This is a genomic window from Rhizobium anhuiense (assembly GCF_003985145.1).
In the GTDB taxonomy this organism is placed as follows: Bacteria; Pseudomonadota; Alphaproteobacteria; order Rhizobiales; family Rhizobiaceae; genus Rhizobium; species Rhizobium anhuiense.
Map to the genome: position 1 here is coordinate 1 of NZ_ML133526.1, position 57,671 is coordinate 57,671.

47 protein-coding genes and 2 pseudogenes (1 of these 49 running past the window's edge) are annotated in these 57,671 nt (G+C 61.2%); 28 read left to right on the forward strand and 21 right to left on the reverse strand.

Annotated features, from left to right (window positions below):
* Positions 1-258 precede the first annotated feature (258 nt).
* From EEQ99_RS16925 to EEQ99_RS16940, 4 genes and pseudogenes are all read right to left on the reverse strand, one after another.
* Positions 259-1,111: pseudogene (locus tag EEQ99_RS16925) on the reverse strand (alpha/beta fold hydrolase).
* 44 nt (positions 1,112-1,155) lie between these two features.
* Positions 1,156-1,287: pseudogene (locus tag EEQ99_RS16930) on the reverse strand (DUF1348 family protein); the annotation flags it as partial.
* Positions 1,287-1,913, reverse strand: a complete 627-nt coding sequence (locus EEQ99_RS16935; RefSeq protein WP_063474153.1) for a pyridoxamine 5'-phosphate oxidase family protein — start codon at positions 1,911-1,913, stop codon at positions 1,287-1,289. The gene EEQ99_RS16935 and the pseudogene EEQ99_RS16930, both read right to left, overlap by 1 nt.
* 99 nt (positions 1,914-2,012) lie before the next feature.
* A complete protein-coding gene (locus EEQ99_RS16940; RefSeq protein WP_127430776.1) occupies positions 2,013-2,987 on the reverse strand; it encodes an alpha/beta fold hydrolase in 975 nt (324 codons plus the stop codon).
* 450 nt (positions 2,988-3,437) lie between these two features.
* Here EEQ99_RS16940 and EEQ99_RS16945 point away from each other — a divergent pair, with 450 nt between their 5' ends.
* The gene (locus EEQ99_RS16945) at positions 3,438-5,345 is read left to right on the forward strand and encodes a PAS domain-containing sensor histidine kinase (RefSeq protein WP_127430777.1); all 1,908 of its coding nucleotides are present in this window, start codon (positions 3,438-3,440) and stop codon (positions 5,343-5,345) included.
* Complete coding sequence (locus EEQ99_RS16950; RefSeq protein WP_097631012.1) at positions 5,335-5,958, forward strand: response regulator transcription factor; 624 nt, start codon at positions 5,335-5,337, stop codon at positions 5,956-5,958. The genes EEQ99_RS16945 and EEQ99_RS16950 overlap by 11 nt, the downstream gene beginning before the upstream one ends.
* Before the next feature lie 281 nt (positions 5,959-6,239).
* On the opposite strand, the gene EEQ99_RS16955 is transcribed toward EEQ99_RS16950, so the two are convergent.
* Positions 6,240-7,139, reverse strand: coding sequence for a helix-turn-helix transcriptional regulator (locus tag EEQ99_RS16955; protein ID WP_127430778.1), 900 nt, complete (start codon positions 7,137-7,139; stop codon positions 6,240-6,242).
* A 237-nt stretch (positions 7,140-7,376) separates the two neighbouring features.
* Here EEQ99_RS16955 and EEQ99_RS16960 point away from each other — a divergent pair, with 237 nt between their 5' ends.
* From EEQ99_RS16960 to EEQ99_RS16995, 8 genes are all read left to right on the forward strand, one after another.
* Positions 7,377-8,840, forward strand: a complete 1,464-nt coding sequence (locus tag EEQ99_RS16960; RefSeq protein ID WP_174824466.1) for an aldehyde dehydrogenase — start codon at positions 7,377-7,379, stop codon at positions 8,838-8,840.
* Between the two features lie 68 nt (positions 8,841-8,908).
* Complete coding sequence (locus EEQ99_RS16965) at positions 8,909-10,228, forward strand: ABC transporter substrate-binding protein (RefSeq protein ID WP_048338163.1); 1,320 nt, start codon at positions 8,909-8,911, stop codon at positions 10,226-10,228.
* A 5-nt stretch (positions 10,229-10,233) separates the two neighbouring features.
* Entirely contained in the window at positions 10,234-10,986 is a 753-nt protein-coding gene (locus tag EEQ99_RS16970) for an ABC transporter ATP-binding protein (protein WP_127430779.1), read from the forward strand.
* Positions 10,983-11,708, forward strand: coding sequence for an ABC transporter ATP-binding protein (locus tag EEQ99_RS16975; protein ID WP_127430780.1), 726 nt, complete (start codon positions 10,983-10,985; stop codon positions 11,706-11,708). Before EEQ99_RS16970 ends, EEQ99_RS16975 begins: the two co-directional genes overlap by 4 nt.
* On the forward strand, positions 11,708-12,622 hold the full coding sequence (locus EEQ99_RS16980; RefSeq protein WP_127430781.1) for a branched-chain amino acid ABC transporter permease: 915 nt from the start codon (positions 11,708-11,710) through the stop codon (positions 12,620-12,622). Before EEQ99_RS16975 ends, EEQ99_RS16980 begins: the two co-directional genes overlap by 1 nt.
* Positions 12,619-13,644 (forward strand): branched-chain amino acid ABC transporter permease, encoded by a 1,026-nt coding sequence (locus EEQ99_RS16985; RefSeq protein ID WP_127430782.1) that lies wholly within the window; start codon positions 12,619-12,621, stop codon positions 13,642-13,644. Before EEQ99_RS16980 ends, EEQ99_RS16985 begins: the two co-directional genes overlap by 4 nt.
* A 40-nt stretch (positions 13,645-13,684) precedes the next feature.
* Positions 13,685-14,470: a coniferyl-alcohol dehydrogenase gene (locus tag EEQ99_RS16990; protein ID WP_127430783.1), complete on the forward strand. Its 786-nt coding sequence runs from the start codon at positions 13,685-13,687 to the stop codon at positions 14,468-14,470.
* Positions 14,471-14,493: 23 nt separating this feature from the next.
* Positions 14,494-15,939, forward strand: a complete 1,446-nt coding sequence (locus EEQ99_RS16995; RefSeq protein ID WP_127430784.1) for an aldehyde dehydrogenase — start codon at positions 14,494-14,496, stop codon at positions 15,937-15,939.
* 117 nt (positions 15,940-16,056) lie between these two features.
* Here the strand turns inward: EEQ99_RS16995 and EEQ99_RS17000 are convergent, their stop codons facing one another.
* The 15 genes from EEQ99_RS17000 to tssH form a co-directional block, all read right to left on the reverse strand.
* Positions 16,057-16,629 (reverse strand): methyl-accepting chemotaxis protein, encoded by a 573-nt coding sequence (locus EEQ99_RS17000; RefSeq protein ID WP_097543407.1) that lies wholly within the window; start codon positions 16,627-16,629, stop codon positions 16,057-16,059.
* A gap of 300 nt (positions 16,630-16,929) precedes the next feature.
* Complete coding sequence (locus tag EEQ99_RS34905) at positions 16,930-18,075, reverse strand: hypothetical protein (RefSeq protein ID WP_097543406.1); 1,146 nt, start codon at positions 18,073-18,075, stop codon at positions 16,930-16,932.
* 72 nt (positions 18,076-18,147) lie between these two features.
* Positions 18,148-18,900 carry a GAD-like domain-containing protein gene (locus tag EEQ99_RS17010; RefSeq protein WP_097543405.1) on the reverse strand — a complete coding sequence of 251 codons (753 nt, stop codon included), beginning with the start codon at positions 18,898-18,900 and terminating at the stop codon, positions 18,148-18,150.
* A gap of 70 nt (positions 18,901-18,970) precedes the next feature.
* On the reverse strand, positions 18,971-19,705 hold the full coding sequence (locus EEQ99_RS17015) for a GAD-like domain-containing protein (protein WP_097543404.1): 735 nt from the start codon (positions 19,703-19,705) through the stop codon (positions 18,971-18,973).
* A 62-nt stretch (positions 19,706-19,767) separates the two neighbouring features.
* Complete coding sequence (locus EEQ99_RS17020; protein ID WP_244604810.1) at positions 19,768-21,087, reverse strand: hypothetical protein; 1,320 nt, start codon at positions 21,085-21,087, stop codon at positions 19,768-19,770.
* Positions 21,088-21,123: 36 nt separating this feature from the next.
* Positions 21,124-22,236, reverse strand: a complete 1,113-nt coding sequence (locus EEQ99_RS17025; protein WP_127430785.1) for a hypothetical protein — start codon at positions 22,234-22,236, stop codon at positions 21,124-21,126.
* Positions 22,236-23,738 carry a DUF4150 domain-containing protein gene (locus EEQ99_RS17030; protein ID WP_097543402.1) on the reverse strand — a complete coding sequence of 501 codons (1,503 nt, stop codon included), beginning with the start codon at positions 23,736-23,738 and terminating at the stop codon, positions 22,236-22,238. The genes EEQ99_RS17025 and EEQ99_RS17030 overlap by 1 nt, the downstream gene beginning before the upstream one ends.
* A 57-nt stretch (positions 23,739-23,795) precedes the next feature.
* Complete coding sequence (locus tag EEQ99_RS17035; RefSeq protein WP_097543401.1) at positions 23,796-24,872, reverse strand: hypothetical protein; 1,077 nt, start codon at positions 24,870-24,872, stop codon at positions 23,796-23,798.
* Positions 24,859-26,526, reverse strand: a complete 1,668-nt coding sequence (locus EEQ99_RS17040; RefSeq protein WP_127430786.1) for a DUF4150 domain-containing protein — start codon at positions 26,524-26,526, stop codon at positions 24,859-24,861. The genes EEQ99_RS17035 and EEQ99_RS17040 overlap by 14 nt, the downstream gene beginning before the upstream one ends.
* A complete protein-coding gene (locus EEQ99_RS17045) occupies positions 26,523-27,632 on the reverse strand; it encodes a DUF2169 family type VI secretion system accessory protein (protein WP_097543399.1) in 1,110 nt (369 codons plus the stop codon). The genes EEQ99_RS17040 and EEQ99_RS17045 overlap by 4 nt, the downstream gene beginning before the upstream one ends.
* A gap of 10 nt (positions 27,633-27,642) precedes the next feature.
* Positions 27,643-29,907: a type VI secretion system tip protein TssI/VgrG gene (gene tssI, locus EEQ99_RS17050; RefSeq protein ID WP_097543398.1), complete on the reverse strand. Its 2,265-nt coding sequence runs from the start codon at positions 29,905-29,907 to the stop codon at positions 27,643-27,645.
* Between the two features lie 28 nt (positions 29,908-29,935).
* Positions 29,936-30,868, reverse strand: a complete 933-nt coding sequence (locus EEQ99_RS17055) for a hypothetical protein (RefSeq protein WP_244604811.1) — start codon at positions 30,866-30,868, stop codon at positions 29,936-29,938.
* Between the two features lie 9 nt (positions 30,869-30,877).
* Positions 30,878-31,954 carry a hypothetical protein gene (locus EEQ99_RS17060; protein ID WP_097543428.1) on the reverse strand — a complete coding sequence of 359 codons (1,077 nt, stop codon included), beginning with the start codon at positions 31,952-31,954 and terminating at the stop codon, positions 30,878-30,880.
* A gap of 150 nt (positions 31,955-32,104) precedes the next feature.
* Positions 32,105-32,581, reverse strand: coding sequence for an Hcp family type VI secretion system effector (locus tag EEQ99_RS17065; protein ID WP_003575677.1), 477 nt, complete (start codon positions 32,579-32,581; stop codon positions 32,105-32,107).
* A gap of 41 nt (positions 32,582-32,622) precedes the next feature.
* On the reverse strand, positions 32,623-35,397 hold the full coding sequence (gene tssH / locus EEQ99_RS17070) for a type VI secretion system ATPase TssH (RefSeq protein ID WP_127430787.1): 2,775 nt from the start codon (positions 35,395-35,397) through the stop codon (positions 32,623-32,625).
* 428 nt (positions 35,398-35,825) lie between these two features.
* Here tssH and tssA point away from each other — a divergent pair, with 428 nt between their 5' ends.
* From tssA to EEQ99_RS17140, 14 genes are all read left to right on the forward strand, one after another.
* Positions 35,826-36,692, forward strand: coding sequence for a type VI secretion system protein TssA (gene tssA / locus EEQ99_RS17075; protein ID WP_047616885.1), 867 nt, complete (start codon positions 35,826-35,828; stop codon positions 36,690-36,692).
* Between the two features lie 56 nt (positions 36,693-36,748).
* Positions 36,749-37,273 (forward strand): type VI secretion system contractile sheath small subunit, encoded by a 525-nt coding sequence (tssB, locus tag EEQ99_RS17080; RefSeq protein ID WP_047616886.1) that lies wholly within the window; start codon positions 36,749-36,751, stop codon positions 37,271-37,273.
* Between the two features lie 130 nt (positions 37,274-37,403).
* A complete protein-coding gene (gene tssC, locus EEQ99_RS17085) occupies positions 37,404-38,885 on the forward strand; it encodes a type VI secretion system contractile sheath large subunit (RefSeq protein ID WP_047616887.1) in 1,482 nt (493 codons plus the stop codon).
* A gap of 75 nt (positions 38,886-38,960) precedes the next feature.
* Positions 38,961-40,349 carry a type VI secretion system contractile sheath large subunit gene (gene tssC, locus EEQ99_RS17090; protein ID WP_127430788.1) on the forward strand — a complete coding sequence of 463 codons (1,389 nt, stop codon included), beginning with the start codon at positions 38,961-38,963 and terminating at the stop codon, positions 40,347-40,349.
* Positions 40,346-41,176: a type VI secretion system accessory protein TagJ gene (locus tag EEQ99_RS17095; RefSeq protein WP_127430789.1), complete on the forward strand. Its 831-nt coding sequence runs from the start codon at positions 40,346-40,348 to the stop codon at positions 41,174-41,176. Before tssC (EEQ99_RS17090) ends, EEQ99_RS17095 begins: the two co-directional genes overlap by 4 nt.
* On the forward strand, positions 41,169-41,678 hold the full coding sequence (tssE, locus tag EEQ99_RS17100) for a type VI secretion system baseplate subunit TssE (RefSeq protein ID WP_048338150.1): 510 nt from the start codon (positions 41,169-41,171) through the stop codon (positions 41,676-41,678). The genes EEQ99_RS17095 and tssE overlap by 8 nt, the downstream gene beginning before the upstream one ends.
* On the forward strand, positions 41,671-43,452 hold the full coding sequence (gene tssF / locus EEQ99_RS17105; RefSeq protein ID WP_127430790.1) for a type VI secretion system baseplate subunit TssF: 1,782 nt from the start codon (positions 41,671-41,673) through the stop codon (positions 43,450-43,452). The genes tssE and tssF overlap by 8 nt, the downstream gene beginning before the upstream one ends.
* A 20-nt stretch (positions 43,453-43,472) precedes the next feature.
* Positions 43,473-44,474, forward strand: a complete 1,002-nt coding sequence (gene tssG / locus EEQ99_RS17110; protein WP_097543427.1) for a type VI secretion system baseplate subunit TssG — start codon at positions 43,473-43,475, stop codon at positions 44,472-44,474.
* A gap of 10 nt (positions 44,475-44,484) precedes the next feature.
* Positions 44,485-45,678: a type VI secretion system-associated FHA domain protein gene (locus EEQ99_RS17115; protein WP_097543395.1), complete on the forward strand. Its 1,194-nt coding sequence runs from the start codon at positions 44,485-44,487 to the stop codon at positions 45,676-45,678.
* The gene (gene tssK / locus EEQ99_RS17120; protein WP_047616899.1) at positions 45,668-47,008 is read left to right on the forward strand and encodes a type VI secretion system baseplate subunit TssK; all 1,341 of its coding nucleotides are present in this window, start codon (positions 45,668-45,670) and stop codon (positions 47,006-47,008) included. Before EEQ99_RS17115 ends, tssK begins: the two co-directional genes overlap by 11 nt.
* A complete protein-coding gene (tssL, locus tag EEQ99_RS17125; protein ID WP_097543394.1) occupies positions 47,005-48,531 on the forward strand; it encodes a type VI secretion system protein TssL, long form in 1,527 nt (508 codons plus the stop codon). The genes tssK and tssL overlap by 4 nt, the downstream gene beginning before the upstream one ends.
* Entirely contained in the window at positions 48,528-52,004 is a 3,477-nt protein-coding gene (tssM, locus tag EEQ99_RS17130) for a type VI secretion system membrane subunit TssM (protein ID WP_127430791.1), read from the forward strand. Before tssL ends, tssM begins: the two co-directional genes overlap by 4 nt.
* A 10-nt stretch (positions 52,005-52,014) precedes the next feature.
* A complete protein-coding gene (gene tagF / locus EEQ99_RS17135; RefSeq protein WP_097543392.1) occupies positions 52,015-53,388 on the forward strand; it encodes a type VI secretion system-associated protein TagF in 1,374 nt (457 codons plus the stop codon).
* Entirely contained in the window at positions 53,378-54,310 is a 933-nt protein-coding gene (locus tag EEQ99_RS17140) for a serine/threonine-protein kinase (RefSeq protein ID WP_097543391.1), read from the forward strand. Before tagF ends, EEQ99_RS17140 begins: the two co-directional genes overlap by 11 nt.
* Here EEQ99_RS17140 and EEQ99_RS17145 read toward each other — a convergent pair.
* On the reverse strand, positions 54,307-55,446 hold the full coding sequence (locus tag EEQ99_RS17145; RefSeq protein ID WP_097543390.1) for a polysaccharide biosynthesis/export family protein: 1,140 nt from the start codon (positions 55,444-55,446) through the stop codon (positions 54,307-54,309). The genes EEQ99_RS17140 and EEQ99_RS17145 overlap by 4 nt on opposite strands.
* A 205-nt stretch (positions 55,447-55,651) precedes the next feature.
* Here EEQ99_RS17145 and EEQ99_RS17150 point away from each other — a divergent pair, with 205 nt between their 5' ends.
* The 4 genes from EEQ99_RS17150 to EEQ99_RS17165 all read left to right on the forward strand — a co-directional run.
* Positions 55,652-55,999, forward strand: coding sequence for a DUF488 domain-containing protein (locus EEQ99_RS17150; RefSeq protein ID WP_063474124.1), 348 nt, complete (start codon positions 55,652-55,654; stop codon positions 55,997-55,999).
* Between the two features lie 136 nt (positions 56,000-56,135).
* A complete protein-coding gene (locus EEQ99_RS17155) occupies positions 56,136-56,657 on the forward strand; it encodes a DUF4142 domain-containing protein (protein ID WP_097543389.1) in 522 nt (173 codons plus the stop codon).
* An 8-nt stretch (positions 56,658-56,665) separates the two neighbouring features.
* Positions 56,666-56,992 carry a cupredoxin domain-containing protein gene (locus tag EEQ99_RS17160; protein ID WP_063474184.1) on the forward strand — a complete coding sequence of 109 codons (327 nt, stop codon included), beginning with the start codon at positions 56,666-56,668 and terminating at the stop codon, positions 56,990-56,992.
* A gap of 107 nt (positions 56,993-57,099) precedes the next feature.
* Positions 57,100-57,671, forward strand: partial view of an RNA polymerase sigma factor gene (locus tag EEQ99_RS17165; RefSeq protein ID WP_097543388.1) — the 5' portion only. Its footprint extends 139 nt past the window's final position; only the first 572 of its 711 coding nucleotides appear in the window; it begins with the start codon at positions 57,100-57,102; the stop codon falls past the right edge of the window.

Here is a 57,671-nt window from a genome sequence, read left to right on the forward strand (position 1 = left end):
ATGGCGGGCGCGCTTGGCAGCGATATTGCGCAACCTCCAGCCAATGGCATGCAGCGAAACTCAGCCTGGTCGACGAACGTCTGGGGCGCGATCATGAAGAGGTCGATAAATGCTTTCACTTCGATGAGTTCTTCTTCCGGCACCATTTGGCGCGATGCTGACGGGCGATCCATGCTCGTGTCCTTAACGATCAAACGGCCAAACAGACTTCACCGCAGCGACGTCAGCAACGGTGTAAGCCGGCGGTTGCGAGCGGGGTTAAGTCAGGAAGTCCGCTATCGCGGTGGCAATTTCTCGGGAATGCGTCTCCAACGCGAAGTGGCCTGTATCGAGGAGCTGGATCTCAGCGTTCGGGAGATCGCGTCTAAAGGCCTCCGCACCTGCGGGCAGGAAGAAGGGATCCTTGTCGCCCCAGATTGCCAGGAACCTGGGTTGATACCGGCGGAAATATGCTTGAAACATCGGATACAGGACCACGTTGCTCGCGTAGTCGAGCGCAAGGTCGAGTTGGATTTCTTCACTATCCGGACGCGCCATGTGGAAGGCGTCGAGCGAATAGCCATCGGGAGACACGTTCGATAAATCCGAAACGCCATGCTCGTACTGCCAGCGGATGGCGGCGGGTTTCATGATCTCGCGCAGCGCATCGCGGTTGGCGGTCGTAGGATCGGACCAGTATCGCCTGATCGGATTCCAGACGTCGCTCAACCCCTCTTCGTAGGCATTGCCATTTTGGGAAATGATTGCCGCCACCCGCTCCGGGTTCTTCATCACGATGCGGAAGCCGATGGGTGCTCCGATATCGAAAGCGTAGAGGGCAAATCGTTCGATGCCCAGCACCTCAATGAACCTCTGGATGATGTGGGCAAGATTGTCGAACGTGTAGGCGAAATTTTCGCGCGCGGGCGCCTCCGACTGGCCGAACCCCGGTATGTCGGGCGCGATAAGGTGAAATCGGTCGGCGAGCAGCGGAAAAGAGATCGCGGAACATGTGGCTCGAAGACGGAAATCCGTGCAGCAATAACAGGGTCGGTTTGGCTGGTTCTCCGGCCTGCCGATAAAATACTTCGAGACCGTCGATATCAACGCGGTGATAGGTGGTATGCCTCATGTCGTTCTTCCCCCTTAGAAACCGAAATCGTTGAGACCGGGGTGCTGGCTGTCCTCGCTATAGGCCAGTGCTACCTTTTCGGGATTACGGCTATTCCAGCCATCGTCGGCAAGCCGAACCCTCTCTGTTGCGGAAGCCGCTGAAAAGGGTGGTAAAAGGGGTCTTGTGGCGTTCATCATAGAATTCCCAAGGCCGTGATCCGAGCACGCAGCTCTGCATTCTCCGCTTCCAATTGAGCCAAGCGCTCACGTAATGGTGTCACCGCGTTCTCGACTTCGAGTTCGGTATAACGCGGTGTGATATGCTGAGGGCAATTCCAATCGAAGGCCTCCAGCCGTAACCGGAAAATCCGCTCAGCCTTTGCTCGGTAGCCGGCATCCAAAACAAGATCGGTCAGTGCGGGGTCGGTATCAAGTGCCAGCTTCTCGACACGCATGTAGATCTTGAGCCGGGCTCGCCGAGGGTAATCCACCAGTAAGAGGCAGGCCCGATCATTCGCGGCAAAGTTTCCGGTACTGATGTACTGGCGGTTGCCCCTATAGTCGGCAAAAGCGAGCGTCTTATTGTCTACGATCTTGAGAAAACCCTTTGGCCCACCGCGATGCTGAACATAAGGCCAGCCGGTTTCCGACACAGATGCAACGTAGAAGCTGTCCCGTGCGGCGATGAAAGAAAGCTCGCTGTCGGTGAAACTATCCGACTCGCGATGGTGGTCGTCCAACCAAATCTGATCAGCACCCATCTCAGCTTGGGAAAGCCGCACATTCGGAGTAATTGCAACTTCCAAAAAATGGTACGGCATGGGAGATCTCCAAAATCTGGAATTCAGTAACCGCTGTTCAGCAGTGCGACCTCGGTTTGGCGGAACCTCGGTCACACCGCCGGTGACCATGCCTGATGTTCACTTCTTTCCGATGTTGCGATCCAGGAAGTCGTTGATAAGGGGGGCGACGACGTCCAGTTTTTCTTCAAGCAGGAAGTGACCTGAATTCAGGATATGAATTTCGGCATCCGGAAGATCCTTGAGATAAGGATGAGCGCCGGCCTCAGGAAAGATGTAATCGTTCTTGCCCCAGACGATGAGCGTGGGCGGTTTGCGCTCACGAAAGAAGTTTTGGAAGTCAGGGTAAAGCGGCACGTTGGTGCGATAATCATACAACATATCGAGCTGGATATCCTTGTTGCCTGGTCGGTCCAGAAGAGCCTGGTCGTGAACCCAGTTGTCAGGGCTGATGCGCGACACGTCTTCCATGCCATCGGTATATTGGAACTTGGTCGTTTCGAGCGTGACCAGACCGGAGAGCGCCTCACGGCTCTTCTCTGCGCCATCGGACCAATAGGTCTTGATGGGATCCCAAAATTCCTTCAGCCCTTCATCATAGGCATTGCCGTTCTGGATGATCAGCGCACTGATCCGTTCCGGATGTTTCAGCGCCAGGCGGTATCCCACCGGTGCACCATAATCCATGACGTACATCGCGTAGCTTTTGACCGCCAAATGATCCAGCAACTTGTCTACGATATTAGCGACCCCGCCAAACGTATAGGCAAATTTGCTACGATCGGGAGATTCGCTTTGCCCGTAACCCGGATAGTCCGGCGCTATGACGTGGTATCGGTCTGCGAGGAGCGGGATCAGATTCCGGAACATGTGGGACGACGTCGGAAAACCATGGAGCAGCAACACGACCGGAGCGTCAGCCGGCCCGGCTTCCCGGTAGAAGATTTCGAGACCCTCGATCTTCGCGGTTCGGTAGTGAATGGGAACCGGAGCCTCGTGAACGTCTGTCGTGGCCTGCGCGGGAAGCGCTGATGCCACTGTTGCGACAGTCATGCTGGCGGTCGCCAGCATCAGGCACATAATCAAGCTACGCATGATGGTCTCCCCATAAATCGAGATGAAACAAAAATTGGTTTCGAACGAGGGCTGCTGTCGGTCGTCCGGATCGCGCAAGCGCCGTCGCGATAAAACAATGTCACCGGAGGCTGCTGCCTCAGGTCAGGAAATGGCAGTGGTATGGAATTCGATGCACGTAAATGTTCGATATGAACACGACGACGGTTCAGCCGACATCGTCGTTCATCAAAGACGTCTCGATGTGTAGGAGTAAGCGGGTTTGCGATCGCTCTCAATTACGATCTAGGTCACGTGCAACTAGACAATGGCATTGTAACCATAGACCTTCGTATATCGATTTGTCCTTACGCAACTCACAGAAATCTCGTAACTATTTCCGGCGGACAATCGACCACCTTTCGATATTTCCTGACTTGGAGTCGAAGCGTCTGGGCTCTGGAACGTCTCAAACTCTGAACGGAGAGTGCGGTGGAACGAGCGCCGGAAACCGATCCTATCATCGATCTGATCCCCGCCATGGTGTGGTCGGCAACGTCGGAAGGCATGCTGGATTTTGCCAACCAGCACTTCCTCGAGTTTATCGGGGCGCCGCTTGAGGAAATCTCCGGAGTGGGTTTCTACAAACTGTTTCATCCCGACGACACGTCACATCTCGCATCGGAATGGCATGACATCATGGCCTCAAAGCATGCCAGAGAGGTCGTGGGCAGGCTCAGGCGCGCAGATGGCCAATATCGTTGGTGCACGCTTCGGCAGAAGCCGCGGCTCGATGCCGAAGGAAATGTCCTGCGATGGTATGGTGTGGTCCTCGATATAGAAGACCGCAAACAGGCCGAAAATGCATTGAAGGAAACGAAGACTGCACTTGCGGCCAGCGAAGAGAACCTCAGCCTTATCATCAATTCGCTGCCTGTTCTCGTGTGGTCAGCGCGACCGGATGGCAGCGCCGATTTTGTCAATAAAAGCTGGCTGGACTATGCAGGCCGTCCTGCTGACCAAATTCTCGACTGGGGCTTCCTGGACCTTTATCACCCAGACGATATTCCCGGCATGGTGGACATCTGGAAGAGAGACCTAGAGCATTCCGACCACACTGTTTTGAAAGGACGCATTCGCGGAGCAGACGGCGGGTACCGCTGGTTTTACTTCTCGGGCCGCAAGCTTGTCGATGCCAACGGGCTCGTTCGTTGGTTCGGCGTCAATATCGATATCGAAGACCTGCAATACGCGGAGAATGCTCTTCGAGAAAGCGAAGCTGCGCTCAGGGAAAGTGAACACAAGCTCAATCTTATCATCAACACGATACCCGCCATGGCTTGGTCCTGCACCTCGGATGGCCGGCTTGAATATTTTAATCGAAACTTGATCGATTATGTCGGACTACCTTTTGAAGAGATCGTCGGCTTCGGCTTTTATCGCATGTTTCATCCTGATGATGTCGAGCCGATGCGTATGGCTTGGGACGATATCGTAGCCTCGAAAAAAAGCCGTCCGGTGGATGCCCGCATCAGACGCGCCGATGGCGAATATCGATGGTTCAACCTTCGACAAAGCCCACTTCTGGATTCAGATGGAAATGTTGTGCGATGGTACGGCGTCGTCGTGGATATTGAGGATCGCAAACGGGCCGAAGAGTCCTTGCGGCAAAGTCAGAGTGACCTCGCACATGTGACCCGGATGACAGCCACAGGTGAACTTGCCGTCTCGATTGCCCATGAAGTCAACCAGCCGCTGATGGCAATCGTCACGAATGCCGGCACATGTCTGCGCTGGCTACAGCCGGGTCATATCGATCTGGAGCAGGCGCGGCTGGCAGCCGAAAGGATCGTCAGGGACGGACATCGTGCCGGTGACATTATCACCAGTATCCGGGCAATGGCTCAGAAGTTGCCTGCTAAAATTGAGAAAACTGACTTCAAACCCGCCGTGCGTGAGGTACTGAATCTGTTGACCGGCGAACTTCAAAGGCGCGGAATAGAAGTTGGTCTTAATATGGCCCAAATGCCTATCGAAGTCGTAGGAGACCGGACACAACTGCAGCAGGTTGTTCTAAACCTGGTCATGAATAGCGCGGAAGCGATGGCAGCTTCTTCCGGGGCAAGACGCATCGTCATCCGATGTACTGCAGATGAGCAGCTTGTGAAAGTGAGTGTTTCGGACACAGGCCGCGGGGTACCTATCCACGAGTTGGAGCGCGTTTTCGAAGCATTCTACAGCACGAAGGCCGACGGTATCGGAATGGGCTTATCGATATGCCGTTCAATCGTCGAAGCACATGGTGGCCGTATTTGGGCTTCATCGGGGGAGAACGGGGACGGAGGCCTGTTCACGTTCACTTTGCCAATGGCGGAGGGCGATCTTGGCCATGATAGATGATCGCAAGAGAGGCCGGCCCACAGTTATTGTCATTGATGACGACGAAAGTGTCCGCGAAGCTCTGAGAGGATTGTTCGAATCTGTCGGACTTGTCGCTGAAACCCATGGTTCGGTAGCACAGTTCCTTACTGTCGATGATCCTGATCGTGCAGGCTGTATTGTGCTGGATATCCGATTGCCAGGTCAAAGCGGCTTGGAGTTTCAAGAGGCATTAGCAAAAAGCCACCACCCAAGGTCAGTGGTGCTGATCAGCGCTCATGTCGATGTGGCGATGGCTGTCCGCGCCATGAAGGCTGGAGCTATCGATGTGCTTACCAAGCCAGTGCGCGAGCAGGACCTGCTCGAAGCGGTGAACCGCGCTTTGGTAAGAGATAGTGCTCGACGCGAAGAGGCAAATCAAACGGCGGCATTGCGCTTAAGGTATTCCAAACTTACCGAGCGCGAGCGGCAGATTATGACATTGGTCGTCGCCGGGAAGCTGAACAAACAAATTGCGGCTGAAGTTCAGCTCGCTGAGGCCACCGTGAAGCTTCACCGCGGTCACATGATGCGAAAAATGCACGCATCGTCAGTTGCAGATTTGGTGAGGATCGCGAGCATTCTGGAGGATTGAGCAGCAATTTGGGGGAAACGTGACTCGATCCCTTGCAAGAGCTGAGATCCTTACATCGGCAGATGGCGATTGCTTCACGCTTCGATTTAAACGTCTCTACTAATTCAACGACACTGGGAGCTGCTAGTCCGCTATCGGCCCCATGTCGACCATTGCCGATTGCGGCGCGCAACGACCACTTCCTGGCGCATTGCAATCCTACCCCAGCTTGGGATTCCATGTTCGCACGATTTGCGATCCAAGACCCGGCAAACTCCAACTTTTTCCCAATGGCCCCAAACCTAAGGCCAATCCGCATAGCCCGAGGACAGCATGCTGTTTTCCGAGCCGGCGGACGCGCGGGCGATCTCGCGGTAGCCGGCGGGGGAAAGGCCGGTCTTGCGTTTGAAGAAATGGCTGAAATAGGTCGGGTCGCGGAAGCCGAGGCTGTCGGAGATTTCCTGGATATTGCGGGCCGATCGTTCCAGCCTGAGTTTTGCCTCCTGCACCACGCGCTCATGCAGGAGCTGGATCGGTGAGCGGCCGAGCGCCCTCTGGCAGATGGAATGCAGCCGGTCGGCCGTGACGCCCAGCTCCGCGGCATAGTCGCTGATCGGCCGGTGCCGGCGGAAGCCGGCCTCGACCAGTTGCCGATATCTCTGCAGGATCGATCCGGTCTCGCCCTGCCCGCGCTGCTCGCTTCTCTCGCCGTCGGAGCCGCGCCACAGCGCCATCAGAATGAGCCTGATATAGGCGGATGCGACCATCCAGGAGGAGCGGGCGGGATCGCCCAGTTCCCGCACGAAGCCCGAAATCAGCGGGCTGATTTCGGCCACCGCGGAGGGATCCAGTGCCTCGACCAGCTTGCGCTGCTCGGTGAAGATGCGCAGCGAATAGGATTCCACCTTGTCGCCGATCGCATCGACCATGATCTGCGGCGAGGCGCCAACCAGATGGGCGGCGCTTCCGGCTGATATCGACAGGTCGCACCGCGCCTGCGGCGGCAGGAAGGCAAGCAGCGGTCCGTGCAGCACCCGATGGTCGCCATTGTCGAAATGAAGCTCCCCACTCCCCTCCCCCAGCAGAAGGAAATGGTAGAAATCGGCATACAGTCCCTTTTGGAAACGGATGCGCCGGTGCGACAGCGACGGCCCGTGCCACTCGCCCCTGGCATAGTGATGAATCCCCCCGTCCGTCGCCAAGGCCTCTCCTCCATTCCCGCGTCAAACAATGCTGATATCACCGGATAATTACAATATTAACCCAATAAATCGCATTCCATCCAGGCCAGATCGGCGTAACCTTTTCTCATCAGCCTTTGGGAGGAGGCTCTTCAACAGATGCAGGAATCGTCAGGCGACCCTTGTGGCGCCGCGTCCGCTCGTTTTCTCCCATGGCAACAATGCAGGCGCCGGCACTTGGCGCCAACACGTGACGAATTGGGTGGAACAGTGTTCGCGGCAAAGCTGATGATCAACAACGAGGCGATGGATGCTTCCGAAGGGGCCACCTTCGAACGCATCGATCCGCTGACCGGCGATGTCGCGACGATTGCCTCGGCCGGATCCGTTGCCGACATGACAAGGGCGGCCAATGCGGCCGCGGCAGCCTTTCCGGACTGGTCGCAGACCGGGCCGGGCGAACGGCGCAGGCTGCTGAATGCCGCCGCCGATATACTGGACGCCCGCGCACCGGAACTCATCGCCGCCATGACCGGCGAAACCGGCGCCACCGCGCAATGGGCCGCGATCAATTGCGGGCTCGGCGCGGATATTCTCCGGGAAGCGGCGGCGATGACCACGCAAATCTCGGGCGAGCTCATTCCTTCAGGAATTCCTGGAAACCTTGCCATGGCGGTCCGCCAGCCGGCAGGCGTCTGCGTCGGCATTGCCCCCTGGAATGCGCCCATCATCCTCGGCACCCGCGCCGTCGCCATGCCGCTTGCCTGCGGCAACACGGTCATCCTGAAGGCGTCCGAACTCTGCCCGAAAACCCATGGCCTGATCGGCGACGTCCTGTGTGACGCCGGCTTTCCGCGAGGCGTCGTCAATGTCGTTTCCAATGCGCCGAGCGATGCCGCCGCCGTCGTCGACGCCCTGATCGCCCATCCGGCCGTGCGCCGCATCAATTTCACCGGCTCGACCCGTGTCGGCCGGATCATCGCCGAATCCGCGGCAAGGCATCTCAAGCGCTGCCTGCTCGAACTCGGCGGCAAGGCGCCGTTCATCGTTCTGGCCGACGCCGATATCGACGAGGCCGTCAGTGCTGCCGCCTTCGGCGCCTTCATGAACCAGGGCCAGATCTGCATGTCGACCGAACGGATCATCCTGATGGACGAGATCGCCGACGGCTTCGTCGGCAAGTTCCGGACGAAGGCCGCAACCCTCGTCGCCGGCAACCCGAAGGACGGCAACACGCCGCTCGGCACGCTGATCAACGCCGAGGCCATCCGGCGGGTCAGGTCGCTCATCGACGACGCCCTGCAGAAAGGCGCGGTGCTCGTCTGCGGCGGTCACGCCAACGGCACGCTGATGGACGCGACCGTCATCGATCACGTCACACCCGCCATGCGCATCTACCGCGAGGAGAGCTTTGGGCCGGTCGCCGCGATCATCCGGGTCGGCAGCGTCGACGAGGCCGTGACGGTTGCCAACGACAATGAATACGGGCTGTCGGCCGCCGTTTTCGGCGCCGACGTCAATGCCGCGCTTGCCGTCGCCATGCGGCTCGAATCCGGCATCTGCCACATCAACGAGGCGACAGTTTCCGACGAGCCGCAAATGCCCTTCGGCGGCGTCAAATCAAGCGGCTACGGCCGCTTCGGCGGCAAGGCGGCGATCGATGAATTCACCGAGCTCCGATGGGTCACCATCGCATCGGGAAAACGGCACTACCCGATCTGAATTGAGATCGGTGGAAATGAACATTGGGAACGGGCTGGGAGGCCCCATCAAGAGGGAGGAATGATTTCATGAACGGCATTTTCCGCAGCGGAAAATTCAACGCGGCATCGCTGAGCCGCCGCTCTTTCATCGCATCGACCGTGGCGGGAGGCGCGGCGCTGGCGCTTTCCGGCCGCACCGCCTTTGCTCAAAGCAGCGACACGCTGAAGGTCGGCTTCATCAGCCCGCGCACCGGCCCGCTCGGCGGCTTCGGCGAGACGGACGGTTATGTGCTCGACCTGGCGCGCAAGGCGCTGGCGAACGGCCTGCAGGCGGGCGGCAAGACCTGGAAGGTGGAGATTCTCGACCAGGATACCCAATCCGATCCCTCGCGCGCCGGCCAGCTGGCGAAGGATCTGATCAACAACCAGTCGATCGACCTGATGCTCGCCGTCTCGACGCCCGAAACCATCAACCCGGTGGCCGACGCCTGCGAAGCGGCCGGCATTCCCTGCCTCTCGACGGTCATGCCCTGGGAAGCCTGGTATTTCGGCCGCGGCGCCAAGCCCGGCGCACCCTCGCCGTTCAAGTGGACCTATCATTTCGGCTTCGGCGTCGAAGAATTCCACAAGGCCTATGTTTCGCAATGGAACCTGATCGAGACCAACAAGAAGGTCGGCGTCATGTATCCCAACGATGCCGACGGCAATGCGATCCGTGCCCATCTGGCGCCGGCACTCGCCAAGGAGGGCTTCACCATCGTCGATCCCGGCGCCTATGAAACCGGCACCACCGACTTTACCGCGCAGATCGCTCTCTTCCGGCAGGAGGGCGTGGAGATCTTCAATTCGTTCCCGATCCCGCCCGACTTCGCCGCCTTCTGGCGCCAGGCCGCGCAGCAGGGCCTCACCCAGCAGATCAAGATCTGCCAGATCGCCAAGACGGGCCTGTTTCCCTCCGACATCGAGGCGCTCGGCGACCTCGGCCTGAACATCGGCAGCGCCGCGTACTGGCACAAGGCTTTCCCTTACAAATCGACGCTGACGGGTGTCTCCGGAACCGAACTCGCCGACGGTTATGAAACGGCGAGCGGCAAACAGTGGACGCAGCAGCTCGGCGCCAGCCTTGCGCTTCTCGACGCCGGCTTCGATGCGCTGAAAGCAAGCGCCGACGTCAAGAGCAAGGAGGCCGTCGCCAAGGCGCTCAGCACGCTGAAGACCACGACGATCGCCGGCAAGGTCGACTTCACCAGCGGTCCCGTCGCCAATGTTTCTCCCGGGCCGATCATCGGCACGCAATGGGTGAAAGCGCCGGAGGGCTCGAAATTCGCACTCGATTATGTCGTCACCGAAAACGCCACCGACCCGAACGTTCCGGTCGGCGCCAAGCTCACCGCTTACAACGGATAACCAAAGTGCAGCAGCAAGCGCAAAGACGGCCGGGAGGAGCCTTTCTCTCGGCCAAGGGGATCCACAAGCGGTTCGGCGCGCTCGTGGTCCTGGAGAATCTGGATTTTTCCATGGGCGATGGCGAGGCGGTGGGCATTGTCGGGCCGAACGGCGCGGGCAAGACGACCCTGCTCAGCGTGCTCGCCGGCGCCTTTCCGCCGAGCGAGGGAAGCATCACCTTCGACGGCGCCGACGTGACGAACCGGACGGCGGCGGAACGCTGCCGCTCCGGGCTCGTCCGGACCCATCAGATTCCCAAACCCTTCAGCGGCATGACGACCTTCGAAAATGTTTTCGTCGCCGCATCGCACGGCAATGCCGCCAGCCGCGACGAGGCCTATGAGCGCGTGGTGGATTCGCTTTCGCTCTGCGGCATGCTTGATGTCGCCAACCGCCCCGCCGATACGCTCGGCCTGCTGGATCGCAAACGGCTGGAGCTTGCCCGCGCGCTCGCCACGCAGCCGAGACTGTTGCTGCTCGACGAGATCGGCGGCGGTCTGACCGATGGCGAGGCGAGCGAGCTTGTCGAGACCATCCTCGAATTGCGCCGCCGCGGCATCGGCATCGTCTGGATCGAGCATATCGTTCATATCCTGCTGCAGGTGGCAGAACGGCTGATCTGCATGGACGCCGGCAGGATCATCGCCGATGGCGAACCGAAAATGGTCATGAGCAATGCGGAGGTGGTCAAGGCCTATCTTGGAGGGACGCCCGCATGAGCCTTCTTTCCATCCGCGACCTCGACGTCCGCCACGGCCTGCTGCAGGCGGTGCGCGGCGTGAGTTTCGATCTTGCCAAAGGCGAAGTGCTGGCGCTGGTCGGCGCGAACGGCGCCGGCAAGACGACGTTGCTCAGATCGATCGCCGGCGCCCACCTTCCGTCCTCCGGCCGCGTCCTTCTCAACGACGAAGATCTGGCTTCCGTGCCGTCCCACAAGCGCATCGCCAAGGGCATCGCCCTGGTGCCGGAAGGCCGGCGCCTGTTTTCACAGATGACGGTGGAGGAAAACCTGCTTCTCGGAAAGAGCTCCGGCCGCAAGGGCGAGTGGAGCATCGATCGCGTGCTCGACGCCTTTCCCAACCTGAAACCCCGTCGTCACGCCAAGACCGGGCACCTCTCGGGCGGGGAACAGCAGGCGACCGCCATCGGCCGGGCGCTGATGAGCAATCCCGATATTCTTCTCCTGGACGAGGTCTCGCTCGGGCTTTCGCCTCTGGTCGTCGATCGCGTCTATGCCCAGCTGCAAGCGCTGCTGACGTCGGGAACAACAATCGTGCTCGTCGAGCAGGATCTCGCCCGCGCCATGAGCGTGGCAAGCCGTGTCATCTGCATGCTCGAGGGACGCATCGTCCTCGACAGGCCGGCGGCGGCCGTCACGCGCGAGCACGTCACCCAAGCCTATTTCGGATTGCACCGGGCAGCCGGCGAAAGGAGCGCATAGTGATCAATACCCTGCTCCAGGGCATTCTGCTCGGCGGTTACTACGCCGTTATCGCCTGCGGCCTGTCCTTCATGTTCTCCGTCATGCGGATCATCAATCTCGCGCATGGCAGCCTGGCGGTCGCAGCCGCCTACGGCCTGTGGCTGCTCGCCGCCAAAGCCGGCATTCCGCCTTTCTACGGCCTGCTGATCGTGCTGCCGGTGATGGCGGCCGTCGGCTGGCTGCTGCAGCGCTTCATCCTGGAACGCAGCGCCCGCGGCGGCACGCTCCTGCCGATTCTCACGACCTTCGGCCTGTCAATCGTCATCGATAACCTGCTGTTCGAGCAGTTCGGCGCCGACACAAGGTCGCTCGCGCCCTTCATCGGCAACCTGTCCTATGCCTCCTGGCAGCTGCCCGGCCACATCTTCGTCGGCAAGCTTGCCGTCATGATGATGGTGGCCGCAGTCCTCATTCTCGGCACGCTGCAGTTCTTCCTCAGCCGCTTTGCCCTCGGCCGCGCCATCCGCGCGACGGCGGAAGATCCCGATACGGCAGGACTGGTCGGCATCGATGCCCGCAGGGTCAACGCCGTCGCCACTGCGATCACCATGGTCACGGTCGGCATCGCCGGCGCCTTTCTCGGGATGCGGGCGACCTTCAGCCCCTATGCCGGCGGCCCGCAGCTTCTCTTCGCCTTCGAGGCGGCCGTGATCGGCGGAGCGGGATCACTATGGGGCACGCTTGCCGGCGGCATCGTTCTCGGCCTTGCCCAATCGCTCGGCGCGCAATTGCATCCGCAAGGTTTCCTGATCGGCGGCCATGCCGTGTTCCTGCTGGTGCTGTTCATCAGGCTGTCCCGGTTCGGCATGCCGGTTCTCGACAAATTCGGCGCCTCTCTCAAGCTGCGCGCCCGTCTCCGGAGCCCGACATGACCATCATCTCCAACGGAATATCGATAGAGCGCTGGACGAAATCGTCTCGGGTGGCGCTCGGCTCCATGGCCGCGGTGCTCGCCTTGCTGATGTTCGCTCCCGCCGTGCTCGGCGCCGGCGCGATCGACCGGATGACGGCGCTGTTCATCTACGTCATCCTTGCCGCCATGTGGAATGCGCTTGCCGGTTTCGGCGGGCTGGTTTCGGTCGGCCAGCAGGTGTTCTTCGGCCTCGGCGCCTATTTCACCATCCGGCTTGCCGATGCAGGGCTCAATCCCTTCGTCGCGCTGTTTGCCGCCGCGATCGTCACCGGCGCCCTGTCGATCCCGCTTTCGCTATTCATGCTGCGCCTGAAGGGCGGCGAGTTCGCGATCGGCATGTGGGTGGTCGCCACACTCGCCCACCTGCTCGTCAACCTCGACGGGCTGATCCAGGGGGAAACCGGAACCTCGCTGATCTCGCTCAACGTCTATGACAGCGGCACGCGGCGGGCAACGATCTACTGGCTCGCATTGACGGCCATGGCGACCCTGCTCGGCGCTCTCTTCATCCTGATGCGCAGCCGCGCAGGTGCCGCCATGCAGGCGATCCGCGACAATGAGGAGGCGGCAACCTCGGTCGGCGTGCGCGTGATCGCGACGAAGAGGCTGCTTTTCGTGCTCGCCGCCTTCGGCATCGCGGTCGCCGGAGGCCTGTGGCTGGCAACCGCCACCACCTTCCAGCCGAAGACCTATTTCAGCGTCCAATGGACAGCCTACATGATCTTCATGGTGCTGGTCGGCGGCATCGGCAAGTTCGAGGGCGCCATCCTCGGCGCCATCCTGTTCTTCGTGATCGAGACCTTCTTCGGCGCAGCCGGCGTCTGGTACCTGATCGGCCTCGGTGCCACCGCCCTGATTTTCTCCCTCTACCTGCCGCGCGGCCTGTGGGGCGAAATCGAGCGCCGCTACGACTTTCAACTTCTGCCCGTCGGCTACCGGCTGAAATTGCCCGGTCCGCACAAAATCAAATGGGAAGAATGAGCCGGCTTATGTCCGGACTCTCTTGCGAAAGGTGACGTTCATGCTTTTTGGTAAAACAATCCTGGTGACCGGCGTGGCTTCCGGCATCGGCGCCCGGACGGCCGAGCTGGCCGGCCAGATGGGGGCCGAGGTCATCGGCGTCGATGTGCGCGAACCGGCGGGTGGAAGTGCCGCCTTCATCAAGGGCGATCTGTCCACCCCATCAGGCGTTGCCGACATCGTCGCGCAGTTGCCGACACGCCTCGACGCGCTCGCCAATGTCGCCGGCCTTTCCGGCAGCACCGGTATCGCCTCGACGCTCGCCGTCAATTTCTACGGCCTTCGCGCCCTGTCGGAAGCCGTGGCACCCCGCCTTCGCGAAGGCGGCGCCGTCGTCAACGTCGCCTCGATTGCCGGCTATGGCTGGCGCGCCAATCTCGAGCGGGCAAAATCCTTGGCCGGCATCGAAGGCTTTCCAGACGTGGCGGCGGTTGTGGCCGAACACGGCCTCAAGGACGAGCAAGGCTACCCGCTCTCCAAGGAACTGCTGCTGCTCTGGACCATGCGCGCCGCCCACCAGCCCCTGTTCAAAAGCCGCGGCATCCGGGTCAATGCGGTCAGCCCCGGACCGGTGGAAACGCCGATCCTCAAGCAGTTCCGCGCCGTGCTCGGCGATGCCAGGGTCGACAGCGACATCACCCGCGTCGGCCGGGCCGGCACCTCAGCCGATATCGCCCCGGCCGTGCTCTTCCTCTGCTCGGATGGCGCGCGCTGGATCAACGGCACCAATCTTGCCGCCGACGGCGGCCTCGAAGCGTCCATCAACGCCGAAGTCCTCGGCTTCTAGTTCTTGTTCCCAGGAGATCTCCGATGAATATTTCCCTCCTCATAAACGGCGCCGACCGCGCAGCCTCCACCGGCCGGACCTATGACCGTATCGATCCCTTCACCGAGAAGCTCGCAAGCCGCGCCGCGGCGGCGGACCTGGACGACGTTGCCGCAGCCGTCAATGCCGCCTCCGCGGCCTTCGGCGCCTGGTCGAAGACCGGCCCCGGCCAGCGCCGCGCCATCCTGATGAAGGCTGCCGATATCATGGATTCGAAAGTCGGCGAGTTTACCCGGCTGATGATCGAGGAGACCGGCGCAACCGCACCCTGGGCCGGTTTCAATGTCATGCTCGCCGCCAATATCCTGCGCGAGGCCGGCGCCATGACGACGCAAATCACCGGCGAAATCATCCCTTCCGACAAACCCGGCACGCTCGCCATGGGTGTTCGCCAGGCCGCCGGCGTCTGCCTGGCGATTGCCCCCTGGAACGCGCCCGTCATCCTCGCCACCCGCGCCATCGCCATGCCGATCGCCTGCGGCAACACTGTCGTCCTCAAGGCATCCGAACAATGCCCCGGCACGCATCGGCTGATTGCCACGGCGCTGACCGAAGCGGGCCTGCCCGCCGGCGTCATCAATGTCCTCACCAACGCGCCGGAGGATGCGCCTGAGATCGTCGCCGCGCTGATTGCCCATCCGGCCGTCAAACGCGTGAACTTCACCGGCTCGACCAAGGTCGGCAAGATCATTGCCGAGACCTGCGGCAAGCATCTCAAGCCCGCCCTTCTCGAGCTCGGCGGCAAGGCGCCGCTCGTCGTCCTCGACGACGCCGATATCGACGGCGCCGTCAATGCCGCCATTTTCGGTGCCTTCATGCATCAGGGCCAGATCTGCATGTCGACGGAGCGGATCATCGTCGACGAGACGATCGCCGATCAGTTCGTCGCCAAACTGGCCGCCCGCGCCAGCCAGCTGCCGGCCGGCGACCCGCGGGGCCACGTCGTTCTCGGCTCGCTGATCAGCCTCGATGCGGCGAAGAAAATGGAGGAGCTGATCGCCGACGCGACGGCCAAGGGTGCAAAGCTCGTCGCCGGCGGCAAGCGCTCGGGCACCGTGGTCGAGGCGACGCTGCTCGATCACGTCACGCCCGAAATGCGCGTCTATGCAGAAGAATCCTTCGGCCCGGTGAAGCCGATCATTCGTGTTGCCGGTGAGGAGGAAGCCATCCGCATCGCCAACGACACCGAATATGGCCTGTCGGCAGCCGTCTTCAGCCACAACATCCAGCGGGCAATGGCGGTTGCGGCGCGCATCGAATCCGGCATCTGCCATATCAACGGCCCGACGGTGCATGACGAGGCGCAGATGCCTTTCGGCGGCGTCAAAGGCAGCGGCTACGGCCGCTTCGGCGGCAAGGCGGCAATCGCCGAATTCACCGACCTGCGCTGGATCACGGTGGAAGATTCCGCCCAGCACTATCCTTTCTGAGGCTGAGAGGCATCGCCGGCAAAGTGATGGGGCGCCCGGTCGGAGACGGGGCGCTCTGTTGCAATTGCGGTGCAGTCAGGCCGCGAATGGTCGGCGCACCGGCGCCATGGCGCCCGTTCAGATCGAGAAGTCGTCCAGGGCGTCGGCAAGCTTCAGCCAGAGATCATGGGGAGGCGAGGGAATTGGCTGCGCATCTTCGCCGGGAATCCGAACTCCGAACGCAGTCCCCTTCGATTTGAAGGCTGCCAGCATCCGGCCGAATTTTGTCGCCTTGTCCGTGAACCGTTCCGAGCCTTGCTCCCCCAGCACCGAGCGGATCGTTGCCACGGCCAGATTGAAGTTCTTCTGCAATTGCCCGAATGCGCCGCGGTGCTTGGCCCGCACGCTGACGCGCAGATCCCCTTGCGCAAAAGCGGCCATCGCATCGTTGAAATCGGACAGGTTGCCGTCGATCGACAAAATCAGCTCGTTGAGGATCACTGCCGAACGACGCAGATCCGGATCCGCATAGTCGGCATTCATTCGCCGTCTGAGATCCCCGTTCATGGCAGCATTGGCCAATGCCGCGATTTCTGCGCAGAATCTGGCTTTCTCATCTCCGGGATCCGTGACCGCCGCACCGGTGTCGGGATCATCGGCTCGATCCTGATGCGCCATATTGCGTCCGGAGCTGTTGGTGGTCTCGACCATGCGCACCGAGCCTTAGCGCAACGCATCGCGGGCATTAGACCCGCGATGAATCGTAAGAACACAAATGCCGTGGACCATGTCGTATTCCCGTTTGCATGCCGAACAATTGCGCCGCTGCCGCTTGTGACCGAGCCGGTATCATCCATCGACAGACAGCGATCCCATCCAAGGCGGCAACGCTTAAGAAAATCCTTCGGCGCCCCACAGCCCTCCATTTTCACGCGCAGAACGGACAGAACGGCGTATTTTGACCATTGTCCGGCAGCTCCTCGAAATCTTCATCGTCGTCAGGGGCGTCGGTCATCGAGGTTTAGGCGGCAACCCTTTGAAATCGCGTTCCAACAACTCAGGTGGAATTTCGATTTCTGTCCAGCGATCACCGTCAAAGGTGTGCACGCCATGCTTCGAGTCGAAATAATACAGGACGTCATCGACAGCCTGGACTTTGAGCGGGTTCGGAATGTTGCGATTGATGCTCGGATCAAGGACGGGCTTCAAAGGTGACAACAGATGCCCGTCGAACCAATGCAAAGCGTAGTCTGAGGCTATCACCATCCGACCCTTGAATTTCGTGATCGAGTGCAGCTTTTCATTGTTTCCCTTGAAAGAAACATCCTGAAAACCATGTTCGGCATTCCCGACCAAAATGACGCCATTGCCGCCGACAGCCCAAACCTTCTCCAAGGACTCAACAAAAATATCCGAAAGCGTAGCAGGCTCCGGATAGTATTTTCCCGAACGCGGCTTGGCAACGATCTGCCATTCCTGCCCATTCCAGTGATAGAGGCGGCCTTCGAGGACACGGCTTGGCCCCTCTGAGGCTCGTCGAATGGCTGCCGCCTCTCCATTCCGACCGGCTAGGTAGAGGCGACCCATCTCCTCCTCCTCTTCGTCTGTTAATTCCCTGTTTGTGCTTGTCGGTGAATAGGTCACATTCATATAGAGGTCGCTCTCGGTCGAGCCATCCAGATCGCCGAAGACGAGATAATCGTAGGTTTCCGGTGCTTGCGGCAGCTTTTCCTTATGAAACCAGCCCAAGTCGGTATCGGTCAGTCGGTAAAGCTGCGAATGATAGCCGGTTACCAACAAGGCATCGCCAATCAGCGCTATTGAGTTGACGTATCCAAGGTCCGTCGAATCGTCGGAATAGACGCCTGCGCCCTCTATTTTTCGATGGGAGGAATTCTGCCCCATCGGTAGGGTATAAACATCACCTTCATCGCTGAGGGCATAGATGATCGGTCGTCCATCCGCCCCTACTTTACCAGCAAGACTATCGATCTTGCGCGGGACGTCGGAACGAGACCAAGGTTGTTCCAATCGCCCTTCGTAAACAAGGATATACGAGTGCATATCCTCGTAGTCCTTGCCGCTGAACACGATGCAGAAAGTGTCCTTCGCCAGGGCAATGGCTCCATCAAGGCGGAGTGGATCATACGGCTGCATATTTCCTCACTTCAATAGGTGCCGACCGACCTTCAGGACATCACGCGTTGCCCGTCGGGGCGTCGAAGCAAATTATCGAACGCTACCGACGGCGATCGTTTGGGATACAATTTGCTGCTGCCCTGCGACTTCGACCGCGAATGAATGGTAAATCTCGTCAGGTACGCGCGAGACAGCCTCGGAAATTTTCAGTTTTTGATAGCGGTCAGCCGTATTTCCCCCCGCAGTCCTATCTCGAAAATGGATCTCGCTCTGCGAGAGTTCCCCGAGATTTCGGCGGAGCTGCGGCATGAGGGCTTTACCGCTATCGTCATAAATCGCCTTGTATGAATCCGAACTGGTTGCCGCCAACAATATGTTCCAGATGTTCTCCGGCGCAGACCTGGCTTCGAGAAACAGCTCAACCGCGTTTTGAGGCATGTCCACACCGGCCGCGCGATAGATCTCCTCCAGATCATGGGGTGGGGGATCGGTTCGGCTTCGGCTCGTCAAATCCATCAGCAGTGCGACATCGAGCGAAAATGTGAAATGCCGCCCTGCCCTATGCCACAGATTGACGGTTCCCAGGCTCGAATATCCGAAGGCGGCGAGGTCATCGGCATACAATTCCGGAACATTGGCCAGGATCTGGCGAAAGAAGCTCTCGAAAAGAGCCGGAGTGCACATCCAATAGTTCCTGTCTGCATAGTGCCCCACGCCATGTTGGATCCAGAATTCTCTCAAGTCCTCCGGAACACGCCCGATGACACTTTCCGCGTCGGGCTGAGAAATTCGTCTTACCTCGTTGGGTTTACCTCGCGCCTGAAGAAATTCTGCTGCGGTCATTCGTATCCCAAACCGCGGTCAGAAAATGAGCCAATACTCTCCAGTTCGGCGGAATCTACTAGCCTCAGTCTCATCGGCTCTGTGGCCCGATCGTTCGGCGCGGTGTCACCGTACCAAGACCACGTTCTCCCCGAGCGGGCGGTGTATAGTCGTAATAGGTTGGCGGTTCCATGGAGGCCAGAAAGACCAGATGCTCGACCAATGGCATCTTCTGAAGATTCTTCAAAATGTTGCGGCCGCCTAAACCAAGTGCAGGCGCAAAACCGTAGATTTGGCCCCATGCGAGAGGCCCCAGCGTTTCCAAAGCCTGAGGCATCATGTTTTTCTGATTTTCGTCCTCCCACGGCGGAGTAACCGGCGCAAATCGACCTGAGAAACATAGACCCAACATGACTTCATCAGTCCACCGGCGTTGGTATTCCTCGTTATATCCTCGATTGTCGACAGCCACCTCTCCCCTCGGCAGGTTTAACCTAATCATGGCATCGCCGTACCAGATATCGATCTCACCGAAGGCAGTATAGCCAAAGGCGTACATCTCTTTCGGATCAAGTTCCGGATCACCGCGAAAGACATAGTCCAGCACCGGCTTAGGCAAGGAGGTATTGCAGAGCCAGTATTGGCCGTCGGACCAACTGCACCAACCATGATCGGTCCAGAAACGGAGAAGAAAATCCGGCAGTTTTCCCCGATAGGCCTCCACATCAGCCGCGCTCGGACGAATGACATTGTCGATCTTGTAAGCCGAGCGAAATTCGTCGAACCACTTGATCTCAAAGATGTTGTAGTTTGATTTTTCAGCCACGTTTTCGTTCCCGAACGAGTTGACTGACAGACTTCGTCAAGCTCGTCAGCCGCGCGATTTGGTCAAGGCGGTCCTTTCCCGCCACCACCCTTGAACGGCCGCTGCGAAAGTTCCTTCGGAATGTCGTGTTGATTCCAACCCTGATCATCGAATGTGTAATAGCGAAGCCCGTAGTCGAACACGTAGAGCTTATCGTTTTGAACGAAGATCGCGCTCGGCTGCAGCACGAAGGGGGCAGAGCGCATCTTCACCTTGGGCGCGAATGGCTTTGCAAAATGGCCATCGAACCGGAACAGTTCGGTGCCGGTTGCAAGGATCATTTCGTTGCGCCAGCAGACGCCGTCCTTGAAATTCTTCTCGCGGTCGGCAATGGACGAAATGTCGGTAAAGCCGGCTTGAGGATTACCCTTCATCACCAAGCCGTCGGAACCGATGACATAGTCGGCTTCGTTTCCACCGCTCTCGATATCAGAAACATAGGAATAAGCGGGAAGAGACCGGGCGATACGATCCGGCAGTGCCTGCTGCTTCCAGGCTCCGGGCCGGCCGGTGAAAAGCGTTTTCAAACGCGGATAACTGTCCATTTCGGCATAAAGCTTCTTCTGAAGCTGAAATTCTTGTTCCTCGGACATATCCTCTCGATAAAGTGGATGGCCGGGATAGAGATTGAAATGCCGCGTGCTCGCTGCTTGCGTGGCAACAATGAAAATATCGCCATCGCGGTTAGTGCCGAGAATCGTCCAATCGGGAACCTTATAGGGATGTTTCGTCTCCAATGGAGGAGAGACATCTTGCCAGGATTTTTCCTTGCCAAGCCTCAGAAAACCTTCGCTGCCAGCGACCAGCCATTGATCCCCGACCGGCAGAATGGAACTGAACAAAATCTCGGGTGCGTCATCAGATTCGGCTTGTGTCCCGGGAATGACCGAATGCTCGGCGCCTTTCGGACTGATCACATAAATGTCGCCATTCAAGCTGAGCGTCACGTAAGACGGTTCACCTACGTCATCGGTCCGCGGCACGACCCTGACATCCCGCAATTCCCGCCGCACATCGAGGCGGGAGAATGTCTGCGCTTCGGCGTCGCGCGTCAGGATGATGGTATAGGGATCGTCCCAGCGCGGGCCGCCGATCAAAAGCGCAAAATATCGATCATCCGCCATGGTCGCGGCATAAAGCGTTGGCTCCCATGCTCCGTAAAACGTCTCGAAATCTTCGTCGTCAGTGGCGGAAATTTCCGCTTCGGCCTCGGAAATCCTCCTGGCCTCGTGGAGTTTGCCTCGCGCCTCAAAAAACTCCGTTGCGATCAGTCGTACCTCCTTCAAATCGCGATCAAGGACTTCTCCGCATCCCGGTGGCTGTACTGACGTACGTCCGCCCATTAACAGCTATGGCTGCAAGGATACGATAGACGAGCCCTATCGTCTGGCAGGTAAGCCTTTGAACTCGCGTTGCAGAAGTGACGGCGGGATCTCGCACCAATCCCAGGATTGCCCGTCCCACCTGCAGACGCCATGCTTCCTGTCGAAATAAATCAGCGTGTTATCGAAAGATTGAATTTTCAGAGGTGCAGGAACATTTCGGTTTATAGCTGCGGAATTTAGTTTGGGTTTCACGATGCCGAGCTTATGGCCGTCAAATCGGCGAAGACCGTCGTCGGTAGCCGCAAGCAGCTCGGAACGATACCACGCGGCGCTGAACAACGTTTCCGTATCCCCGTGGAAGCCGACCTTCTCAAATCCTCCTTCGATGGTTCCCTCCAGGATCAGACCTGCCACGCCCAAAAGCCAAATACGATGTTCCGGGTCGCGATACAGCCCTCTGATCACGCAATCTTCAGGAACTAATAGTCTTGAGAAGACACCATCAAGATAATGATAAACGCGTTGCATGCGTGGCCTTGTGACGCGCTCGGACCGTTGCTCCTTCATCATCTTTAGAAACTGCTCCGGGCTGACATTTTCCCAACTTTTAGGATCGAGCTGCGCAGCGCTTGGTGCAGAATAAGGTCTCTGAACACTTTCGATGACAAGCGAACCGTCTAGGGAAACCGCCTTTCCGAAATGTTCGGCCTCATAACCGTCCTCTCGGGATTTGTTCGCAGAAAGCCGTTGCCACGTTCCAAAGCCCTCTCTGCGATAGAGTTGGCGGCTATCCCCGACGACATATTGGCTATGTCCATCTACGACCAGCGTATGGACTGCCCCAAAACCCTCAGCATCTTCGCTGAGAATCCCAGCCCCGGGGATCTTCGATCGCTCCGCATGTTCGTCCTTCAACACATAGACGTCGCCCTCGTTACTGAGCGCTACCGGTACATGGCCTTCCGTAGGATCGGCTTCCATATAGCTGATATCGACGATCTCGCGCCGAACATCCGTTCTGCTCCACGGCTGAGAAAATCGCCCGTCATAGGAAATGATCGCAGTAAATGGATCCTCGTATTCAAGCTCGCCAAGACATATCGCAAAGCGGTCGACATCAAATGCCACAGCGGCTTGAATTGTTGCCTTCCAGTCACTGCCGTTCATCAATAATGCCCCCTTCTCAGTACTGTTTCGGCATCGCCGGACGGAAGTGGCCGTTCCCTCGTTCGCCCAGGAGCGGCAAATCCGGTTTTTGATGCGACTTGACCTGTTGCCATGGCTGTAGCTAGCGCTTTGCATTCTTCCGGCAAATCCGGAATATCCTCGATGACTTTGATACTTTCAGCTAAAATTGCCCCCATTGGCGCTGTCCCCGGTACAGGGCTTGCGAGTTCCGCAAACCGTTGTCGAAGTATTCCATGCAATCCTTCGCTATCGCTTCCGTGCTGCCGACTTAGCAAGCAAATCGACATCCCCTGGTTAAGCGTCGGCGCGTTGGGTATACGATTCTCCGTGGAATCATATTCCGATTTGGCAGGTCGCCGCCCTAACCGATAGGCCATATCAGGAACGATATGGTGAGCGTTGCCCCGACATATCGGCTCAATCTCCTCGTAGGGGCCAACAATGCATCGACGTTGTGAGCCTTCCTCGTCAACACGCGCACCCTGGGTCTGTGGTAGAGGTTGTGGTTGCTGCCTTTCCTCTGTCTCCTGTTGCCTCCGGCGTCGTGCGTTCTCTGCGCGCTCGGATCGGAACCACTCCTGAACGTCATCAACGTCGACGCCTTGCTCCTCAAGTTCGCGTGCCTTCCGGAAAAGCGCCCGTTCGAAATCATCTTGTGGCATTTCATCATACCACGGCATTGCCGTCGAGGTTGGCCACATACCCTCGATAAAAGCTCCGACTCCAGTCATTGCCCTACCAAATCGGCCGAGCCTTCCGACCCATTTGCCAACTTTGATGGATGGCCGGGGTGGAGGCCTATTCCACTGCGGAACATTCGGCCGGATGACCTGCCCCGGCGGTCGTGGCATCGGCGCAGGTCGGGCCGGTACAGGAACCGTTTGAGGCACCGTTGCAGGCGCCGCTTGCGCATATTGCGCGCCCATGATCAGCGGCTCGGGTGAGGCATCGCTGATGACACGGCCTTCGTCACTGCCATTCCAGCGTAGCGATCCAGGGACGGGATCGTCGTCTTCAGGCGACGCATAAGTTTGCGTCCCACGTACGAAGATCGCTTCACCCTGTGTGTTGCGGTTGTTCATCCAGAAACGGTCGAGATGCCGGATGACGTGCGAACCCTCGGCACGTACCTGGTCGGCATGACCGATCGGCTCACAAATATTTTCAACGGTGCCGGATTTGACCCCCTTTTTCGTTCCCGGCGCATCGCCATGAACGTGGGTCGTACAGGACCGACGGACCATTGCCTTCTTGCCGGTGAAGCGGACAGATGGCGTGTAGTCTTTGTCGTGCCCGCAATAGTCGACGATGGGGTATGGGATGGGAACAACGGAAGAGCCGACTGGCGTCAGGCATACATCCGGCGACAGCGAGACGATCTTTGCCTCGTCAAGATCACGCAAACCTTCACGTGGTTGCTTCGTCGTCCAGGGCGTTGGATAGTCGGGCTCGCCGACGTAGTTATCGCGCGGGATGCTCATACCGCTGCTCCGTCGGGATGAGCATCAGCCACACCCGTGGGCAACAGATGCCTTGTTTTAAAGATCAGGATGCTCAATCCGCTCCCACTCATTCCCATCGAAGCGGAAAATATCCTTCTGACCGACAACCCAAAGAACATCACCGACAGCCCCCGCATAGAAAATGTATTCACCGCGCAGCTTAGGGAGAGCGGGGGAAAACCGGCGCAGATCGGACGTGCCGGGCGCGAGTTCGAACAGGCCGCCCGGGCGAACGCTCGACGGCAATATCAGCTTGCCTCGATAGGGCGTAATCATGTGAAAGAGATTGAGCTGTTGACGCAGATTGACTGGCGTGAACCCGCGTGCATAGCTGCCGTGCAGCAGCACGCCTTCCCGTCCGCATATCCAGACGCTATCCGCGTGCTCAATGTGGATGCCCGTCAGCGCTGCTTCCTCAAGATAAACCTTCAGCTCATGCAGCTCCGAACCGTCCCAGAAATAGAGGACGGGCCGGGGTCCCTCTGATCCGCATAGATATATCGCATCCTCCGAAAAGCCTTTGATAGCGTTCAGAGAAATGTTTTTGGGCGCTTGCTTCTGAAAGTCCCTCAGCCAGGAAAGGTAGTCCGGATCATCTGTGCGAGGCCTTCCTTCTTTTTTCTTCTGATAGCTGGCCATGTCGAACAGCAATCTATCAGTCAGAAGGCTCCAACTGTCCCGACCGTGTCGCCGATAGATTTGCCCACCCTGTCCGCATGCATAAAGTTTGCCTCCGACCTGGGTAATTGCTGACATTCGTCCATGCCCTTTAGCGTCTGCCACCCAGGTTCCCGCGCCCGGGATCTTTTCGCGAAAGTTTCCTTTCCACCAAGCGTGATAAACATCCCCCTCAGAAGACATATAGGTGAGATAGTCGGTCGTAGCGTCGATTTCCGGATTGCTGAATAAGGTGATGTCCTGCATATGGAAATCGAAGTCGTCATAATACCATTGTTCTCCGATCCGGGCGTCGTGTTCGAAGCGAAAGATGCGGGATTCTGGAGCATAGACGTCAGATCCTGTCATGACGGCATTGATCACGACGACATCATCGGAGCGGGCGCAGGCGCGAGTGAATTCTATCATGCTGCTCGCACTCTTAAGGTCTTGCATTTGCACCTCTCTTGGCACCCGTCTGCAACGCATTGAGCGTGTCGCTGGGCAAAGGCGGATACTGTTTGGCTCGCAACAGTTGGTTGGGGTCTCTCCCGGCGAACTCGCCATTGACTGCAGCGATGATCTGCGCGGCACAATCCGGCCGAACGGACGTCATCGCGTCGATAGAGGCATCCTTAACATCATCCAAAGTTGCGGTGAACGGCGGATTGGAATTTCTACCGAGCGCCTCGATCGCCCCATCGGCCAGGTGAGAATCGTTGTGTTCGGTTCCCTGCGTCCTTGCCTGCCCGACGACGCACATGCTCTGCCCTTGCCAGAAACCGGGCATATTCGGAATTCGTTTTTCACCGACGATCGCTTCCTTGCGGGTGCCATAGCGCAAGGTCCAATCAGGTACGATATGATGGGCCTGCATGCCGATGCTCTTGCAGATCGGCTCCATCTTTTCGTAGGTGTCGATCCGGCATCTCCGCTTTTCACGCTCCTGCTCCACGCGGACGTTTTCCGGGACGGGCAGTGCTGCAGGCGCCCGGCGCTCACCGATGCGCTCTGCGTTTTTCCGCAACTGCTCGGCGCTGGGCCACGGCGCCTCGAGCAGGTCGGCGAGATCATCGGGATCCATCGTGCGAAAATCGAGCGGCACACCGGCCTTCAACGCCAGAATGTCATTGGCATTGAGGATGGTCGCATTCCCGGAAAACCATTCCCGCATATGCCAGGGCAAATTGCTGATTTCCTGCGCTTGCGTCGACGTAATAGGGACTTGCCCGCGCAAATGGTCCCCGATCGCCCGAGCCATGACACCATCCGGTCCGACATACCATCGTCCCGCCATGTCGCCGAGTTGGTAGCCGGCTTGCGCAAGGCCGAGCAAACCGAGCACCCGGCCCGCTCCTGTCGGCAAAGGGCGTCCGAAGGTTCCGCGGCGTTGATAAACGTTGTCATTCGCGGCGGGAGGAAAAGGTCGGGTCGTTTGCGGCCGCTGTGGCTGCGGCAGCGGCTTGGGCTGGGTTGCCGGTTGCGCATTTCCTGCCGATTGCTGCGGCGCTACCTTGCGAAGAGCGCTCCCCGCATCCGCGTATTGAGCCCCCATTATCAGCGGTTCGGGTGACGTGTCGCTCACGACCTTGCCTTCGTCACTACCCTTCCAGCGCAGTGAGCCGGGAATGGGATCATCGTCTTCAGGCGGCGCGAATGTCTCGGTACCGCGCACAAAATTCGCCTCGCCCTGCGTATTGCGATTGTTCATCCAGAAGCGGTCGAGATGGCGGATGACATGAGATCCCTCGGCTCGAACCTGATCCGCATGCTCGATCGGCTCGCAGATGTCTTCTACCGCGCCTGACTTAACGCCCTTGCGATTGCCCGGAGCGTCGCCATGGACATGCGTGGTGCAGGAGCGCATGACCATGGCTTTCTTGCCAGTGAAGCGGACGGATGGCGTATAGCCCTTGTCGTGCCCACAATAGTCGACGATCGGGTATGGTATGGGAACGACCGAAGAACCTATCGGCGTCAGGCACACATCCGGCGACAGCGAAACGATCCGTGCCTCATCGATATCGCGGAGCCCTTCGCGCGGCTGCTTCGTCGTCCAGGGCGTGGGATAGTCGGGCTCGCCGACATAGTTGTCGCGCGGAATGCTCATGCCGCTGCTCCGTCGGGATGAGCATCATCCGCCGCTTTGATTTGAACCCGCGTCAACGTAAGCGATGTTTGGCCTGCCTCCTGAAGCGGAAAGCGCGTCCGCCAGGTCAGCATAACTCGACCATCGTTCCGCCAGTCGAAATGCACGCCGTCCAGCGAGAGCAGATACCACTCATCGCGCTCCTGGCCGACACATCGGACGCCCAGCGTGATCCCCGGCAGTCGCCCTGTGGCTTGGGCGAAGCTAGGGTGGAGATGATCCAGTTCGTAGTCTTCGTCCCCGCTCAGATAAGGGGCCGCAACGAGATCCGGATGAGCGCATTGCCAGAAGCGTGCATCGAAATCTTCCGGCAGAAGCGGGTGACGCTCGTTGAGCCAGACATCGTCATAGGTCCCGGCATGTTGCTGACGAGATCGCCACCAAGGCGACACCAAGCCCAGTCCCTGAGGCTCGGTGGGCTCGCGCCAGTTCAGCGTCTGTCCCAGCAACGTGATTTGCGGTGCCGCGACGGGCGCTTGATCCCAAGGCATGTCGAGATTGACGATGCCGCAGCCGAGCGGATTGCGCGCTTCGACATCGGCGGGCGTTTCGGTTTGCGGATCGCCCGTACCGGGAATTTGACCGCCATAGGCCTTGCTCCAGCAGATCGGCACCGAAGATGCCGGTTCTGCTTCGCTCAGATGCCAATCCGCCAGCACCCGCTTGGCTTCCCTTGCCGAAAAGCCGGCCCATTTTTCCTTGACGACCGGGCGCCAGAAGCGCGCGCCATGGACTTCAAGCTTTTTGGAGAGCTGTCCGACTTGCAGACCGACCTGCCATGACGATGCTGGAGTGCTGCCCGGCGCATAGGCATTGCCGAGGAAAGTGATGTCGGTGCCGACCTTCTCTGGCGTGAGGTCGGTCTGACGCAGGAGAGGGCTGGCATGGGGATCACCTTCATAGGCGTCCTCCCACTGGAAGTCTTCCTGCTCGCGACGTAACCGCAATCTGTCGTTTTGAACATGTTCGAACGTGCCACGAACCGACACGACACAATCCAAGTCCCCGTTCGCATCGAACTGCCGAAAGGCCATAGCCGGAAAGGGAAGCCGGTTGATCAGTTCCAAGCGAACCTCCTCAGTTCAGATCGATCGGCTTGCCGCGCATCTGGAAGTGTTCGGTGGCGACGAAGTTGAACGTCTTGCCGAGAATGATCACTTCGCCATTGGCTTTCATGATGAATTTGGAATCGCCACATTCGATGACGAATTCCTCGCCGACGGCGATCTTCTTGAATTTGCCGACGCTCTCCAGCGATGTCTGGCCGACATTGGTCACCTTGCTCACGCCGATCTGCTCGGCACGGGCAATCCCGATCGTGTCCGATTTGAACGAGCCGACAATCGTGTTCATGATGCCGGGCAGCGGAAAAAGGCTGGAGGCCGCGTCGCCGACACCCGTGCCGGAACCAGCCAGCGCCGTACCCGCATCCGCTCTCGGTGACGGCCCGGACACAACGCCCTCGCGGCTTCCCAGTCCGCCTGCACCAAGGAAACCCAGCGCTGAAGACGCCAGCGTGCCGGCAAAGGCCGCGAGCCCCGGCCCACCGCCGCCTGCAATTTGCCCAGCCTGCGCCAAGAGCCCGGCCGTATGCCCGGAGAGACCGCTGACCGCCCCCATCAGCGCCATGGCCATCGGCCCGGTGCCGCCGACGACGGTGTTCATCGAGCCGCCGACCTCGTGCTTCTGGTTGCCGCCCACTTCGACCGTCCGGTTGGCGCCGATCGCCGAAACCTCGTGCCGGTCGATGCGTTTGGTGCGGTCGTTCAGCACCCGCGTCGTCTGGTCCTTCTGGGCGTGGAAGAACATGTTCTCCTGGCCGGCCTCGTCTTCGAAGGTCATTTCGTTGAAGCCGGTGCCCTTATGGGAGTTCGAGCGCATGACCATGCGGGTCTTGTTGGCCGGCAGGTCGTAAGGAACTGCGTTGCTGGGATTGGGGACCACGCCGGTGACCAGTGGCCGGTCGGGGTCGCCGTCGACGAAGGCGACCATCACCTCCATGCCGATGCGCGGGATGACTTGGGCGCCCCAGGTCCCGCCTCCCCAGACCTGGCTGACGCGCACCCAGCAGGTGTCGGAACCGTCCTTCTTGGCCTTGCGGTCCCAGGGGAACCACAGCTTGATGCGACCGTACTGGTCGGGATGGATCTCCTCGCCGGAGGGGCCGGCGACGATTGCCACTTGCGTGCCCTCTATCCGAGGCCGCTTGGTCTCGCGGTGCGGCGTCATCGCCACCCGTGACGGCACCGCCTCGAATGTGTTCGTGTATTCCGGCTCGTTGCTGTTCGTCTCGTAAGAGCGGTCGACGACGGTATGCACCGCCTTGACCACCACATGCTCCTCATAGGCATGGTCGGGATGGGCGACTTCATAGGGGGTGAAGCGGCGCCCCGCCTCCAGGATGCGGGATGTGGAGCCGCCGAAGACCCGGTCGTGGTCGGCTTCGGAGGCCTGCATCCTGAGTTTTTCCGCCCGCTCCGCCTCAGCGACCGACGAGATGCGGGCCGGGTATTCGTAGAGCTCGCGCTTGGTCGCTTCCGGCATCTGCACCAGCGACGGCGTCATCGTGCCGGGCACCATGCGCGGCGTCTCGAAGTTCCAGTCGGCACCGGCCCGCTGCCCCGGCACATAGGAATAGCGCCGGCTCCACTCGGTGATATGGTTGCGGTCGGCCGAGCCCTGCGCCAGGCGGACCTGCCCCTCGCCCTGCGCCGAGGGCGACGGGCCGAGCCAAGACCGGGCGCTGTCGGCCACATGCAGCTTGTGTTTGCCGTCCTCATGGGAGAACCAGTAGAACAGTCCGTCCTCCTCGAAACGGCGGGTGAGGAAGGCAAGGTCGGTTTCGTTCCACTGCACCGAATAATGCTGCGGCGGTGGTGGCGTGATCACGCCTGACGTATCGGGCGCCGGGATGCCGTGCTCGGAAAACAGCGTTTCGACGATATCGACCGAGGTCTTGTCCATCCAGATGCGGCAGTCGGAACGGCGCGACAGCAGCCACATCTGCGGGCGCAGCACCATGGAATAGGATCTGAGGCCGCGGGTGATCGGCGGCCCCTCGTTGAGTTCGGTCACCAGCCCGTTGAACGGCCGGCGCACGCCGCCGCCATCCTCGCCCTGCTGCACCTCGACGGAGACATCCATCAGCCGGCCGATCAACTCCTCCGGCTTGACCGACGGCTTCTTGGCGCGCGCCGACAGCTTGATTTCAAAGAGCGAGGAAATGCCTTCCTCGATCGTCACCCGCTCCGGCAGAAGCTGGTCCTCGCCGAGCGGCGAGACGATCTTCAGAATACGGTTCGCCTGGATGAAATCGGCGGCGAGGGATTGCAAATCGTCCATAACATCACGTTCCGTCTTGGGAGCCGAATTACTGCTGCTGTTGCGGCCGAGGATGGGTCTTGAGGTAATCCACCAGCGCCTGGAAATACTGCCCCAGCATTTCGCTATTGGCCTGATCGGAGACCTGCTTGTAACTTTCGATGAGCGCGTCGCGCTTGGCCTTTCCACCGGGGCTTTCATAGAAATCCGTCAGCACCGACAGGTCTTCCGGAGACAGGGTGGCGAGCACGAAGGTCAGCCGCGCCTTTTCATTCGCCCGTGCCATGTCCTTGGGAAGCGGTTTCTCGTTCTCGCTTTTCGAACGCAGCGACGAGATCACGCTCTTCATCTCGGATTGCAGCTTGTCCTGCGGAGCGGACGCCAGCGTCCCGGCATCGGAGCTGGAGAGGGTCTCCAGGGACAGATACATGAGCTGGGCGGTGAAAGCCGTTTCCACGGCAAGATCCGGGCCGGCCATCAGATCGGCAAGCCGATTGATACGCGGCCCGTTGTCCGGGTCGGCAAGACGCGTTTCGATATCCTTCGCCGCGGTCTGGTCCTGCGCTTCGTACATGCGCGCGATCTTCGCCTGCCCCTCTTCCAAAGCCGCTGCCGCTTTGGCGAAGGCTTTCGGATCGACGGCATCGTCGCCGGCCTCACCGACGGCCTTCGAAACTTCGGCCAGCATGCTGTCGGCCTTGAAGGAAGACCGCGCCGCCGTTTCAAGCAGCGGCTGCGCATCCGAAGTCGCCGAAATGCCCCGATCGGCCGCAGCCTTGGCGACATTGTCGACAGCGGCAGGCGTGCCGGAAAGGCGCGACGCCACCTCTTCGATCTGAAGCAGGGACTGATCGGTGGTATCAGAGGCACCGACCATGCCGGCCGCACTTACGGCCATGGCGCAGACGAGAGCGGCCGCAACCAGCGGCCAGCGCATGCGCCCCATCAATCCGTGCGGCTTCAGGAGATCCGTCAACAGCATCGACACCCCTCAGATCATCCTGACGTCGGTGAGCTGCTTGGGCCGCGCGTCGGTGGAAAGTCGGTTGATGATCTGCTCCGCCTTCGCCAGTTGGGCGCGGCCTGTGGGGTCTATCAGAAGCTTTTCGGCAAAATTCTGCTCGGGATAGAAGGATGAATTGCCGGTAAGACGGCTGAGCGTGTTGATGCGATCCCGTACGACCGATCCGATATTGTCGTATTCGACACGCTGACCGGGTTCGAAAGGCTGGAGCGGCCGGCCGATAAAGCGGGGCGAAGTGGCCTTCGGATAATCCGATGCCGAGGGCATCTGCGGAATGGCGTTCTTGCTGTATTCGATATCCCGGCCCATGCCACCGACAGTACCGCCGGTGGCCGGCACATAGGTCACCAGCTTGTCGGAATCCAGAACCGCGCTCATGTAGAACAAGAGCTCCATCTTCTGGGACAGCCGGTTTTCGTCGACGCGCCGGCTCTCCGGCGGATTGCAGAACGGCGTCTTGCCGACCAGATCGGCAAGCCTGGATTTGTTGGCCTCGCTGATCGAATTGTCCTGTTGCACGCCCCTGACGAAATCATGCACGCAGATGTGGTTGGTATCGATGAAATCGGCGATCCGCGTCATGAAATTGAGGGCGGTCGGCGCGGAAGCGATCGGCGCGCTGCTCGTCAGCTTTTCCGCAGCGCTGGTCACCTGCTTGTTGGCGAGCTTCTTGGCCTCGTCGAGCACGCCGCCGAGCGCAAACATCACCGGCTTGCTGTTGGCCGCGGCATGCATCAGGTCGAAGGTGCGGTTGAGATTGTTGTTGCAGATCACCCGAAGCGCCGTGCGCCCCGCCAGCACACGCACCGAGGTCGTGGCAAAGGCGGCCATCATGATGCTGCCCGTCAGGACCGAAGCGGAAAACACGAAGAGCTCGGCCAGCATCCGGTCGCGGGCTTCCTGGGCTTTCGTGGTCTTCTGGTAATTGTCGACGGCGAGATCGTAAGCCCGCACATAGGGATTGGCGACATTCGTCTCCCATTGGGATTTGTATTTGGGCAAATCTACAAGAATATCGTTCAAACGCTCAGTTGCAGCCGACACGATCATCTCCATTGTCTAAAGCGCAAGGATGTCTCTCAATTCATCTGCGAAAACAGCCTATTTCAGCGCCCTTCCCTGTGATGGAAAAGGCGCTCGAAACGTCGGCTGCAGTGCCAGCAACAAGGCTGGCACTGCCGATGTTGAGAAGCCTCAGGCGGCCTTGGTGGTCGCGAGATCGTAAGAGGCGATCATCGGCGACTGCGGCGAGTGCTTGTCGTCGTAAGGCGTGTACTTCACTTCCATCTTGGTGAAGTTCAGCTTGATCGTCTCGACCGGGCGGTCACCGTTGGAATCGATCGAGTAGCTGGCGATCAGCGTGTTCTCGAGGGAATACTCGATGTAAGTGTCGCCGGGGTTGCCCGTGGTGACGAGATGGATGACGGAGCGCTTGCCGGTGCGGCCCGAGCAGGCCTCCTGGAAGAGCTTGGTCGACGAGGAGTCGCTGACCTTGGTGAGGATCACTTCCGAAACGGTCGGCTCGGAAGCTTCGCGGTTTGCCGCCGAACCGGCGGAGGTGTTCATGTTGCGGGCGACGTTCCAGTGAATGGCTTCGATGTCCATCCACTTGCGATGCTGCTCGTGGGTCGCATCCCCCTGGATACCGTCGATCTGAAGATAAATCGGCATGCTGTCAGCTCTCCTATTGGCGGTTGAGTGCCTAGTTGCGTCTAAGGCGTAGTTGCCTTTCTTCTCGCTGCTCCCCGAGTGCGCTTGCGGCTCGGGGCTACTTCATCCGACAACCGGTTTTCCCCCGGCGTGTCGAATTCCTGCGGGGCGGCCTCTTCGGCATCGAGGCCGAAACGGTGGCCGTCGTAACCGATGGTGACCCCGTGAATTTTCTTCCCCTGGCCAACGGCATCGAGGAAAAATGTCGAAAGATCAGGCAAGAGGTCGCGGGCAATCATGACCTCGATCGCGCGGGCGCCCACCTCGCTGGCGCGGGCGCGCGAAATCAGCGCGTCGCGGGCTCCCGGCGAGAGTGAAAGCCTGGTCCCGTAGGTGGCCTCGACCCGCTCGCGGATGCGGCCGATCTGGATATCGACGATGCCCGAGAGGGTCTGGTTGCCGAGCGGCATGAAGGGCAGCACGGTCGTACGGCCCAGGAAGGCCGGCTTGAAATGCTTCTGCAATTCCGGCGTCAGCAGCGCTTCGAGCGCGTCGGCCTCGGGCATCGTGTCGGGGTCGGCGGCCAGTGCGGCGATCATCTCCGAACCGGTATTCGCCGTCATGACGATGGTGGTGTTCTTGAAGTCGATGTCCCGGCCTTCGCCGTCGCGCAGGGTTCCCTTGTCGAACACCTGGTAGAAGATTTCCTGAACGCCCGGATGCGCCTTGTCGATCTCGTCGAGCAGCAGCACCCCATAGGGCCTGCGCCTCACCGCCTCGGTGAGCACGCCGCCTTCGCCGTACCCGACATAACCGGGCGGCGAGCCGAGGAGCATGGAAATCTTATGCTCCTCCTTGAATTCGGACATGTTGATGGTCGTGAGGTACCGGCTGCCGCCATACAGCATGTCGGCGAGCGAAAGCGCGGTTTCGGTCTTGCCGGTGCCGGACATGCCGACCAGCAGGAAGACGGCCGGCGGCCGGCGCGGATCGGAAAGCCCGGCGCGGGCCGCCCGCATCGCTGATGCGATGCGCTCGATCGCCGCGTCCTGGCCAAGCACTCGCTCCTTCAGGCGGGCATCGAGCGTCTTGACGGTCTCGATCTGGTCCGACAGCAGCTTGCCGACCGGAATGCCGGTCCAGCGAGCGACGACGGCGGCAACGATTTCCTTGTCGACGACGCGCGGTAGCAGCGGCGTTTGATCCACGACTGCCGCCAGGCTGCGTTCCGTGACGGCAAGTGCGGCGCGTGCGCTTTCCGCGGTCATGGCTTGCGATGGGAAAGGCGCGACATTCGTGCCGTCGCCCGTCTTGTCGGCCGGCGCCAGCGGGACGACGGCGTCGTCGGGCGAGAAGAACTCCTCCAGCCGGTCCGCTTCCCGGACGAGCCGGTTTTCTTCGTCGAATTTCGACTGGAGCGTCTCGATCTCCAGAACGATCTGCTTCTGCTTGCCGGCGATCTCCTCAAGCCGGGCGCGCTTTTCCGGCGTCTCCGGTTCGCGTGCGAGCCAGTTCGCCTCGGTTTCCAGAAGATCGCGCTCGTCGGCGAGCAACTTCAGCGCCTCCGGCGTCGTCTGGCGCGCCAGCGCCACCGCAGCAGCGGCCGTGTCGATCAGGCTGATCGCCTTGTCGGGAAGCTGCCGGTCCGGCAGATATCGCGCCGAAAGCCGGACGGCGGCGATGATCGCCTCGTCGCGGATGCGGACCTTGTGATGGGTTTTCAGGCCTTCCGCCACGCCGCGCAGCATGCGGATTGCGGCTTCTTCGTCCGGCTCGCGGACATGCACTGTCTGGAAGCGGCGGGTGAGTGCGGCATCCTTTTCGATGAAGCGCTTGTATTCACCCCAGGTCGTCGCCGCGATCGTCCGCAGTTCTCCCCGCGCCAAAGCGGGCTTCAGGATATTGGCGGCATCACCCTGTCCCGCCTGCCCGCCGGCGCCGATCAGCCCATGCGCCTCGTCTATGAACAGGATGATCGGCTCGGGCGAGGTCTTCACCGCATCGACCACGCCATGCAAGCGCCGTTCGAACTCGCCTTTGACGCCGGCGCCAGCCTGCAGCAGGCTCAGGTCCAGCAGCAGCAGCTTCACGTCCTTCAACCGGGTCGGCACGTTGCCGGCGGCGATCTCCAGGGCAAGCGCTTCGGCCACCGCGGTCTTGCCGACTCCCGCCTCGCCGACCAGGATCGGATTGTTCTGGCGCCGGCGCATCAGGATATCGATCAACTGCCGCAATTCGCCATCACGGCCGATGACCGGGTCGATCCGGCCGGCGCGGGCATCCGCCGTCATGTCGTGGGTGTAGAGCCGCAGGAATTCATTGTCCCCAGAGAGGTTCGGAGACGGGGTGGCGGGCATGGAAAGCGGTTCCGACGAACCGGACGACGCTTTCTCCAGCAACCTGTCGAGCGTCGCCCTGTCGAGATTGCGCATCGATGGGGCAATGCCCCGCATCACGGCCCGCAATGTCGAATCATTGATCAGCGCGGCCAGCAGATCGGCCAGCAGCACGACATTCCGCCCGCATTGCAGCGATGCAACCAGAAAGGATTCCCTCCCAAGGGCAAGCAGGTTCGGAGAGAGCGCGAGCGAGGCGCCATCCTCCCGCGGCATGTCGGCGATCGCCGCGTCGAGCTCTGTCCTCAGCATTTCGGAGGAGAGCTTGAGCTCTTCGAAAACGGCAGAAAATCCTGCGATATCAAGAAGGGAGCGAAGCCAGTGGGCGATATCGACGACGGCGTGCTGATGCCGTACGGCAAGCGAAGCCGCTGTCTCAAGACCGACACGTAAATTGGGCTCAAGCGTTCTTATCAGACGATTGAGATCGATATGGGACATCCACCAGTCCTGTGTTTACGTCGAAATTCAGTATGCTCTCCTAACGCGAAGAAACAACTAGGGCGCTCATAAACCCTTGTCCAGAAGAAAAACGACTCTATTTTGAAAAACGAGCATATCGAAAGTCGTCATAAATCCGTCATCATCCTTCGATGGTTGACAAGCCAATATGAGCCGCCCAAAATGACCGTTCTTCGCAGTATGCTCTGCTTTTTGAGGAATTTAACCGCGTGAACGTTCGCGAAATTATAGATCCATTTGAACAAAATCATCCGTGCGGAGAAAACGTTCGGATTAATACTTCATCACGTGAAATATACTATAGAATTAAGGACGCGAGAAACGCCGCGCGTACAGCCGAACGTAGTATTTCTCCAGGCGACACTATTGCGCTTGCACCTGCCTGGCATGATGTTAGCAATCTTTGATTGCAGATCCTTTCTTCCAGAAGCAAGGACATCGAAGTATTGGCCTGGCTGGCGGAAGCGCAGTTACGGCTGCGCGGCTTCTCAGGATTGCATGACGTTTACGTCGCAACCGTGTCGCTTTTGGACAAGTATTTCGACGCTTTGCATTCGATCGGAGACGGCGATATCGAGGAACGGTTCGCGCCCTTCGCGGGCCTGAACGGCGTCGGCGGCGAAGGAACGCTGATCCAGGCTATTCGTTTGACATCGTTGATCCCCGGCGGAAAGTTCGCCCAGTTTTCGCTTTGGGATTTTCAGCTTGCACAGCGGCCGAACGAAGCCGAACGGCGCAAGGAATTGCAGCAGGCGGCGGCAGAAGCCGGTGTCGCTCAGATGTCAGCCCATCTCGGCGTGCTGACCGAGTGCATCGCCGCTTTCGATCGCATGGTCGAAATACTTGACAGACACTGCGGCGACCAGGCGCCACCGAGTTCGAATACACGCAATGTTTTGCAGGAGGCCGCTTCTGCAATCCGGATGCTCGCCGGGATCGAAGAGCCGCTCACCGCTCCTGAAGCCCTTGTCCCGCAGGGATCCGAGCCGTTGCAGGCAAGCAATGGCACCGAAGCCGAGGCCATTCGCATGCCACCGGTCAGCGCCGAGACGATTCGTTCGCGGGAAGAGGCCTTCGAACTTCTGATCGCCGTTGCCCGCTATTTCCGCCGTACCGAGCCCCATTCACCGATCTCCATGTCGATCGAGACGCTGGTGCGTCGCGGCCGCATGGACTTTTTCGAGCTTCTTGCCGAACTGCTGCCCGAACAACACACCCGCAACGCGGTGCTGACGGCAGCCGGCATCCAGCCCGTCACCGACAAGGGAGGCTAGCGGCAGGCCGCAGCATCTCAATTGACAATCCGCCGATGAGACGAAGGAGAATCTCGATGGCAAGTGTGCATGAAAAACTGGAACGGGTTCGCAAGCCGCGGGTCCACATCAAATACGAAGTCGAAACCGAAGGCGCGATGGTGGTGAAGGAACTGCCTTTCGTCGTCGGCGTGCTCGGCGACTTCTCCGGCAATCCCACGCAGGCGCTCAAGCCTTTCGGCGAGCGCAAATTCGTGCAGATCGACCGCGACAACTTCGATGACGTCATGCGCCGCATGACGCCAGGCCTCACCCTGTCGGTCGAGAACACCCTCGAGAAAGATGGAACCGAGATTCCGGTTTCGCTGAAATTCGAAAGCATGGCCGATTTCGAACCCGGCTCTGTCGTCGATCAGGTACCGGCGCTGAAGGCCCTGCTCAACGCCCGCAACCAGCTGCGCGACCTGATGAGCAAGGCGGACCGCTCCGAGGAACTCGAGCGCCTGCTCGAGGATATCCTGCAGAACAAGGCCGATCTCTCGCAGCTGGTGGCCCAGCTTGGCGGCGGCAAAGCCGAAGAGGCGAAGGACGTGTTGAACTGAGTGCCTGGGATCGCGGACCGATAGCGGCCCGCGCGTTCAATTCCTGAAAAGTCGTTGTCCGGCAGCCGCCCCTCTCGAAGGGAACCCCTCATGCTTCGAGGGCCGCCGCTTTCGCAAAAAGGATCGATAGATGACCGCCGAAACGCAATTGCAAACAAAGGAAGAAGCCGGGTTCGCGCCTGATGAGAACCTGCTCTCGAAGGTCGTTGCGGCAACCCGCCAGACCGAGCCCGACCGTGCCCAGGACCTTCTGCGCACGCTGACCGATCAAGCCCTGAAGGGTACGGTCAGCTATGATCGCAACCTGACGATCACACTGAACAATGCCATTGCCGAGATCGACAAGGCGATTTCAAGCCAGCTCGCGGCCATCATGCAGTCGCCCGAGTTCACCAAACTCGAAGGCGCCTGGCGCGGCTTGAATTATCTCGTCAAGAACACCGAGACCAGCGCCAATCTGAAGATCCGCGTGCTCAACGCATCCAAGCGCGATGTCGCCAAGGATCTGGCAAAGGCCGTCGAGTTCGACCAGTCGCGGCTCTTCAAGTCGGTCTATGAAGACGAGTTCGGCACACCCGGCGGCGAACCGATGGGCGCGCTGATCGGCGACTACGAATTCGACAATTCCTTCGACGACGTCCAGCTTCTGCAGGGCGTCTCGATGATCGCCGCAGCCGCTTTCGCGCCGTTCATCTCGGCCGCCAGCCCGCGTATGTTCGGCTTCGAGGATTTCCGCGAACTGGCCAAACCCCGCGATCTCGAGAAGATCTTCGAGACGGTGGAATACGCCAAGTGGCGCAGCCTGCGCGACAGCGACGATTCACGCTTCGTGACGCTCGCCATGCCGCGCGTGCTCGCCCGCATGCCCTACGGCCCGAAGACCAGCCCCATCGAAGAGTTCAACTTCGATGAAACCGGCGGCTCCAAGACCGGCGAACTGTCGCACGATTCCTACTGCTGGATGAACGCAGCCTATGTGATGGGCACGCGTCTGACCGAAGCCTTCGCCAAGAACGGCTGGTGCACCGCCATCCGAGGGGCGGAAAACGGCGGCAAGGTCGAAGGGTTGCCGATGCATATCTTCTCGAGCGACGACGGCGATCTGGACCTGAAATGCCCGACGGAAGTCGGCATCACCGACCGCCGCGACGCCGAGCTCGGCAAGCTCGGCTTCCTGCCGCTCTGCCACTACAAGAATACGGACTATGCCGTGTTCTTCGGGGCGCAGACCGCGCATAAGCCGAAGCTCTACGACCGGCCCGAAGCAACAGCCAATGCCGCCGTTTCAGCCCGTCTGCCCTATATGATGGCGACCTCGCGCTTTGCCCATTATCTCAAAGTGATGGGCCGCGATAAGATCGGCTCCTTCATGGAGGCGGAAGATTGCGAGGCCTGGCTCAATCGCTGGATCTCCAACTATGTCAATGCCAATGACGACGCCGGCGAGGAATCGCGGGCGAAATATCCGCTGCGCGAGGCAAAGGTCACCGTACAGGAGATCCCCGGCAGGCCGGGCGCTTACAATGCCGTGGCCTGGATGCGTCCGTGGTTGCAGATGGAGGAATTGACCACCTCGCTGCGCATGGTCGCCCGGATTCCCTCGAAGAACTGATGAAAGCAGGGTCGGGCGTGGTGGGTTCGCCGCCGCGCCTGACCCTTGCGTTCGAACATCTGTGTCAGGTTGACGATGGGTTCCAGCACTGAATGGCGGCGCCGGGCGGATCAGCTGATTACGCTGATCGACGAAGCGCTGAACAGGCAAGTCAATGCCATCCTCCACCATCCCGATTTTCAGGCGATGGAGGCGAGATGGCGAGGCCTTGCCATGCTCGTGCGCGAGGCAAGCCGCAGCGGCGAGGTGAAGGTCAAGCTTCTCAGCGTCAGCTGGAGCGAGCTCGCGCGAAGCATGGAGCGTGCCAGCGATTTCGACCAAAGCCATCTCTTTGAACTGATCTATAGCCGCGAGTTCGGCATGGCGGGCGGCGAGCCCTTCGGCCTGCTGGTCGGCGACTATCATCTTTCTCCCGCCGACCCGGCCGGTGGCGATCCGGTCGGCACGCTGTCGCAGATCGGCATGGTGGCGGCGGCCGCCTTCTGCCCCTTTATTGCGGGTGCAGCGCCGCAGGCGATCGGGCTTGAAGACTTTCACGAGTTGAACCGGGTCAACGACTTTTCCTGGCTTGCCCATGAGACGGCCCGCATCCGCTGGAACGGTCTGCGTGCACGGGAGGATTCGCGTTTCCTCGGGCTTGTCGCACCGCGCATCCTGATGCGCTCGCCGCTGACGCCTCATGCGCGCGATCGCAACGACGGCTTTCCCTTCCGCGAAAGCATCGCCGCCGACGGCAGTTCGCTTCTGTGGGGCAATGCCGCTTTCGCCTTTGCCACTGTCGTCATCCGAAATTTCATCGTCTCAGGCTGGTTCGCGGATATCCGCGGCGTCACGCAGGATGCTGTCGACGGCGGCCTGCTGAGTGCAGCCGACCTGCCGCCTTATGATTTTGGCACCGAAAGCAACGGACTATCAGCCCAGCCGCCGGTGGAAATCCAACTGACCAGCGGCCAGGAGCAGCAGCTTTGCGATCTCGGCATCATCCCCGCCGCCACCACCTATCTCTCCGCTTCGGCGATTTTCAATTCCAATCAGTCGCTGCATGCGCCGCCGCACTATTCCAACGAACATGCCCGCCAGAACGCCCGCCTCGCCGCCATGCTGCAATATGTGCTCTGCGCGTCGCGCTTCTCGCATTATCTCAAGGTCATCATGCGCGACGAAATCGGCCAGCTTTCGGATGCGATCTCGATCGAGCGGAAGCTGGCGGACTGGCTGACCGCCTATACGCTCGGCAACGACGACGCCGACATCGCGCTGCGCACCCGTTTTCCCCTGCGCTCGGCCGGCATCAGCGTCGCCGAGATTCCGGGCAAGCCCGGCAGCTTCTCCTGCACCGTCCGGCTGCAGCCGCATTTCCAGCTCGATGACGTTGCCACCAGCTTCCATCTCATCGCCGAGACCGCGACCACCGGCCAGACCCCGAGCCGCCCCATTGTCATACCCGAGAGGATGTCCGCATGACGCTTTCCGCCAGCATCGCCCAATCGCTCAGCGACGACGCCCTCGATGACGCGATCGAGGAGGTCAAGGCGCATCTGAAGGTCAAGCCCTCGGATCAGGAGGCGCGGCATCTCTATATCGACCTTCTCGTGCTTGCCGGTGATTATCAGCGGGCGGACAATCAGTGCAGCCTTGCGGCCACCCTCTCTCCCGACACGACGATGGGGTTCGCCTTGCTGCGCAATGAGCTTCGGGCAATGGCGGCGCGTGACGCCTGGTTTACGAGCAGCGCCCTGCCGGAATTTCCGCAGGGGCCGAGCGAGCTCGACAAGCTCGCCGTCCGCCTCGGCATCGCCCATCGCGGCGGGGATGCGGATGAGGCGAGGACCGCGCTCGCTGCGCTCGAGAACCTGAGGGGCGAGCGCCCACTGATCTGGAACGGCAGGGCGGTCTCTGATTTCCGCGATCTCGACGACCGCACGCCGCACGCTCTCGAAGTCATCATGACCGGCGGCGCCTATCTCTGGATCGATTTCGCCAAGATCGCAGCTCTGTCGATAGAGCCAATTGCCCGTCCGCGGGATCTCGCCTTCCGCCGCGCCGAGCTCTCGCTGATCGACGGCGCGGCCGCGTCGGTGCTTCTGCCTGCGGTTTATCATGGCACCGGCAAGGATGCGACGCTCAGGCTTGGCCGTGAGACCGAATGGATCGAGGAACCCACGGGCATCACCACCGGCCGCGGCCAGCGCTGCTACCTCGCCGGCGACGAACTGGTTTCCTTCCATGACACCCAAAGTCTGGAGATCGTGCCGGCAACGGCTGCCGGCAGGCAGGTTGCGCATGGTTGATCCGCTCGAACGCTACCGGCTGCGCGACCGCGTCCTTGCCCGCTCGATCCTCGACAGGTTGATCGACGAGGCTCCGGATCGCGCCGTCGATCCGCCGATGAGCCTCGTCGATCAGGTCCGCGACGTCAGGGAGGCGATCCGCCGCGATCTCGAAGCGCTGCTCAACACGCGGCGCTGCCCGACCACGCCGCCGACGGCACTTTCCGAACTCAAGGACGCCCTGGTGAGCTATGGCGTCGACGGCGTCGTCTCGGCAAATCTGATGACCGACCAGGCCAAGCTCAAGCTGGCGCAAGCGATCGAGCGGCGGATCGCGCTTTTCGAAACGCGCCTTTCCGATGTCAGGGTGACGATCCTCAAGAGCCGGACGATGACCGAACGAGCGCTGCGCATGCGCATCCAGGCGACCTTCCGTCTGCATGAAGGCATGCCGCCGATCAGCTTCGAGTCGACCATCGATCCCTCGACCCAGCGCTTCCTCGTGGAGGCGGCGCATGGCTGAAGGTTTTCTGCACCGTTACAATGAGGAGTTGCTGGCGCTGCGCCGCCGGGCCGCACGTTTTGCCGATGCCTTCCCGAAGATCGCCGGCCGCCTGCGCATGACGGGAGACGTCGCCGACGACCCGCATGTGGAGCGCCTGATCCAGAGTTTCGCCTATTCGGCCGCCCGGGTCCGCCAGAAGCTGGACGACGAGTTTCCCGAACTGACCGACAGCCTGCTCGAAACGCTCTATCCCCATTATCTCTCGCCGCTGCCCTCGATGAGCATCGTCAGGTTCCGACCGAGCGACACGCTCGCCTCGGTCCAGACAGTGCCGCGTCATACGGAAATCCTGGCCGAGCCAGTGCGAGGGGAGGCCTGCCGTTTCCGCACCACGCAGGATGTCGAGATGGCGCCGATCGAGATCACCGGTGCAGCACTTTCCGGCCAGCCGATCAATGCGCCGCTTTCGCCCTATGCCGGCGTTGCCGGCTGCCTCAGGCTCTCCATCCGCTCTCTCGATGCCCAAAAGCCCCTTGGCAGCCTCGGCGTGAACCGGCTGCGCCTGCACATTCCCTCCCCCTGGCAACAGGCGGTGGCGATCTACGAACTGCTTGCCAATCACACGCTCGGCATTGCGCTTGCCAAACATGCGGACGACCGGTCGCCGGTCTTCCTGCCGGCGGGGAATCTCAAACCGGTCGGCTTCGAGCCCGAAGAGGCCATGCTGCCCTATCCGGCGCCGAGCTTTGTCGGCTACCGGCTGCTGACCGAATTTTTCGCTCTGCCACGGAAGTTTCTTTTTCTCGACATCGAAGGGCTCGATGGCTGGCGCGGCGAGACGCTGGAGCTCTTCGTCTACCTGAGGGACAGCGACGCCAAGCTCGAGCGAGCGGTGTCGGTCCGCGACTTCGCGCTCAATGCGACGCCTGTCGTCAACCTCTTCCGCCAGGTCTGCGAGCCGATTGCCATCGACGGCACCCGCACCGAATACCGTCTCCTGCCGGACGCGCGGCGCCAGAAGACCCGCGAGATCTATTCGATCGATCGCGTTCTCCTGACCGGATCGCGCGGCCAGGAGGAATTCTGCCAGCCGTTCTTCGGACGCTCGCAACGGGCAGGCGCGAGCCCGACCTATTGGCAGGCCTATCGCCGTTTCGACGAAGACGACAGGACCAGCGACATGGACGTCGCCTTCGTCGATCGCCAGCGCCGCTCCGCCGGTCCCGTCGATGCGGTCGCGAGCGTCGATACGCTCTGCCTCAATCGCGACCTGCCGGAACAGCTCCCCTTCGGCGGCGGCCATCCTTTCCTGCAGCTCGCCTCCGGCCATGAAGCGGTCGCAAGTGTCGAAGCGCTGATCCCGCCGACGCCGTCGGTCAGGATGAACGATCAGGAGGGCCGAAACTGGCGGCTGATGTCGCATCTCATTCTCAATCACCTGTCGCTCTTCGACAATGACGGCGCGGCGCTGAAGGACATCCTGTCGCTCTACGCCTTCCGGGACAGTCCCGAGACCAAGCAGTTCGGCGATGCGCTCGTCCGGATCAAGGCGGGCAACTCGACCGCCCGTCTCGGCAGCGGCGGCATGGTGCCCGGTACCGAGATCGCGCTCGAATTCGATCCGGCCGCCATCGACCGGCCCTCGGCCTTCCTGTTCGGCAGCGTGCTCGACCGTTTCTTCAGTCTCTATACCTCGGTCAACAGCTTCACCCGGCTGACCATCGGGATGAAGGGGCAGTCGAGGCCGATCGCCCGATGGCCGGCACGCGCCGCCGAACGCCCGCTGCTCTGAGGAAGGATCGCTCTCAAATCATGGATCTCCCCGTCGCCCGCCAACCAGACGCCCTTGCCGATCTGCTCGAACGCGACCCCGGCCGCTTCGAGCCGGTGACGGCTTTCCGTGTTGCGCAGGCTTCGGTGGAGGAAGGGCGGCTCGATGTCGCCGCCCATGTCGGCGTCTCGCCGGCGCCGCTTGCGGTCAGCGGATACAGCCGCAAGGCCGGCCGGGCCGTCATCCGCAGCGCGCTTGCCGGTCTCGTCGGCGCGCTCGGCTCGATGCCGTCGGCCTATAACGAACTTGTCATGCGCGAGGAGCGCAACAGGTCACGGGCGCTGGCCGGCTTTTTCGACCTGTTCGGTGCGCGGATGGCGGAACTCTTCACCGACGCCTGCGAGAAATACCGCATCGCCCGGCGGCTGCGCTGGGGCGGCACGTGGGCAAACAACGCCTTCGTCACCACGCTCCTGTCGCTCACCGGTTTCGGCACCAAGCGTCTCGTCGAAAAGAGCGGCGTCGACGAAGAGCTGATCCTGCGTTTCTCCGGCTTTTTCGCCGCGCGCAACCGCAATGCTTCCAATCTGCGCGCCATGCTGCGCGAATTCAGCGGCCTGCCGGTGGAGATCGAATTGTTCCGCGGCCGCTGGCTGACCATCCCGGTGGAGGAGCGCAGCCGCATGGGCCAGCCGCAGGGCGTCCAGCTTGGGATCAATGCGACGGCGGGTGCAGCCATCCACGATTTCAGCGGCGGCTTTCGCATCGTCATCGGTCCGCTCGGCTATGCCGATTACCTGCAGCTCGCGCCGGGCGGCCGCGCCATCACCGAGCTCTTCGCCCTGACGCGGCTCTATGTCGGCGCCGCACTCGAATTCGACATACAGGCCATCCTGAAAAAGGAGGACGTCCCCTTCTGCCAGCTCGGACAGGTAGGCGATCCGCCGCGCTTGGGCTGGAACAGCTGGGCGAGGGTCGCGCCGGCGGCAAAGGACAGCGGCGATGCGGTGATCGTCGAGCGCCTGTCGGTCCAGGCGCGGTGAGGAGACGAAGATGCGGCTTGAACTGAAAGAGATCACCAGCGACGCGATGGCGCCAGGCCAGCCGAAATGGTTCTTCGAACGCGGCCGGCGAACGCTCGGCCGGGCGCCCGATTGCGATTGGCGGCTGCCGGAGGATCGGCGCTCCATCTCCAAGCTCCATTGCATCATCGAGCGCGACCGCGAAGGCTTCCTGCTGCGTGACCAGAGCGCAAACGGCTCCCGGGTCAACGGCATCGCCGTGCATGAAGGCCAGATCGTGCGGCTTTCCGACAGGTCGCGGCTGGAGATGGGCGGGCTTGCCTTTTCCGTCCACATATCAGGCGACAAGGACCGCGAGATCGAGGATCCCGATGCCGCCCTCGTGCTGAGCGACGAACCGCTGACCATCTCCGCAATCCTGGCCGATATCGCTCCGGGCGGCCATACCGCAAACGGCGTCCTTGGCGAGCGTGCGGTCGATGATTGGGGTCTTCCCGAAAAGGCCGGGAAAATCGGAGCGGCCTCATCCCGCAGTGTCGAGATCGGCTGGAGCGGCCCTCCGGAGATCCGGTCAGCCACCCAGCTTCTGCCGGAAGACTGGAATGTGGAGGAGACCGAATACGGCAGCCACCTGGAACATGGGGCCGCCACCCATGTCTCCGTGCCGATCGCCCAGCGCCGGCCGGCGCCGGTGATCGGGATCATCAACGACAACGATCCGCGGCCCGAACCGGAGCCCGAGGAATTTCCGGCGCTGGCGATCGGCCGGCCCGACGCCTTCGCCGATCGTCTGGAGCCGCTGCTTGTCCGGCTCGAGCAAGCCATCGAGAATAGTTATGCGGTTTTCGAGATCAACGCGCCATCCTCCGACGGCGAGCAGGATTTCCTGGCCGGCGGCAGAGAGGAAGCGCTCCTTGCCCGCTTCGAGACCATGCTCGGGCAGCAGCTCAAACTCAATTCCGCGCTCGAGGCTCTCGTTCAGGCGGCAGGCCGGCTGGAGCCGCGCATCATCGAGGCGCGGGTCGAGACCGGCGCCTGGCGCCTGCCCTGGCGCCGGGACCAGGCCTATTGGCAGGCTTACCGGGCACTATTCGAAAAGGACGGCGAGAGCCGCTCGATCCATGACGTGTTCCGCGATGCGATGTCCGGCGCGGTGGACGACACGCAGGCACCGCCTCGTCCGCAAGACAGGCAGGAAGGAAAAGACACACATCATGAGGAATGAGAACCGGGTGGCCTGGAGCGAAGGCATGTTCCTTCGCGTGCAGCATTTTCAGCAGGCGGACCGCTGGACGGAGCGGCTCGTGCGCACCGCGACGCACGGCCTGTCGCCCTACCCCTGGGGTGTGGCCGAGATCGGCATCGACCGCGGCGCATTGGCGATCGGCCAATTCGCGCTGTCGAACCTGCGCGGCGTCTTGCCCGACGGAACGCCGTTCGAAGCCCCCATCGATACCGATCTGCCGCCGCCGCTCGATCTCGACGAGAACACCAAGAATACGATCGTCTATCTGGCGCTTCCCGCCCGCCAGCCGGGCAAGGCCGACGTGGCGCTGAACGGTGGCGCCGCACGCAACAGCGTCCGTCTCGTCGCCTCGCCCTACGAAGCGCCCGATGCCAATGTCGAGACCGACTTCATGGCGCCGATCGATGTCGGCCGCCTCAGCCTGCGTTATCTCCGGACCGGCGACGAGCTTGCCGGTTACGAGCTCATCGGACTTGCCCGCATCATCGAGGTGCGCTCCGACCGGGCCGTGATCCTCGATCCGGACTATATCGTGCCGAGTCTCAACTGCACGGCCGCGGGACGGCTGAACGAATTGATCACCGAACTGCTCGGCATCGTGCGCCACCGCGCGGAGGCGATCGCCGAACGGATCGGCGACCCCACCATTCGAGGAACGGCGGAGGTCGGCGACTACCTGCTCTTGCAGATCCTCAACCGCGCCGACCCGATGCTGAAACATATTTCGGCGAATGCGACGCGGATCCACCCCATCGTCTTCTACGAAAACTGCATCCAGCTTGCCGGCGAGCTCGCCACCTTCACGACAGACCGCAAACGCGCCAGCGACTTCCCGCCCTACCGGCACGACGACCTGAAGGCGACCTTCGCCGCCGTCTTCGACGATCTGCGCGCTTCGCTGTCCTCCGTGCTCGAACAGGCGGCCGTGGCAATCGAGCTGGCCGAACGCCGGCATGGTGTCAGGATCGGCACGATCAACGACCGTTCGCTGCTCAGAGATGCCGGATTCGTGCTGGCGGTCCGGGCCGAGATGCCGGCCGAGGACGTGCGCCGCAAGCTGCCGGCGCAGATCAAGGTCGGCCCGGTCGAGCGCATCGCCGACCTCGTCAACGTGGCGCTGCCGGGCATTCCCGTGCGGCCGCTGCCGGTGCTGCCGCGCCAGCTCCCCTATCGCTCCGGCACCATCTATTTCGAACTCGACACCAAAAACCCGCTTTGGAAACAACTCGACACTTCGGGCGCCATCGCCGTGCATCTTGCCGGCGATTTCCCCGGGCTTGAAATAGAATTGTGGGCCCTCAGAGAATGAAGACCGAACCCGCCTCCACCTGGCAGAACCTGCCGACCATCGTCGAACTCACCGAGGATGGCACTCGGAAAAAGCAATCCGCCCGCAAGATGGCGGAGATGCTGGATGACGTCCTCGACTTTCCCGAAAGCGAGGCAGGAAAGCCGCCGGTGGGATCACCTCCGAAGAGCGCCGCGTCCATCGAAACCCTCGTCCGGGATTTTCGCTTCGGCGCCGACGACGTGCCGACGCTGGTACGCTCGGCCGCACCGCTGCTCAACCTCGCCCATGCCCTGCGCTACACGGAAGAACAGCCCGAGATCGACGCTTTGCGCCAGCTGGCGATCGAAGCCGTCGGCCGCTACGAGCGCGATCTGGCGAGCGCCCGCATCAGCCCCGAACGCGCGCGCGCCGCCCACTACGTCGTCTGCGCGACGGTCGACGATGTCGTGCTCAGCAAGGCCTGGGGCGTTCGCGCCGGCTGGGCCCGCTCGGGTCTCGTTTCCACCTTCCATATGGACGTGACCGGCGGCGAACGGGTATTCGACCTGCTCGATCATTTCCAGCAGAGCCCCGGCGCCAACAAGGACCTGCTGCTGCTCATCTATCTCTGCCTGTCGCTTGCCTTCGAGGGCCGCACCCGCGTCTCGGCGCGCGGCGGGCTGGAGCTCGGCCGCATCCGCGACAGTCTCTACAAGACGTTGCTCGGCCAGTACGGCGTGTTCGAACGGGAGCTGTCTCCCCATTGGAAGGGTGTTTCGGCCCGGCATCAGCCGCTGCGCACCGCGGCCGCGATCTGGACGCTGCTTTCGCTTCTGACCCTGATCCTGGCGTTCGGCTATCTGTTCTTCACGCTCTCGCTCAATCGCGCCTCCGACGGAACCTTCGAGCGGCTCGCCAAGCTGCCGCCGCGTGATATGCCGAGCGTGCTGGTCAAGGTGCCCGAACCGCCCCCTCAGCCGCCGCCTGTTGTCGTCGCCGAAACCCCGCCGCCGCCGCCACAAGTGAAACCGCCGAGCCGGCTCGACAATCTGCTCGCCTTCCTTCAGCCGGAGGTCGAGAAAAAGCTGGTCACGCTTTCGGACTCGAATGGCAGGCTGCTGGTCCGGATCAGCAATTCCGGCCTGTTTGCCACCGGCAGCGCGGAGGTCAGCCAGAAATTCCACGATCTTCTCCAGCGGATCGGCGGCGCGCTGGCCGCAGAGAATTTCCGCGCCGTGGTGGTGGGCTACACGGACAATGTGCCGATCCGCACCGTCCAGTTCCCCTCCAACTGGCACCTTTCCGAAGCCCGCGCCAAGGCGGTGGGCGAAATCCTCGGTTCGTTCACCGGGCCGGGCGCGATCCTGACCGAGGGGCGTGCCGACACCGATCCGATCGCCGGCAACGATACGCCGGAGGGCCGGGAGATGAACCGTCGCACTGAGATCCTGGTGCTAACCGATCCGAGCGAGCGGCTGAGCGATGCGGGTATGACGACACCGCGCCAGGCCGACATGCCGGATGACCCGACGGCGCCTGCTGCAGGAGGTGGTTCGCGATGAACCCGCTCAGTTATTTCTATACGCTGCGCTCCTATGTGGAGGCCTATGCCGGCCTCCTCGGCCGGCGCTTCATCTCGATCATCTGGGTGGCGGCAATCTGCGTCGTCATCTGGTTCTACGGCTATCTCGCCGCCTATGGCGATTTCAAGCCGCTGGCGAGCGCCAGTGCGCGGCTGACGCTGATCGGCATCATCATCGCCGCCTGGTTTGCTTATCTCGTCTTCACCACCATCCGCGACCGCCGCCGCGACAAAAAGCTCGTCGAAGGCATAGAGCGGGACGCGGAAGCCGAAGCGGCGGCCAGCCAGCAAGCCGAAGTGGGTGAGATCCACAATCGGCTCAAGGAAGCGCTGCAGCTGCTGCGCCGCATCACCAAGAAGCGTTTCGGCTATATCTACGAGCTGCCATGGTACGTCATCTTCGGCGCGCCGGGTTCCGGCAAGACGACGGCGCTCACCAATTCCGGCCTCAAATTCCCCCTCGGCGATGCGCTCGGCAGCAATTCGGTGCAGGGGATCGGCGGCACGCGCAACTGCAATTGGTGGTTCACCGACGAGGCCATCCTCATCGACACGGCTGGCCGCTATACGACGCAGGACGATCTGAATGGCGCCGCCAAGGCCGGCTGGGAAGGATTTCTCGGCCTGCTACGCAAATACCGGCGTTCGCAGCCGATCAACGGCGCGCTGGTGACGCTGTCGATCGGCGATCTCCTGACGCGCGATCCGGAGGCACAGCGCGAGGAGGTCAGGGCGATCCGCCAGCGGCTTTCCGAGCTCGACGAACTCCTGCATGCCCGCGTGCCGGTCTATCTGCTTTTGACCAAGGCCGATCTCCTGACCGGCTTCGTGGAATTCTTCGACGGTTTCAACAAAAGCGATCGCGAACAGGTCTGGGGCACGACCTTCGGCCTCGACGAAAGCTACAAGGCGGCAAACCTGCCGGAACGCTTCATGGAGGAATTCACCCTGCTGCAGCAGCGCGTCGACGCCATGCTGATCGAACGCCTGCAGCAGGAACCCAATCCGGAGCTGCGCGGCCGGATCTTCCGCTTTCCGGCCGAACTCACCTCTTTGAAGGAGCGTCTGCACGAGGTCGTCACCGAGCTTTGCTCGGGTTCGAAACTGGTGGAGGCGCCGCTCTTGCGCGGCATCTATTTCGCTTCCGGTACCCAGAGGGAGGAGACGGTCGCCGTTCCCCGCATGCGACGCAGCTATTTCCTCCCGCGTCTCTTCAAGGAGGTGATCTTCGGCGAAGCCTCGCTGGTCGCCCGCGACAAGCGGCTTTCCGGCCGGCAACTCCTCTTCCGCCGCGCCGCCTATGCGAGCGCGGTTCTGTTGCTGGCCGTCGTGCTGACAAGCTGGACGGCCACCTATATCCAGAACACCACCGCGCTCGCCGCCGCCGAAAGGCGCATAGACGCCTATGAGCAACTGGCGCGCGGCGTGCCGGTTCGCGACGTTTCGGATGCGGATTTCCTGCGTATCCTGCCGGCGCTCGACAATCTCGCCGCCGTCACCACCGACTTTTCGAAGACCCGCGTCTGGCCGGTCAGCCTCGGCCTCGACCAGGAAGGCAAGGTCGCCAGCCGCCAGCGCGAGGCCTATCAGCGGGCGCTGAACGCGCTGCTCCTGCCGCGCATGCTGGTGCAGCTCCAGAAGGACATGGCCGAAACCACCGACGTCACCCGAACCTTCGACGCATTGAAGCTCTACGGCATGCTCGGCGGGCTCGGCCCCATGGATGCGGACTTCGCATCGCTTGAGGCGGAGGACATGTTCACGAAACTCTACCCCGACGAAGGCAGGGCCGCGGCCCGGAAGGCGTTGATCGCCCATGCCAATGTGATGGCGCGCGGCGCGCTGCCGCCGATCGAGCTCGACAAGACGCTGATCGCCAAGGCGCGCGACATCATCCGCTCGCAGAATATCGCCAGCCGCGCCTATGACATCCTGGCGGAATATCGCGAGTCCCGCGCCCTTCCCGCCTGGAGCCCGGCAGGCGCGCTCGGGCCGCTCGGTGAACAGGCTTTCGAGAGAACCTCCAAGGCGCCGCTCAGCGAAGGCATTCCCGGCCTTTTCTCCGCGACCGGCTACCGCACCGTCGTTCTCACCGGGATTACCGACGCCGCGCGCGAGGCGCTCGATGAGCAATGGGTCCGCGGCGATCCCAATCCTGCCGGCGTGACGGTCGATACGGTCGCCCAGGCGACGCTGCAGCTTTACTTCGACACGTTCGAGCAGCGCTGGTCGACGATCCTGGCCGATATCAGGGTAAAACCTTCCCAGACGATCGGCGATGCGGCAGAAACCACCCGCATCCTGGCGGGCAAGCCCGGTCCGGTCGAGACGATCACCAAATCGATCGTCGCCACCACCGATCTGCGTGGACCCGGCGCGGAAATCGCCTCGGCCGCCAGCGACAGCCTGCCCGCGTCGACCACCGCGCTTGCCAGCGCGGCGAATGCACCCGACCCGTTCGGCCGTCTGCGCGAAGCGCTGAAGGCGCCTGCCGGCCAGTCGCCGCCTGCCGAGCAGCCGAAGGATGCGCCGCGATCGGAAATCGGGCAGCTCGAGCCGATCCTGCAGAGAGTGCAGGAGCAGCTTTCGCGCGCCACGACCTCCACCGCCGAAGTCGCGAAAGTCTTCGACGTCGACAGTCAGCTGACAGACGCCAATCAGGACCTGCTGCAGCAGGCCCGCAAGCTGCCGGCGCCGGTCGACACCTGGATGGCCGGGCTGGCTGCGGATGTCGGATCGCTGGCGGTCAAATCCGCACGCTCACGCATCAGCGACGCATGGGCGGCCGAAGGCGCAGGCTTCTGCTCGAACGTCGTCACCGGCCGTTATCCCTTCGAGCGGAAATCACCGCGCGACGTGGCGATGAGCGACTTCATCAGGCTTTTCGGGCCGGAGGGACTGTTCAAGACCTTCTTCAAGGAAAAGCTCGAAGCCTTCGTCGACACCAGCGCGTCGCCATGGGGCTGGAAGGGCACCTTCGGCGCAGCGAGCATTCCAAGCACGGCGATCGCCCAGTTCGAAAATGCCGACAAGATCAACCGCGCCTTCTTCCCGGCCGGTAGCGACAACCCGTCGATTACGATCAACGTCAAGCCGGTATCACTGACCGAGGCGGCCAGCGCCGTGATGCTGGAGATCGAAGGCGAACGCGTGGTCTATTTCCACGGCCCGATCCAATCGAAATCGATCACTTGGCCGTCGACGGAAGCAAGCAATGCTTCCCGCCTCGCCTTCCAGCCGGGTGGCTGGCAGCAGGCCTTGACGGAAAATGGCGATTGGTCGCCCTTCCGGCTGTTCGACGATGCCGACATCGCCATACAGGGCGACGACCTCTTCCGGGCGAAATTCCAGCAGGACGGCCAAGCGGCGGAATTCGACGTGCAGTTCGGTTCGGTGCTCAATCCATTCCGGCTGGAGGCGCTCGGCGCCTTCTCATGCCCGGCACAATTCTGACCGGTCTGATATGAACGAGCGCGCCGCCCTGGACCGAAGCCCGAGCGAAACCGACAGGATCGGCTTCTTCGGCAAGCTGCCGAGCCACGGCGATTTCGTCTCGATGGGGCTCGGCCGCGGCCTGCAAACAGCACTTGACGCCTGGCTGCAATCGGGATTGCAGGCAGCGCAGCAGGACCTCGGCGAGGATTGGGAACGCCGGTTTCGCCTCATGCCGGCATGGCGTTTCATCATCGAGCGCGGCCTCTGGGGACCGGCAACCGTTGCCGGCGTCCTGCTTCCCAGTCTCGACCGCGTCGGGCGCAGCTTTCCGCTTGTTATCGCGGCACAGCTTCACGGCTTTTCCGAGCATCCGCGCCAACTCTATCTGGACGATACGTGGTTTACGGCGGCCGAGGCGATCGCCGAAAGCTCGGCCAAGCGGGATTTCGAGATCAACCATTTCACCGCAAGCCTGAAGCGGCTGAGGAGCTTGCGGCCGGCCGATCTCGCGGAAAACGAGACGCTGCAGGACAGAGCGTCCAGCCGCGGCACGATCTGGTGGCGGATCGATCCCGAGGAGCGGCGGGCCAAGGGATTTGGCGTCACTGGTGCCCCGGAACCTGCTCACTTCGCAAAGCTGCTGCGCGAAAGTGCCAGTGTGGTTTCAACGGCGCCGCAGCCAGAAACAGTCGCGACACCGCGTCCTGTTGTCGTCGAACCGCATCCTCCTCTGGTGCTCCGGCACAGCCATGCCACGCATGCAGGAACAAGGCTTGCCGTCAACGCCGATGCGCTGCTCGTTTCGGAAACGCCCTCGCTCTTTGCCGTCGCCGATGGCGTGGGTGACGGCAACACCGCGGCCGAAGTCGGCAAGATCGCCGTTCACGTGCTGGCCGAAACGGCGAAGCAGCAGACGATCGAAGCGCAGGTGCAGGAGGTCAAGGGCAAGCTCGGCCGTGCCCACGGCCTGCTTCAATCGGCCTATCATTCCTCCGATCGCGAGCCGTCGGCCGCCAGCATCGTCGTGCTGGCCACGCTTGGGGACAGCTGCGCCTTGCTCTGGGTCGGCGATGCCCGCTGCTATCTCTTACGGGACGGCATGATGCGCTGCCTCACCCGCGACCATGTTGAGATCGGCCTGCGGCGCACGCTCTCGCGCGCCATCGGCATGCGGGGACATCTCATCCCCGAAGTCCGTTTCGGCGGACTGCAGGCCGGCGACCGGCTGCTGCTCTGCAGCGCGCCGCTGCCGAATGCGATCCCTGAACGCGGCATCGCCGAAATCCTGCTTTCCGCAAAGATCGAAAAGGCGGCCGACATCCTCGTCCACGAGGGGCTGATCGCCAATTGCCGTGACAATCTCAGCGCCATCGTGATCGATGTGAAGACCGATGAGCCGTGAACCTCCGGACGCGGATTTCGAGGAGATCGCGCGACGTTTCTCCCATCTCTGGCAGGCCTTGAATGCCAGGGCGGACAGTCGGTATCCGCTCGAGACCCGGCAGATGCTGGTCGACCGGGTCCGGGATGCGCTCGATCGAGGCGAGGCCCGCCTCAGCGATACCGATCCCGGGGTCATCGCCAACAGCTTCGCGCTCGAGGCGCTGGTCCATGACGGCGCGCTGACCCAAATCTATCGTGCCCGCCATCGTGATCTCGGAACGCTTCATGCCATCAAGATGCCGCGGCCCGAGCACGCCGATGACCCCGTGCTGAGGAAGCTCATGCTGCGTGAAGCCGAGATCGGCATAACGCTCCGTCACCCTCATATCGCTGGAACACAAGCGGTTCTGCGCCTCGCCGACGGACGCCCGGCCCTGGTGATGGAATGGCTCGGGAGACGGCTTGCGGATCGCTTGCAGGAACAACCGTTATCTCCGGATGAGGTCATCTCGATCATGATTTCGGCGCTGTCCGGGCTGGACGCCATCCATGCCGCCGGCACCGTGCATTGCGACCTGTCGCCGCTCAATCTTCTCGTTGCCGATGGCGACCTCTCCCATTTGAAGATCGCCGATTTCGGCATCGCGATCGAGGTCGGGTGCCGGCACGGGCAACTCGATCTCGCCTTCGCCGGCCAACCGGATTTCGTGTCTCCGGAACAAATGGCCGGTGAATCGCTCGACGGCCGATCCGATCTCTATGCCGCTGGACTTCTGCTGTCCCTGCTCCTGCATCATTGCGGCGAGGAAGGCGAAGAGCTTCAGGCTTTAGAGGCGTTGGCGATCTGCCTGTCACAGCACAATCCTGAAGACAGGCCCGAGAATGCGAAGGCCGCCTTGCATCTGCTCGGCGGCCTCGCGAAACGTCCAGTCGGCGCTTAGTTGCCGCTCGATCCGGGGATCGGCGCTGCGGCCGTCGGCACGCTCTTCTGGTAGACGTTGAAGAGCTTGGCAAAATCCACCAGGCTGGCGTTGCTGGCGTAGATGATATCGCCATCCATCATCTGGAATCGCTGCATCAACGCCAGATTGGAAACGTCCTTCAGATTGACCCGGTAGATCACCGGCTTGGTGCGCACCACAGCCGGCGCGGCATTCTTGCCATTTGCGGCTGCAACCTGCGTATAGACCGGCTGGTTGCGCAGCACATAGAAATTGCTTGCATCGGCACGATCGTCGAGCAGGCCGCCGGCGCGCCCGAGCGCCTGGGCCAACGTCAGCTTGCCCGGTTCGAATTCGAACTCGCCGACACTCTTGAAGGCGCCGAAAGCGGTGAAGGTCGGCGAGTCCTTGTCGACATAGATCTGATCATCAGGCAGCAGGTAGACATTCTGTTTGCTGTCATCGATGACGCGCTGGAGCGGCACCGTGGCGCGCTGCTTGCCGCGCATCAGCGTGACGGTCGCCGATCCTGGCGCCGACGATGCACCGCCGGCAAGAGCGACCGCATCGAGCACGCGCTCCTTGCGTGCGCTGAGCGGGAAACGGCCGGCGGAGCGTACATCGCCATTGACGGTGAAACCGCTGGAGGGCCTGTCGACAACGGTGACGACGGCCTGCGGATTGACCGCCGAGCCCTTGAGGCCGGTGACGATGCGCGTCTGCAGGGCTTCCGGCGAGGAATCCACCACCCGCTGCTTGCCGATGAAGGGAAGCGTCACATTCCCCGTCGAATCGACGGTGAACCGGCCGAGATTGAGGGTCTTGCTCTGGGTCGAGGAGAAAAGTCCATCTTCGCCGGGATCGAGGATCGTCACCTCGATGACGTCGCCGCGCCTCAGCTTCGTATCGGCAAATCCACCCGAGCGCATAAGGCTGAGCCCGGGATCCGTGGCCGCATAGGCCAGCGGGGTGACCGCAACCGGACCCATCGGCGCTTCAGAGAGCCTGACCACCGGGATCCGCTCATTACTTTGAGGGGCAGTGGCATTATAAAAACCACCGGCGGTTGGGCCATCCGATGGCCGGGCGCAGGCACTGAGAACTGCGACAAGGACGAGCGGCGCCAACTTTCGCATCAAGTATCCTTTTGGCAATATTGAGAGAATCGGAAAATATCAGCGGCATGCGACCGAGCAATACCAGTTGCACGCGAAAAATCAATTATGACAGTCCAGAGGTAGGCATGTGTGACTAATTGGCAACCATCAGCCCCTCGGTGGAACCAAATCCTTCGCCCGTCTTTTCGGTCGAAGTTGGCGTCGACTCATGGCGAATGAGCAAATGGCTTTGCGCATCAAACGAATCTACGAGCCGAAGGAAGACAGTGATGGCACCCGCATCCTGGTCGACAGGTTATGGCCGCGCGGATTGAGCAAGCAGGATGCGGCAGTCGATATCTGGTTGAAGGATATCGCGCCAAGCCCGGCGCTGCGCCGATGGTTTGGCCATGACCCCGCCAAATGGACGGAGTTCCAGCGCCGCTACCGGGACGAACTGGAAGAAAATTCATCGGCCGTCGAAGAATTGAAACGCCAGATCCGGCAATCGGACGCGACACTTCTCTACGCTGCGAAAGATCTGCGCCACAATCACGCGATCGTCCTCCAGCGTTTCATCGGCAAGGACTGACACCGGCAACAAGCCGTTTCTTCGTCTCCGAAATTTCCGGGAACCTTTTCGACGGACCTGCATCCAATGTCCGCTTCAAAGGCGCACACCGCTGCTGCCGGGAGGCATCGTCATATCGACACAAGGGAGACAGACCATGTTGAAAGAAATTCTCGGCGCCGCCCTCATGGCGGCATCCATAAGCACGGCTTCGATCGCCGCAGACTCCAAGCCCACCGATCCTCAGATCGCCCACATCGCCTATACGGCTGGGCAGATCGATGTCACCGCCGCGGAGCAGGCGCTGAAGAAAAGCAAGAACGCCGAAGTCATCGAATTCGCCAAGACCATGGAGCGCGACCACAAGGCCGTCAACGACCAGGCGCTCGCTCTCGTCAAGAAGCTGAACGTGACGCCCGAAGACAACGCCGTCAGCCAATCATTGTCGACACAGGCAGCGAAGGAACTGAAAACGCTGGAGGCGCTCGACGGCGCGGCATTCGACAAGGCTTATGTCGAAAACGAAGTCGCTTATCACAAGTCGGTCAACTCAGCGCTTGCCAAGATCCTGATCCCGTCGGCTGAGAATAAGGAGCTCAAGTCACTGCTGGAAACGGGCCTGATCCTGTTCAAGGAGCACCAGATACATGCCGAGCATCTGGCTTCGATGATCAAGTAGACATGGCGATGGGCTCGCTGGTCAAATCGCTGCGGCTCCCGCTGCTGTCTGCGCTGCTTTGGGCAGGCAACGGCGTCGCCTCGGCGGCGGAATATCAGGTCACCATCGCCGGCATGAAATTCGGCTCGCCATCTGCCGAGCTGCATGTCGGCGATGTGATCGTCTGGCGAAACGATGATATATTCCGGCACACGGCAACCGCACGCGACAAAAGCTTCGATCTCGACCTGCCGCCAAAATCGGAAGGCCGCATGACGCTCAGCCAGGCGGGAGCCGTTGATTTCTATTGTCGTTTTCATCCCGCCATGGCGGGCAAACTGGATGTTCGGCCCTAATGCATGTCGCCCGGAAGTGTGCAGCGGTTCCGGGATACCGGCATGCAGAAACAAAAGGCTTTAGGGCCGGGCTCCGATCGAAGGACGGCAAGCAGGGGAGAATTTCCATGACAGCCATTCCGGTTCCGGCCGAGCGACACCGGCAGGAGGTATCGACACTGTCCGACGCCGAGCTCGTACCCCTGGCAAGAATGGGCGACGAACCTGCCATCCGCGCCATCATTCAGCGTCACAATCGGCGCCTGTTCCGGACGGCGCGCGCCATCATCCGCAATGATGCGGAGGCCGAAGACGTCGTCCAGGCCGCCTATATCAAGGCGTTCAGCAATCTGGCCGCGTTCCGGGGCGATGCACAGTTTTCGACATGGCTGACCCGCATTGCCCTCAACGAGGCGCTGGCGCGCGTGCGGCGGCAAAAGAACACCACCGGACTTGAGGAAATCGACATGCAGACGAGATGGGGCGGCGACGTATTGCAGTTTCCGTCCTCCCTGTCGGCGACTGATCCGGAAACCGAACTCGCCAGGAGCCAGGCGCGACATCTCCTCGAAAATGCTGTCGACGAACTGCCGGATGATTTTCGCGCTATATTCGTGCTGCGGGATGTCGAAGGCATGGGCACGGACGAGGCCGCATCTTACCTTGGCATAAGACCGGAAACGGCCAAGACCCGGCTGCA

Bases quoted from the DNA above. Each gene is read 5' to 3' on its own strand.
- EEQ99_RS16935 (WP_063474153.1), bottom strand. From the start codon at position 1,913: ATGCCGTACCATTTTTTGGAAGTTGCAATTACTCCGAATGTGCGGCTT.
- EEQ99_RS16940 (WP_127430776.1), bottom strand. From the start codon at position 2,987: ATGCGTAGCTTGATTATGTGCCTGATGCTGGCGACCGCCAGCATGACT.
- EEQ99_RS16950 (WP_097631012.1), top strand. From the start codon at position 5,335: ATGATAGATGATCGCAAGAGAGGCCGGCCCACAGTTATTGTCATTGAT.
- EEQ99_RS16965 (WP_048338163.1), top strand. From the start codon at position 8,909: ATGAACGGCATTTTCCGCAGCGGAAAATTCAACGCGGCATCGCTGAGC.
- EEQ99_RS16975 (WP_127430780.1), top strand. From the start codon at position 10,983: ATGAGCCTTCTTTCCATCCGCGACCTCGACGTCCGCCACGGCCTGCTG.
- EEQ99_RS16985 (WP_127430782.1), top strand. From the start codon at position 12,619: ATGACCATCATCTCCAACGGAATATCGATAGAGCGCTGGACGAAATCG.
- EEQ99_RS16990 (WP_127430783.1), top strand. From the start codon at position 13,685: ATGCTTTTTGGTAAAACAATCCTGGTGACCGGCGTGGCTTCCGGCATC.
- EEQ99_RS16995 (WP_127430784.1), top strand. From the start codon at position 14,494: ATGAATATTTCCCTCCTCATAAACGGCGCCGACCGCGCAGCCTCCACC.
- EEQ99_RS17000 (WP_097543407.1), bottom strand. From the start codon at position 16,629: ATGGTCGAGACCACCAACAGCTCCGGACGCAATATGGCGCATCAGGAT.
- EEQ99_RS34905 (WP_097543406.1), bottom strand. From the start codon at position 18,075: ATGCAGCCGTATGATCCACTCCGCCTTGATGGAGCCATTGCCCTGGCG.
- EEQ99_RS17010 (WP_097543405.1), bottom strand. From the start codon at position 18,900: ATGACCGCAGCAGAATTTCTTCAGGCGCGAGGTAAACCCAACGAGGTA.
- EEQ99_RS17020 (WP_244604810.1), bottom strand. From the start codon at position 21,087: ATGGGCGGACGTACGTCAGTACAGCCACCGGGATGCGGAGAAGTCCTT.
- EEQ99_RS17025 (WP_127430785.1), bottom strand. From the start codon at position 22,236: ATGAACGGCAGTGACTGGAAGGCAACAATTCAAGCCGCTGTGGCATTT.
- EEQ99_RS17030 (WP_097543402.1), bottom strand. From the start codon at position 23,738: ATGAGCATCCCGCGCGATAACTACGTCGGCGAGCCCGACTATCCAACG.
- EEQ99_RS17035 (WP_097543401.1), bottom strand. From the start codon at position 24,872: ATGCAAGACCTTAAGAGTGCGAGCAGCATGATAGAATTCACTCGCGCC.
- EEQ99_RS17040 (WP_127430786.1), bottom strand. From the start codon at position 26,526: ATGAGCATTCCGCGCGACAACTATGTCGGCGAGCCCGACTATCCCACG.
- tssI (WP_097543398.1), bottom strand. From the start codon at position 29,907: ATGGACGATTTGCAATCCCTCGCCGCCGATTTCATCCAGGCGAACCGT.
- EEQ99_RS17055 (WP_244604811.1), bottom strand. From the start codon at position 30,868: ATGCTGTTGACGGATCTCCTGAAGCCGCACGGATTGATGGGGCGCATG.
- EEQ99_RS17065 (WP_003575677.1), bottom strand. From the start codon at position 32,581: ATGCCGATTTATCTTCAGATCGACGGTATCCAGGGGGATGCGACCCAC.
- tssH (WP_127430787.1), bottom strand. From the start codon at position 35,397: ATGTCCCATATCGATCTCAATCGTCTGATAAGAACGCTTGAGCCCAAT.
- tssB (WP_047616886.1), top strand. From the start codon at position 36,749: ATGGCAAGTGTGCATGAAAAACTGGAACGGGTTCGCAAGCCGCGGGTC.
- tssC (WP_047616887.1), top strand. From the start codon at position 37,404: ATGACCGCCGAAACGCAATTGCAAACAAAGGAAGAAGCCGGGTTCGCG.
- tssC (WP_127430788.1), top strand. From the start codon at position 38,961: ATGGGTTCCAGCACTGAATGGCGGCGCCGGGCGGATCAGCTGATTACG.
- EEQ99_RS17095 (WP_127430789.1), top strand. From the start codon at position 40,346: ATGACGCTTTCCGCCAGCATCGCCCAATCGCTCAGCGACGACGCCCTC.
- tssE (WP_048338150.1), top strand. From the start codon at position 41,169: ATGGTTGATCCGCTCGAACGCTACCGGCTGCGCGACCGCGTCCTTGCC.
- tssF (WP_127430790.1), top strand. From the start codon at position 41,671: ATGGCTGAAGGTTTTCTGCACCGTTACAATGAGGAGTTGCTGGCGCTG.
- tssG (WP_097543427.1), top strand. From the start codon at position 43,473: ATGGATCTCCCCGTCGCCCGCCAACCAGACGCCCTTGCCGATCTGCTC.
- EEQ99_RS17115 (WP_097543395.1), top strand. From the start codon at position 44,485: ATGCGGCTTGAACTGAAAGAGATCACCAGCGACGCGATGGCGCCAGGC.
- tssK (WP_047616899.1), top strand. From the start codon at position 45,668: ATGAGGAATGAGAACCGGGTGGCCTGGAGCGAAGGCATGTTCCTTCGC.
- tssL (WP_097543394.1), top strand. From the start codon at position 47,005: ATGAAGACCGAACCCGCCTCCACCTGGCAGAACCTGCCGACCATCGTC.
- tssM (WP_127430791.1), top strand. From the start codon at position 48,528: ATGAACCCGCTCAGTTATTTCTATACGCTGCGCTCCTATGTGGAGGCC.
- tagF (WP_097543392.1), top strand. From the start codon at position 52,015: ATGAACGAGCGCGCCGCCCTGGACCGAAGCCCGAGCGAAACCGACAGG.
- EEQ99_RS17140 (WP_097543391.1), top strand. From the start codon at position 53,378: ATGAGCCGTGAACCTCCGGACGCGGATTTCGAGGAGATCGCGCGACGT.
- EEQ99_RS17145 (WP_097543390.1), bottom strand. From the start codon at position 55,446: ATGCGAAAGTTGGCGCCGCTCGTCCTTGTCGCAGTTCTCAGTGCCTGC.
- EEQ99_RS17150 (WP_063474124.1), top strand. From the start codon at position 55,652: ATGGCTTTGCGCATCAAACGAATCTACGAGCCGAAGGAAGACAGTGAT.
- EEQ99_RS17155 (WP_097543389.1), top strand. From the start codon at position 56,136: ATGTTGAAAGAAATTCTCGGCGCCGCCCTCATGGCGGCATCCATAAGC.
- EEQ99_RS17160 (WP_063474184.1), top strand. From the start codon at position 56,666: ATGGGCTCGCTGGTCAAATCGCTGCGGCTCCCGCTGCTGTCTGCGCTG.